Origin of the sequence: Streptococcus sp. A25 (assembly GCF_043674095.1) — a bacterium.
GTDB classification, from domain to species: domain Bacteria; phylum Bacillota; class Bacilli; order Lactobacillales; family Streptococcaceae; genus Streptococcus; species Streptococcus suis_V.
Window position 1 is genome coordinate 1 of sequence record NZ_JBIMJO010000002.1, and the last position, 57,671, is coordinate 57,671.

Below are 57,671 nucleotides of genomic sequence, written 5' to 3' on the forward strand. Positions count from 1 at the left end.
AACAGACAGCTGAACCAGTTGAAACAGCTGTTTTTTGGCTAGGTTGGGGTGGCTAACTTCATTATAGAACTTTCGTTCTGAGTGAAATCTAACAAAAAATAAAAAAATAGAGATATTTTTCTTGCATTCTAAACTAGACTATGTTATCATAATTGAGGTTTGAAAAAACTGACCTAAGACAGTAGGGGAGCTAGACTCATAAACATCCTACCGAGGCACAAAACGATTATGGATATAAACGTGTTTGTACTTTCGTGTCTAGGTTTAGGTGCGATTTTTTTGTGCCTAGCCCAAAATAAAAACGGAGGTAAACGAAATGTCAGAAGCTATTATCGCTAAAAAAGCGGAATTAGTGAATGCCGTTGCTGAGCAAATGAAAGCTGCAACATCTATCGTTGTGGTTGATGCGCGTGGTTTGACTGTAGAGCAAGATACTGTTCTTCGTCGTAACTTGCGTGGTGCAGAAGTTGAGTATAAAGTTATCAAAAACTCAATCTTGCGTCGTGCTGCTGAGCAAGCTGGTCTTGAAGGTCTTGCAGAATTGTTTGTAGGTCCATCTGCAGTAGCGTTCTCAAACGATGCTGTTGCTCCAGCTAAAACAATTTACGATTTCGCGAAAACTGCTGATGCTCTTGAAATCAAAGGTGGAGCTGTAGAAGGTAAAGTTTCTTCTAAAGAAGAAATCGAAGCACTTGCTACATTGCCAAACCGCGAAGGCATGCTTTCTATGTTGCTTTCAGTACTTCAAGCACCAGTTCGAAACGTTGCATACGCTGTCAAAGCTGTTGCAGAAAAAGAAGACGCAGCTTAATCAAATCGCGTCAGAGCGTAGCTGCTTAGTGCTACAAACTATTTAAAAACCTAAATTGGAGGAAAATCACAATGGCATTGAACATTGAAAACATTATTGCTGAAATTAAAGAAGCTACTATCCTTGAGCTTAACGACCTTGTAAAAGCTATCGAAGAAGAATTTGGTGTAACTGCGGCTGCTCCTGTAGCTGTTGCTGCAGCTGGTGGTGCTGCTGAAGAAGCTAAAGATTCATTCGACGTAGAATTGACATCTGCTGGCGACAAAAAAGTTGGCGTTATCAAAGTTGTACGTGAAATCACAGGTCTTGGCCTTAAAGAAGCTAAAGAACTTGTTGACGGTGCACCAGCTCTTGTTAAAGAAGGCGTTGCAACTGCAGAAGCTGAAGAAATCAAAGCTAAATTGGAAGAAGCTGGCGCTTCAGTTACTCTTAAATAAGAGTCACATCATAATTAGATTGCGGAATCCCTATTTACCAGTCTTTGAGAGCGATAAGCGATTGAAAGAAACTGATAAATTGATTTGGTTTCCTGCCAAAAATCCTGCCAAAAATTCTTTGGCAGGATTTTTGTTTTAATAAATTTTCGGGGGTAGACATTAAATTGTCTGCCCCTTTTTTTGCGTTTTGGAGTTAATTATGCAAAAGAAGGAACAATCATCACGTCAAATGGTGATGTGTCATCTCGCGTCTATCTTGGGAGTTGATATTGAGAAAGCAACTCAGCTAATTGATGAAATGGAACAAGTAGGTTTAATCCGATTTGATGAATTTGGAAATGTTGGAATATTAGTCTTGGAGGGACAATCATGAAACGAATTACAGCTAATCAATATCAGACATCAGAGCGATATTATAAACTCCCTAAAGTTTTGTTTGAGAGTGAACGTTATAATGATATGAAGCTGGAGGTTAAGGTAGCCTACGCGGTTTTAAAAGATCGGTTGGAGTTGTCTTTGAGTAAAGGTTGGATTGATGAAGATGGGGCTATTTTTTTGATTTATTCTAATTCAAATCTGATGGCACTTTTAGGCTGTTCAAAGTCTAAATTACTTTCTATTAAGAAAACTTTACGTGAATATGGCTTAATTGATGAAGTCCAACAGTCCTCTAGCGAAAAAGGTCGTATGGCCAATAAAATTTACTTGGGGGAATTAGAACATGAACCTACCCCAGTCTTAGATTCAAACGGGGCTAGTGTTAAAAAAACACTAGGGGGGTCTCAGAGTAAGACGGGGCCGGTCTTAAATTCAGCCCCTAGTGAGACTGAAGGAAGTGAGACTAAATATAGTGAAACTGAAGGGAATGATTTTCTTATTGAGGACGAGGAGGAGATTCAGCTAGTAGATGACAAACAAGAAGAAAACTTTTCTTCAAAAGTCGATGCTGTGACCAAGTACGATCGAGACTATATTTGGGGTCTGGTTCATGACCAGCTAAGACAGACAGGTCTATCACAGTCGGCTAGTGACTATGCCATGATCTATTTTAGTGATCGTTATCAGTATGCATTGGAACATATGCGATTTGCTCGGTCAGCGGAAGTGATAGCTGAATACGTGTTTAATGGTGTGCTGTCAGAGTGGACCAAGCAACTGAGGCGACAAGAAGTAAAGGGAGGTGATTAAGATGATTTGGTGGATACTAGGTGGAATCTATTTGATTTCTATCATCATTTTGATTGTTGAAATCATCCGTGCACCAGAAATGGATGATCATATATAGGCAAGAGTTTTACAAATCGTAAGGCTCTTTTTTATTTGGAAAGAGAGGAAAAATGAAATTTTTAGATTTATTTGCTGGGATAGGTGGTTTTAGACTAGGAATGGAATCACAGGGCAATGAGTGTTTAGGCTTTTGTGAAATTGATAAATTCGCTAGAACATCCTACAAAGCCATGTTTAATACGGAAGGGGAAATAGAATACCATGACATTAAAGAGGTCACAGACCATGACTTTAGACAATTTAGAGGGCAAGTGGACATCATCTGCGGGGGATTTCCTTGCCAAGCATTTTCACTCGCAGGCAGACGATTGGGATTTGAAGATACTCGAGGGACTCTCTTTTTTGAGATTGCTCGAGCGGCCAAACAAATCCAACCACGTTTTCTATTTTTGGAAAACGTCAAAGGCCTACTCAATCACGACAAGGGACGGACGTTCGCCACAATCCTCTCCACGCTGGATGAATTGGGGTATGATGTCGAATGGCAGGTGCTTAACAGTAAGGACTTCCAAGTGCCCCAAAACAGAGAACGGGTCTTTATTATCGGACATTCTAGAAGATACCGTTCCAGATTCATATTTCCTCTCAGAAGAGAAAACAGCCCAGCTCATCTTGAAAGGCTAGGAAATATCAATCCCTCTAAACGTGGTTTGAATGGTGAAGTCTATCTGACGAGTGGACTTGCTCCTACACTAACAAGAGGTAAAGGAGAGGGTGCAAAAATCGCCATTCCAGTCTTAACACCAGATAGACTAGAAAAACGCCAACATGGTCGTCGATTTAAGGACAATCAAGACCCTATGTTTACTTTGACCAGTCAAGACAGACACGGGGTTGTTGTCGCAGGAAATCTGCCGACTAGCTTTGACCAGACCGGTAGAGTATTTGACATTTCTGGCTTGTCACCGACCTTGACCACCATGCAAGGTGGAGACAAGGTGCCAAAGATTTTGCTGAGGGAGGAGCTGCCATTTCTGAAAATCAAGGAAGCCACAAAAACAGGGTACGCAAAGGCAACTCTTGGAGACTCTGTCAATCTGGCTTATCCAGCCTCAACCAAACGTAGGGGACGTGTGGGAAAGGGAATATCCAATACTCTGACGACTTCAGACAATATGGGAGTGGTGGTTGCTGCTCTGGAATATCGACAGGATAAGTGGTATGAAGTCACAGGCATTGTCTTAGAGGGGAAACTTTATCGCCTGAGAATAAGACGACTGACACCAAGAGAGTGTTTCAGACTTCAAGGCTTTCCTGACTGGGCTTATGAAAGAGCAGAGAGTGTTTCTAGTAAGAGCCAACTATACAAACAGGCCGGCAATAGCGTGACTGTCACAGTTATTGAAGCCATTGCCAGAGAATTTAGAAGAATAGAAGAGGAAGAAAAATATGAACCTACTACATAAGAAAAGTATCTTAGATTGTACTGAATTAGAAGAACGTATTCACCAAGTTGAAACCAATCAGTTATTACAAAAGATACTGTCGCTCCCCAATTTTGATTGTGACTTTGAGGTGACTTTTGAAGATGATTACCACAAAGAGATGAATGACCCCCTATTCTACGAATCCAATCTTCATCGGATTTCGGATTTTATGGAAACTAGGGATATTAAAAATGGTGTAGATACACTATTGACGAAAGACAATCACCTGGCCTTTCGTGCCTTTGGTGAAAATTATTCTGCTAGAGGAAAGGATGGCATTTTAACGACTTTAGTGACGGTCAAGTGCTTTGGTGAAGGACGGATGCCCATTGATATGAGTCGCTATTTCTCAACTCTTGAACAAACAGTTGAAAATAGCCTAACCCTATAAGGAGGAGCCTATGATTGAGGTATATCTAGGAAATAATGCCAATACAAATCAAGATTTACTAACTATTTTGACGACCTATGGTGTGACTTATCGTTGTATAAAAGCGTGTGATGTAAACCGTGAAATCTTACTGTCACTCTTTGCGAAAACCACGGATTGTTTTGAGTTGCTGTCGCCACGATTTCTTTGCTTTAAGCGTCAATATTCGATAAGTTTGAATGAGATGATTCAGCTTATTCTCCAAAAGCCAGACCAAAACCTTCGTTTGCCACTCATTGTCTGTCAGAATCATGTCTATCCAGCTATTGGGCTAGACGAAGTGAGAACCTTTCTTCCCAGACAGGTAAAAGAAGAACTGTTTCAGGCCAGTCTGATGAAACAAGTGACAGGGTAGGTGTGAAGATGAATGAACGATTTTGGGACAATTTAGAAATCATTCTGGCAGAAAAAGAACTCACTTGGGCAGAACTAGCTCGCAAAGTATTCCAAGGTCAATATGTTTATCCAAGTGAGTTTAATCGCCTCTATCAAAAATTACGGCATTACAAATCCAATCGTCTAATGCCACAAACAAGGTGGGTTGAGCGAATTGTTATAGTCTTAGATATTGATTATGAAGATTTATTCAAGAGGTGACTATGATAAGGATAGTGTTGTATTATCTAGCCATACAGCTTAACGGTCTTCTTGTGAGTTTATACCTGCATGACTATATGACGATTAAGGTCTTAATCCTGCTACAAATGCTTCTTTTAGGTGTAGCTTGTCTAGAGATTACTCATCACAAAACTATTCAATCAAAAAATATGACCATACAAAATCGCCTAAGATGGTTGCTTCTTGGTTTTGCGTGTATGGTTGCTTTTGCAGTCTTTATCAGTTTTCTATTTCCAGCTCAGACTAGGAATCAAGAGGTATTGGTAGAAGTTGGAAAGCAGGTTCCCCATCTTATCTTTTTATTGTTTTTGGTTAATGCAAGTGTTCTTGAAGAGGTAGTTTATAGGCAACTGCTGTGGGAAAACTTGACATTCCCTTTTGTACAAATAGGAGTGACCAGTTTTCTCTTTGCTCTAGCCCATGGTCCTATTCAGTTCGGGAGTTGGCTCATCTATAGCTGTCTTGGCTTGACCCTGGCTGTTGTTCGATTGAAAGCTGATTGTATGACGGCAATCGCCTTACATTTACTTTGGAATAGTTTGGCTTATGTCGTAACTTTCTTGTGATACCAAAATCAAGAGTGCTTCCGTATTATGGAAGCACCTTATGTTTGATAGGGAATCGAAAAAAAGAGGAGGTCACCATGTCATCTGAACAACAAGAACGTCAAGCGATGCAATACGTGGAAAGAAGTAGTTTATTGACAGTTAGAACCCTCTTAAAGCTCTTAGGGTGGTCGGCTAGGCAAGCCTTGGCTCAAGATTCAGCTTATAAGATTGGGGTTCAAAAACTGGAAGAACTCCTTCAAAGCCCTTACGTCATTGAAGCGATTGATGTTAGTAAAGACATTCTAGATAAGCCAATCGATGTGGAGAAATTTAAGGAGTTGATGGAGTCAGAAAAACTGCCAATCGCAATTAGTTGGCAAAAAGACTATCTCTACTTTTATTCCAAGGATAAGACCTTGCTCGATCATCACTTGGATGAATTGTTGAAGAAACTGATGTCTAATCCAGAGAAGCTAGAAGGTTTAACCTTTGATAAAACCTTGGACCAAGAGATAGAACTGGCCAAAGAGAAAATTAGAGTGACAGAACCTTCGGCAGTCAAAACCAAGGAGGTGACCTTGTAATGTATTCCAGGCAAAAAGCATTTGTTTTTGGACTCTTGGGTCTCGCCTTTGGCTATTTCTGCCATCGTCTAACCCTACTCTATGATAGTTTAACCAATGCCCCACCTATGGAACGTTTTGCCTACCTCTTAGGAGGGGGGTTAAATCAGGTTTTCAATCCTTTATGGCTATTTTCCTTTACTCAAAAATCTCTTCTTGCCTTTATCCTTGGGGTTCTAACGATGACAATAGTCTATCTTTATGTATCGACAGGACAGAAGGTCTATCGAGAAGGGGAAGAATACGGTTCTGCACGATTTGGAACCAGTAAGGAAAAGCGGAACTTTTACAGTAAGAATCCTTTCAATGACACGATTTTGGCTCGTGATGTTCGTCTAACCTTGTTGGAAAAGAAGAAACCCCAGTTTGACCGAAATAAAAATTTGATTGTCATTGGGGGTTCTGGGGCAGGCAAGACCTTTCGATTTGTTAAACCCAACCTTATCCAACTTAATTGTTCCAATATTGTCGTAGATCCGAAAGACCATTTGGCTGAGAAGACAGGTAAACTCTTTTTAGAAAACGGTTATCAGGTCAAGGTTTTAGACTTGGTTAATATGACCAATTCGGACGGTTTTAATTCCTTTCGTTATGTAGAAACAGAGAATGATTTGAACCGCATGTTAACGGTCTATTTTAATAATACCAAAGGAAATGGTTCACGCAGTGATCCATTTTGGGACGAGGCTTCCATGACATTGGTGAGAGCTATTGCCTCTTACTTGGTGGATTTTTACAATCCACCAGGAAGTTCCAAGCAAGAGCAGGAAGCAAGACGTAAGCGTGGCCGTTATCCAGCCTTTTCTGAGATTGGGAAACTCATCAAACTCTTATCAAAAGGAGATAAACAGGACAAAAGTGTTCTTGAAGTCCTGTTTGAAGATTACGCTAAAAAATACGGTCACGAGAACTTTACCATGCGAAACTGGGCGGATTTCCAAAACTATAAGGATAAGACCTTGGATTCGGTGATTGCGGTCACAACAGCTAAATTTGCCCTTTTTAATATCCAATCGGTGATTGATTTGACGCAAAGAGACACTATGGATTTGAAAACGTGGGGCACTCAAAAGACCATGGTCTATCTTGTTATTCCAGATAATGACACTACCTTTCGTTTCCTATCTGCTTTATTTTTCTCTACGGTTTTCTCCACTTTGACCAGGCAGGCTGATGTTGACTTTAAAGGGCAACTGCCGATTCATGTTAGAAGCTATCTGGATGAGTTTGCGAATGTCGGAGAAATCCCAGACTTTGCCGAACAAACCTCAACAGTTCGCTCTAGAAACATGAGCTTAGTTCCAATCTTGCAAAATATTGCTCAACTCCAAGGACTTTATAAGGAAAAAGAGGCTTGGAAAACTATACTGGGGAACTGTGACAGCCTCCTCTATTTGGGTGGAAATGACGAGGAAACTTTCAAATTTATGAGTAGTCTTCTAGGCAAACAAACCGTTGATGTCAGAAGCACCAGTCGTTCTTTTGGGCAGACTGGTTCAAGTTCGACCTCTCACCAGAAAATTGCCCGTGACTTGATGACGGCTGATGAAGTAGGGAATATGAAACGAGATGAGTGCCTCGTACGCATTGCAGGGATTCCTGTTTTTCGAACCAAGAAATATTTTCCACTCAAACATAAGAATTGGAAATGGCTTGCGGATAAGGAATCTGATGAACGCTGGTGGCACTATCACATCGATCCCCTAATCGCTGAGGATGAAGTAGATTTGTCAGGTCATAGAATTAGGGATTTAAGCACAGAAACGACACTACATTAATAGAAATGAGGAATTATATGAATCAAAAACTATCAGGCTTTGTTTATGGAGTGGACGCCAGCTCCATGTTCTCCCAGGCTATGTCTCTATTACAAAAAGGCTTAATTGCAGTAGGAGCCTTTCTTGTTGTCATGGGCATTATCAACCTTTCAACCAACATTAAAGATGGTGGGCCAGGTGTCCGAAATGCTATTCTAGAAATTGTTGGTGGGGTCATGGTGGGAGCCGCTGGTGCTTTTGTGACTCAGATTACCATTTAGGGGAGGACAGCACATGACATGATAATGAATTTTACGTCACCTTTTGTATTTCTAGCCTCTGAAAAAGTATCTAGCGACAGCCTTTTTGAAGGGTTTCAAGTGGATTTAGAATCAACCGCCAACTTGGTTAAGTCACTAGCGGACTTTAATCCGACGGTGTGGTCTTACATGACAGCCATTACCAAGGGGATTATGCAGCCCTTGGGAGTAGCTATTCTTGCGGTTGTTCTCGTACTCGAATTTTCAAAAATGGCCAAGAAAATCGCAAACTCAGGTGGTGCAATGACCTTCGAAGCCATGGCACCTATGATTGTCAGCTACATCATGGTCGCGGTCGTGATTACCAATACGACGGTTATTGTGGAAGCCATTATTGCCCTTGCCTCTTATGTTATTGAACAAGTGGCAAGTCTTGTCACGAATGGTGGTGCTAATTACGATACCATCTCAGGCATTAAGGGATCTGGAATTGTAGGAAAAATGATTATTGGCTTTTTTGCGATTCTCATTTGGTTGGTACGAATGGCCAGCATCATGGTTGTCAATATCTTGATTACCATTCGCTTTATCCAACTCTATCTGATGATTCCTTTTGCCCCTGTTACCATTCCGACCTTCCTTAGTGATGACTGGAGAAGTGTTGGGATTGGTTACCTTAAAAACATCATGGTCTATGCCGTTCAAGGTATTTTGATTTTTCTAATTGTATCTCTTGTTCCCTTGTTTGAATCGGCTGGAAAGATTGCCGTATCAAATGGAGCTGGAGTTATGGAATCACTCGCCATTATGTTTGGTGGCTTGGTACAGGCCATATTGTTAATCATTGCCTTGGTTGGCAGTCAACGGACCGCCCGAAGTATTTTGGGGATGTAGGAGGATGGGAGTAAATTGCCCGCCTCCTCTTTTTATAGCTTACATAGATTGGAGAACATTTATGAACACTCGTGTCTTTAAGGACATCTCAAAGGTTCAACACAGGGCATGGCTAGGATTTACAACTAGACAGGTTATTTTTGTATTTCCAGCCGTCGCCATAACCATTTTGGTATTGGGTTTGAACCTATTTTACTGGCAATTTGGGGATTGGTTTGTCTATGGTTTTGTTTTTAGCTTCACCATTCCACTCATGTTATTTGGAGTCTATCGCCCCAATGACTTACCATTTGAAACCTATCTCAGGTACCGATTTCATTATGAACTAACGGTGCCAGACCGTACAATAACTGGAAGAAAAGGAGACCAACGTGAAAAAATTAAAACACTCAATGAAACCAAAGACCTCTTCTAATGACAAAAAGCAAAAGACGAAAGCACAGAAGCAGGAGATCAGACCTTCTACCGTAAATACGTTAGCTTATCAAGGACTTTTTCAAAATGGCCTTATGCAGGTCAGTCCAAGTTATTTCTCACAAACCTATCTCTTAGGAGATGTCAATTATCAAACAGTTGGCTTAGATGATAAAGGAGCTATAGTTGAAAAATATTCCGATTTAATCAATTCACTGGATGATAAGACCAATTTCCAACTGACCATTTTCAATCAAAAGGTCAATTTGGAAAAATTCCGTAAGAGTATTCTCTATCCCTTACAGGAAGATGGGTTTGATGCTTATCGTGATGAATTGAACCGCATGATGGATGCCAACTTAGAGGCGGGTGAGAACAACTTTTCGGCTGTCAAGTTTCTTTCATTTGGCAAGAGCGACCAAACACCAAAACTAGCTTTTCGTTCTCTGTCTCAAATTGGAGAATATTTCAAGAGTGGCTTTTCTGAGATTGATGTGTCTCTTGGTCTGCTTGGTGGAGAGGAGCGAGTGAATGTCCTTGCGGATATGTTACGAGGTGAAAATCATTTACCGTTCTCTTACAAGGATTTGACCCTGTCAGGTCAATCCACCAAACACTTTATGGCCCCAACCTACCTTTCCTTTAAACACAAGAATCATATTGAATTGGACGATCGATTATTACAGATTGTCTATGTTCGTGACTATGGTATGGAGCTAGGGGATAAATTTATTCGTGACCTCATGCAGTCAGATTTGGAAGTGATGATTAGCCTACATGCTAAAGGCTCCACCAAGTCTGAAACCATGACCAAGCTACGAACCAAGAAAACCTTGATGGAATCGCAAAAGATTGGGGAACAACAAAAGATGGCTCGGACAGGCATCTATTTGGAGAAGGTCGGCCATGTTCTTGAAAACAATATCGATGAAGCGGAAGCTCTTCTTCAAACCATGACCCAAACAGGAGATAAACTGTTTGACACCGTATTTCTAATTGGCGTGCTGGCGGATACTGAAGACCAACTCAAACAATCTCTTGATATTATCAAGCAAGTGGCAGGGTCTAATGATATGATTATCGATAACTTGACCTATATGCAAGAAGCTGCATTTAATAGTCTCTTGCCATTTGGGAAGAACTATCTTGAAGGTGTTTCTCGGTCTCTATTGACTTCAAACATTGCCGTGAATGCACCTTGGACTTCCGTTGATATTCAGGACAAGGGTGGGAAATTTTATGGCATCAATCAAATCTCAAGTAATATCATCAGTATTGACCGTGGTAAGTTAAATACTCCGTCAGGTTTGATTTTAGGGACTTCTGGAGCTGGCAAAGGGATGGCGACAAAACACGAAATCATCTCTACTAAGCTCAAGGAAGCAGATAGTGATACTGAAATTATTATTGTTGACCCAGAAAATGAGTATAGTATTATCGGTCAAGCCTTTGGTGGGGAGAGTATTGATATTGCTCCAGATTCCACTACCTTCTTAAATGTCTTAGATTTATCAGATGAGAATATGGATGAGGATCCAGTTAAGGTCAAGTCCGAATTTCTCTTATCTTGGATTGGGAAGCTCTTGGATCGCAAAATGGATGGTCGTGAAAAATCCTTGATTGACCGTGTGACACGACTCACCTATAAGCATTTTAACACACCGTCCCTGGTCGAATGGGTCTTTGTCTTAGCTCAACAACCTGAACAGGAAGCTAAGGACTTGGCACTGGATATGGAACTCTATGTGGAAGGGTCGCTGGACATATTTTCACATCGGACCAATATTAAAACAGACAGTCATTTCCTGATTTACAATGTCAAAAAGTTAGGCGATGAATTAAAACAGATTGCCCTCATGGTTATCTTTGACCAGATTTGGAATCGGGTGGTCAAAAACCAAAAGCTAGGTAAGAAGACCTGGATTTACTTTGATGAAATGCAGCTACTCTTATTGGACAAATATGCCTCTGATTTCTTCTTTAAACTTTGGAGTCGTGTCCGTAAGTATGGGGCGATACCGACAGGCATTACTCAGAATGTAGAAACTCTTCTTTTGGATGCCAACGGCAGACGCATTATTGCCAATAGCGAGTTCATGATTCTTTTAAAACAGGCTAAGAGCGATCGAGAAGAATTGGTGCATATGCTTGGACTTTCCAAGGAACTGGAGAAATACTTGGTCAATCCTGAAAAAGGTGCTGGGCTAATCAAGGCCGGTTCAACCGTTGTTCCATTTAAAAATAAGATTCCACAACACACCAAGCTCTTTGACATCATGAGTACGGACCCTGAAAAAATGAGGACATGAGATGAAAGAGGATAAAAAGCTAGTCAAACAGGCTAGGCAAAACTTTCGAAGCAACTTAAAATCGGCCCGTATACATTATCGGAAAGAAGTTAGGACCTTAAGACAGACTGTTCCTAAAAAAGGAAGATTTCGAAAACCAGCCCAAAATTCTCTTTTTCAAGATAAGAAAATAGAGTTAAAAGAAAATCTACTCAGTAGCCAAAAGGAAGCAGAAGAGAAGTTCCTAAAAGAAATTACCTATGTTTCTCCTAAACTGTTGAAGGTAAAGGAAATCAAGAACTATCGACTTCCGCAAGCTCAAGAACGTTTGCGGACGGCAAGAAAACATCTGTCAGAAGTGAAACTAAGTGAGAAACAGCAGGTAGTTAATCCCAAGTTTACTTTCCAAAAAGAAAATCCTTCCCTGAAGTCTCGCTTTCAGTTTCACCAAGAAAAATCATTTGATCGACTCAGTGCAGAAAAAGACGTAAGTTCTGCCAAGCGTGAGGTTAAACAACTCAAGAAAGTCCAAAAGACTAAGAAAAACTCTACCAAAGTCAAAGTTGGATTAGGCTTAGTTGCATCTGAATCGCTTGACTTGGTGGCACAGGATGATGATTTAGAAGGTTTTAGAACCTTAAAGGATACTAGTTTGAAAGCCAGACGCTATGGCAGGTTTACCTATCAAGCTGGTAAAGTGGCGGTGAAAAGTGGACAGACTGGTGTGCGTTATACAAAGACGAAAGTGGCTCATGGAAAGGAACGATTCCAGAACTTCAAAAAGGGAAAAGGATTCACACGCCAGAAACATTTTAAACCACAAAGACGCTACCAAACCTTTTTAGAGCATGCCAGAAAGCACAGTCTAGCAGGAGTTAAGGGGATTGCCCAAGCCATTAAGGGAAGTCTGACCTTCTTTTCTGCAATTGCGGGAAATCCTTTGACTTGGATTGTCTCAGGCCTTCTCTTGATACTCCTTTTGATGATGAGCTTTTTCATGAGTGTCTCAGGTAGTAGTGTCATTCAACAAGATGAAATAGAATTGAGTAAGAGTTATACCCACATGACGTTGGAAGATGCGGAACATACAAGAACCAACGAAAAGGGAATTACCTTTTACACTAAGATTGATGAGGTCATGGTTTACATGAATCATCAATACCAAGACTATAAGCTTGACGATTTCATGGAAGCAGGTGGTGTGACCTACAAAGCGTTTCTCAGTCAAGTGTGGACAGACTTAAATGGTGGAGATTCTATTAAATCCATGTCTGACTTATATAAAGAACCTGCTTACAAGCTGTCTGATGAGGACCAGGAAGAGTTAAAGGAGTTGACAGAAGGAGGCAACTATCTAGCCCTTCAAGAATTGGACAATCCCTTTCAGGGACAGACCGATGAGGATAGCTTAAGCATGACCTACCGATATGGTTATGAGGTCATTGATGAGAAACCAACGCTTCATCACCATATCATCTTAGAAGCAAAAGAAGGTCAAGTCATTGTGTCTCCGATGGATGGCAAGGTATCTCTTGATGGAGAGAATGTTATTTTGACATCTGGTAAGGGAGTGAATAAGACTAAACTAACCTTGTTTGGCATTCATTCAGGCCGAGTGAGCGAAAATCAACAAGTCTTGGCAGGAGACATTATTGGTCAAACCAAGGACGGAACGGGTCTAAAAGTCACCTATCAAAAGGTTGATGATGACACGGATAAGTTGGTCTATGTCAATCCAGCTTTCTACTTTCCAAAAGTAATCCAGGTTCAGACCACTATTCTTCCAACTATCGGTCAGTTTGGCGGCGATGAGTTCGAGAGAGCCAAGGCAATTTATGACTATCTTAAAAGCAAAGGTGCGACAAATCAAGCTATAGCAGCTATTTTAGGAAATTGGTCGGTAGAATCCTCTATTAATCCCAAGCGTGCAGAGGGCGACTATCTATCTCCCCCTATTGGTGCGACAGACAGTTCGTGGGATGATGAGGGCTGGCTCTCACTCAATGGTCCAACTATATACAATGGACGTTACCCAAATATTCTTAAACGTGGTTTAGGCTTAGGCCAATGGACAGATACCGCAGATGGGTCACGCAGACATACTTTATTGTTGGAATATGCCAAAGGAAAAAATCTAAAGTGGTATGACTTAGGGTTACAACTGGATTTCATGATGCATGGGGATAGTCCTTATTACACCAACTGGTTAAAGGACTTCTTCAAAAATTCAGGAAGTCCAGCTAGTCTTGCCCAACTCTTTCTCATTTACTGGGAAGGAAATTCAGGGGATAAGCTACTTGAGCGTCAGACACGAGCAAGTGAGTGGTATTACCAAATTGAAAAAGGCTTTAGTCAACCCAACGGTGGGACTGCACAAAGCGATCCAAAAGCACTTGAAGCTGTACGAGGAGACCTTTTTGAGAACTCTATTCCAGGAGGTGGTGACGGTATGGGATATGCCTACGGCCAATGTACTTGGGGAGTCGCAGCCCGTATCAACCAACTGGGTCTAAAACTTAAAGGTAAAAATGGTGAGAAGATTCCAATTATCAGTACAATGGGCAATGGCCAAGATTGGGTACGAACAGCCGCAAGTCTCGGTGGAGAGACAGGGACAAGTCCACAAGCAGGAGCTATCCTTTCCTTTGCGGGAGGAGGACATGGCACACCAACAGAATACGGACATGTGGCTTTTGTGGAGAAAGTCTACCCAGATGGCTCATTCCTTATCTCCGAAACCAACTATAATGGCAATCCAAACTACACCTTCCGTAAATTATCTGGAGTGGATAGTAGCTTGAGTTTTGCTTATACGACGAAATAAAAAAGGATATGCTAACAAAATGTATAAATGTTAGCATATCCTTTTTGTTTTTGGTCACTATTAATCAGAATTTTATAGAAATAAGAACTGCTATGAGACGAATCATCTCATCAAGAACATCTGCAAGGGAAATCCCCTTTGTATAGCTATATTTTTTCGAATAATTTTGCCATTGTTTATTCTGAATAGGGTCAGATTTGAACCTCTCGAGTAGTTCAATAATCTTTTCAAAATCGAGTTCTGTTTCGCGATAGGAAAATGTTCTCTGACAGGCATTTTTCAACTGAATGAAGTCAATATCTTCTTTCTTTAGTTTTGATAGAATATAAACATCATAAAAATCTTTGCTTCTGCTGTTCAAGAAATTACGTGAATAGATGGTTTGAAGTTTCTCAGCTAGAATTGTTTCAATTGTATAAGCAATGATTGGAAAATTGTCTTCATCAAAAATAGCTTTATAGTCGTATGTAATAGGCTGAGGAGTTACAACATCGCCTGTCGCAATATCCAAATGGATAACTTGTTTAATATTCTCAAGTTGGCACGAAATTGTTGCTCGATAGCCACCATAGTCATCACTTTCTTTAATAGCTGTGATTGATTGAATCACAAAAGATATACCTTCTTCGGAATCTGCTAAAATTTCCTTGAGTTGCTGTTTAACAGTTTCTTCTGATAGTGTTATTTGATGGAATAAAAAGTCAATATCAACAGTGCTACGAGATTCAACTCCGATGACATTCGAAAGTAGGAATCCTCCTTTGAAGATATAGTGATTTGAATAGGTACTCTGACTTAATTTTTTCAAAATCACTTCAAGAAAGTAATAGGTCATCACGGAATTAAAGGTTAAACCAGTATTCTTTGATATTTTATGACAGAGTGCTGTTAATTTAGCTTTGTTCATATTAGAACCTCCAGAGTTTGTTTAACTTTTTCTAAAGTATTCATTTTTGTCGCATATTCATAGAGTTTTGCTAGATTTTTTTTAGGATAGTTCCCATAAGATTGAAGTGTCTTGACAAAGAGTTCGGAATCAATCTTTTCTCGATGTATTACAAAATCACAAATAATACGTTCAAAATCATATACCCTTACGTTGTTTCCCATAGGAGTAGGTACAGTAGTCATTCCCAGCTCGCTGTATTCTTTAGAGACAAAGTGAATATTTAGATTAGCTGGAGGAGTATTAAAGCGGTAGCCTCTAGGAACTGTCACATCAAAATATTGTGGAATTTCATCTGTAAACTGTTGTAGATACAGTGCCGAAATATAAGAGAAAATAGCCTTAGGAAAACGATATTGAAAGAAGTAGTATTCATCATAGTCTCCGTTTTGGGTTAGGAAAATACCTTTTTCAACTCGGAAGATAATGCCTTCTTTCTCTAGTCTTGTCAGATATATTGTTGGAATACCTAGTGCTTTACAATCTTTGTTTGTGACAATTCCATTGTTCTTTTCTATAAAATCGAGTAGAATCTCTTTTTTTGACATACGGCCCCCACTTGTTGCTTTTACACTACAATTTTACAACATTTGTAGTGTAAAAGCAACATTTTCTTTTCCCTCATTTTATTGTGATAACAAAATCAAGCCTTCTTTTTTATGATGGTATTGAACTTGGGCTACGAGCTGTACAAAAAAGAGAGTTTCTCCTAGAACGGAAAGTTCTTCGTCAAAACTCCTATTTTTGTCGTGCTCGCTTAACGCCCTCGTATCTAATAAAGAGTGACAGTTTGTTGCTACAGAAAAAAGAAAAGAAGGACACTTTATGACCAAAACATGTAATCATCACTTTCTTGTCAATCAGGAAAAAGGCGAGAAACACGTCTTTCGCAAGAGTAAAAAATACCGTACTCTATGTTCGGTTGCCCTTGGAACCATGGTGACCGCTGTTGTTGCTTGGGGAGGTACGGTTGCACATGCTGATGAAGTCACACCATCCGTTGATACAACCATGCAACGAACAGGGAATCCAGCCACCAATTTACCAGAGGCTCAACCAAGTCCAGTTTCTGAACAAACAAATAGCCTAGATTCAACTGGACAATCTAATGGTGCCATTGCTGTCACCGTACCACACGATACGGTAACACAAGCAGTTGAGCAAGCAAATGCTGAAGGTGTTTCTACGGTTGAAGATAGTCCAATGGATTTGGGAAATACGACATCTGCGGCAGAAACTAACCAACAAATTTCTAAAGCAGAAGCAGATGCCCAAAAACAAGTTGAGGTTATCAATGAAGTTACTGAAACCTACAAAGCTGATAAAGCAACATATGAATCGAATAAAGCCCGCATTGAACAAGAAAACAAGGAGCTGTCACAGGCCTACGAAGGTGCCAACCAAACTGGGAAGGAGACAAATGCTTGGGTTGATACCAAGGTCAATGACCTAAAATCTCAGTATGCAGATGCTGATGTGACAGTAAAAGAACAAGTAGTCTCATCAGGAAACGGAACATCTGTACTGGACTATACAAACTATGGCAAGGCTGTTGAAACTATTCAATCAACTAACGAACAAGCTGTAGCGGATTATCTAACAAAGAAAACCAAGGCAGATGATATTGTTGCGAAAAATCAGGTCATTCAAAAAGAGAATGCGGCTGGACTTGCTAAGGCAAAGGCAGATAATGAAGCCATTGAAAGGCGTAATCAGGCAGGTCAAGCAGCTGTTGATGCTGAAAACCGTGCAGGTCAAGCCGCAGTAGATCAAGCTAATCAGGAGAAACAACAATTAGTTTCAGATCGTGCAGCCGAGATTGAAGCTATCACAAAACGTAATCAAGAAAAAGAAGCCGCAGCCAGAAAAGAAAATGAAGTGATTGATGCCTACAATACCAAAGAAATGGAACGCTATCAACGTGACTTGGCCGAGATTTCGAAAGGTGAAGAAGGTTATATTTCTGAAGCCCTTGCTCAAGCCCTCAATCTCAATAACGGTGAACCCCAAGCACAACATGGAGCAATTACCCGAAATCCTAATCAAATCATTTCAACTGGCGATGCCATGCTGGGTGGCTACTCAAGAATATTGGATTCAACAGGATTCTTTGTCTATGATAGCTTCAAAACAGGTGAGACCCTTAGTTTTAACTATCAAAATCTTCAAAATGCACGATTTGATGGTAAAAAGATTAGTCGAGTGACTTACGATATTACCAACCTTGTATCACCAGCTGGAACCGATGCCGTGAAATTGGTTGTACCAAACGATCCCACAGAGGGCTTTATTGCCTATCGAAATGACGGAAACGGTGACTGGCGAACAGACAAGATGGAGTTTCGTGTAGTTGCTAAGTATTTTTTGGAAAACGGCTCACAAGTTACCTTCTCCAAAGAAAAACCAGGTGTCTTCACACATTCTTCCCTCAATCATAATGACATTGGTCTAGAATATGTTAAAGATTCATCTGGGAAATTTGTGCCAATCAATGGTTCAACCGTTCAAGTGACTAATGAAGGTCTAGCACGTTCTTTGGGTTCCAACCGTGCTAGTGATTTGAATTTACCTGAGGAATGGGATACCACATCAAGTCGTTATGCTTATAAAGGAGCTATTGTCTCAACAGTTACATCAGGTAATACCTACACAGTAACCTTTGGCCAAGGCGATATGCTACAGAATGTTGGCTTGTCATACTGGTTCGCCTTAAATACCCTACCAGTTGCACGTACAGTAACACCGTATAGTCCCAAACCTCATGTAGCGGTGGAACTTGAACCCGTTCCAGAACCTATTACGGTAACACCAGATGTCTTTACTCCAAAAACCTTTACACCTGAAAAGCCTGTGACCTTCACGCCAAAGCCTTTGGAAGAAGTAGTGCAGCCTAGTCTAACTTTGACCAAGGTAAACTTACCTGTTAAACCTATTCCAAAAGAACTTCCAACGCCACCACAAGTTCCGACTGTCCATTATCATGCGTACCGTTTGACGACAACTCCAGAGATTATGAAAGAAGTAGTCAATAGTGACCAAGCTAATCTTCATGAGAAAACTGTCGCAAAAGATTCAACGGTGATTTATCCCTTAACAGTTGATGCCTTATCGCCCAATCGTGCCCAAACGACTAGTCTTATTTTTGAGGACTACTTGCCTGCTGGTTACCTATTTGATAAGGAAACAACACAAAAAGAGAATGGAAACTATGTCCTTAGCTTTGATGAGACTAAGAATTTTGTGACCTTAACTGCAAAGGAAAACTTGTTGCAGGAGGTAAATAAAGATTTAACCAAGGTATATCAACTGACCGCTCCAAAACTCTATGGTTCTATTCAAAATGATGGGGCAACCTATTCCAATAGTTACAAACTCCTTTTGAACAAGGGCACAACCAATGCTTACACAGTCACTTCGAATGTTGTAACGGTTCGTACACCAGGTGATGGGGAGACAACCACGCTCATTACACCAGATAAAAACAATGAAAATGCGGACGGTGTCCTCATTAATGACACGGTCGTAGCCCTTGGCACAACCAACCACTACCGATTGATTTGGGATTTGGACCAGTATAAGGGAGATCGTTCTGCAAAAGAGACAATTGCACGAGGCTTCTTCTTTGTGGACGATTACCCAGAGGATGTGCTTGATGTGGTGGAAAATGGGACGGCTGTTACAACCCTTGACGGTCAGAAGGTATCAGGAATTACGGTTAAAAATTATGCTTCCCTAAATGAAGCCCCTAAAGACCTTCAAGATAAATTAGCTCGTGCTAAGATTACACCGACAGGTGCCTTTCAAGTCTTTTTGCCGGATGACAACCAAGCCTTTTATGACCAGTATGTTCAAACAGGAACTTCTTTAGTTCTTTTGACCAAAATGACGGTTAAAGATATTCTCTATGGTCAAACTAATACCTATACAAACAAGGCTTATCAAGTTGATTTTGGAAATGGCTATGAAACCAAGGAAGTGACCAACACCCTTGTTTCTCCAGAACCCAAGAAACAAAACCTAAACAAGGATAAAGTGGATATCAACGGGAAGCCCATGCTAGTGGGAACTCAAAATCACTATACTCTCTCATGGGACTTGGACCAATACCGAGGGATTAAAGCAGACAACACTCAGATTGCACAAGGTTTTTACTTTGTGGATGATTATCCAGAACAAGCTTTATTGCCAGATGAAGCAGCTATTCAGTTTGTCACATCTGATGGCAAAACAGTTTCAGGAATCACGGTGAAGGCTTATTCTCAATTATCAGAAGCTCCTAAAACGCTACAAGCAGCCCTTTCGAAACAAAAAATTCAGCCTAAAGGAGCTTTTCAAGTTTTTATGCCTGAGGACCCACAAGCCTTTTTTGAATCTTATGTGACCAAGGGAGAGAATATTACCATTGTCACTCCGATGACGGTTTTGGAAACCATGCTTAATTCAGGGAAGTCTTATGAAAACGTGGCCTATCAGGTGGATTTTGGCCAAGCTTATGAAACCAATACGGTGACTAATTTCGTCCCTAAAGTAACTCCACATAAGTCTAATACCAATCAAGAAGGCATTTTAATTGATGGAAAGACTGTCCTTCCGAATACAGTCAATTATTACAAAATTGTCTTGGATTACAGTCAATACAAGGACATGGTCGTGACGGATGATGTTCTTGCCAAGGGATTTTACATGGTAGACGATTACCCAGAAGAAGCCCTTACCCTAAATCCTGATGGCATTCAAGTTTTGGATAAGGATGGCAATCGTGTATCTGGTATCTCTGTCAGCACCTACGCTAGTTTGTCAGAAGCTCCGAAAGTCGTCCAAGATGCCATGGTTAAACGTCAGTTTACACCTAAAGGAGCCATTCAAGTTCTTAGTAGCGATGATTCAAAAGCCTTTTATGATACCTATGTGAAGACTGGTCAAACCTTAGTTGTCACGCTTCCGATGACGGTAAAAAATGAGTTGACCAAAACAGGTGGTCAGTATGAAAATACAGCCTATCAGATTGATTTTGGTTTGGCCTATGTCACGGAAACAGTGGTTAATAATGTTCCAAAATTAGACCCACAAAAAGATGTGGTGATCGACTTGTCTCATAAAGATGACAGCCTTGACGGGAAAGAAGTGGCCTTGCATCAAACCTTTAACTATCGCTTGGTTGGAGCATTGATTCCAAGTAATCGTGCGACTGATTTATTTGAATATGGTTTTGAAGATAACTATGATGAAAAGCATGATGAGTATAATGGTGTTTATCGCAGCTATCTGATGACGGATGTCATCCTCAAAGACGGTTCTGTCTTAAAAGAGGGGACAGAAGTCACGAAATATACCTTGCAACAGGTGGATACAGAAAATGGCCTAGTGTCAATTTCATTTGATAAATCCTTCTTAGAGACTATATCTGATGATTCAGCTTTTCAGGCAGATGTTTACCTGCAGATGAAACGGATTGCGGCTGGTCAGGTGGAGAATACCTACCTTCATACAGTGAATGGCTATGTCATTAGCTCAAATACAGTTGTAACACATACACCTCAACCTGAAGAACCAAGTCCAAATCAACCCACACCACCTCAACCACCAATTGAGACTATTGAACCGCCTGTTCCAGCAAGCATTTTGCCAAATACAGGGGAACAGGAATCCCTTTTGGGCTTGATTGGAGCTGGTATTCTACTTGGTACTGCTTATGGACTGAAGAAAAAGGAGGAGAAGTAGATGAATCCAAAAACTATTTATGAAAAGGATTCAGACCAAGATGGCTTGACAGATGCTCAGGAACTGGCTTTGGGAACCAATCCGCAGTCTGTTGACACAGATGGTGATGGTCAAGCTGATTTAGAGGAGCTACAATCTGGACATTCACCACTAGTCCCACAAAAGGAGTTGTGTGATGGCTTGGAACTTTGACACCATGAAAGAGGCTTTGTCTGAAATGGAGAAGGTCGATTACCAAGAGTTTATCAAGGCCTTTCTCTCTTTGGAATTAAGTATTTCTGATAGAACAATCCTCAATCAGGTTTATCAAGATTATATGGATGAAGATGACCTATCCTTGATTAGTGATGAGCTACGAGTTAAAGTGGATAGTTATCAGGATGAAGTACAGGCAGATATGACTGACATTCTAGAAAAGTTGTACCGAACAGGGGAAGGCTCTAGTTTTATTATGGATCTGATGTCATCAAATAGTCTTTCAGACACCTTGGAACAGTATGAGGTTTTGGATAGTGACGATTATTCACCACTTAGCCTTGAAACCTTACAGGACATGATTCAACAGGACTTGGCTATTTCCAGTCAGGATTATTTTGGAGATTTGGTTCACCTTGCCTTGCAAAAAGATTTACTAGACCAGAAAAGTCATTTCTTACAACACTATGTGGCAACTGTAATGGAAGGTATTCCACAAGAAAGAGACCAACGAGCCTTGGTCCTAGATTAACGCAAAGGGCTGAGAAAAACTCTCAGCCCTTTTAAAATGGGAGGGAAAATGAATCAAGAAGTCTTACTACAAATGATGAGAGCCACCATTCCTCGTGATAGAGCCTTGCTTGAGGCGTTTTTATATTACCAAGCAGAGCATTTTGATGAGGAGTGGGATAGTCTTATTCGTCAGTTTTTATCCAATAGGCAAGCAAACATTAGCCCTGTTCAGGTACTTCACTTTGAGACAGATGTTTCAGCTTTTGTCCAGGCTAGTCCTTATGATACTGCTCATGATCTATTGACCTATACACAAGTTTTCGGCCAAAGTGGTCTCCAAAAACTCGACAAACTATCGCCGTCTGAAAAAGACTTGGTGATTGAAGTGGCCTTGTTCAATCTGGCCACTCGTTTTCAACTATTAGACTCAAATGGACACTACCAAACTATTTCACCAGATTCTCTATTACAAAAGAGTAGGGGAGCTAATTTGGTCAATGTGTATCGTGTGGCTAATAATTTAGCGGATCGGATTAGCCGAGATATTGAACAGTTTCTCTTAACTTACGAGCCTGAGCTTGAAACAAGAGCTGATGAAACTATTCTAGAAAATCAAGAAACTGTTGATGAGCACAAAACAAGTGTTCATCAAGCAATATCTTTTCGAGAAGAGGGCTCTCTGGTTATTGCTAGTTTGGATGTAGATTTGTCTCAACTAGATGTTCAAACAGGAAAAACCAGTCATCTGCCAGCTTATGAAGAGTTATCTTTACGACGTAAATTTGAGATTCTAACATATTTTGACCAAATTCGAAATGAACGTTCCAAAGTCCCAAGTTTTAGACGAGGTGATTTTGATACTGAGATGGAAATGACACCAGTCTTTGAAGGAGAAGAGTTACTTACCTATCTAGAGGCTGATGGCAGTCCCTATGAGCTGAAACGAACGTTGACTACAGTCGAAGAAAAGGAGTTAGAAAAAATTGGACAAGCCATTAGGATAGAAAATCAAGAAAAATTGACTCAAGTGGGGATTGAGCTATCTCAGTTTGACCCAGACCAAGTTGGTATTTTATTGGATGCGGTAGGTCGTTTTCGTTTGAAAAATGCGGATCTTGCTTTACTAGGTGGCTATCCCAATGCCTCTGTAACTCAACTAGCCCTTGCGACAGAACTACTCCAAATGGGATTGGGTCATGAAAAAATTGAATTTTTCTTTGGTAGCCAGCTTTCCATTGAAGAGCTGCGACAAATTGCTTACGCCTTTTTACACCAAGAACTTAGCAGAGAAGACGCGGAGCAATTTGAAAAAGATAAAGGCAATCAGCCAGATTTAACCCTCAGAGATTGGAAGAACAAGCTAGAGAAAGCTGAGGGAAAAGAAATAGTTGATGAAGAATTCGCGGAAAATCCACTGGTCCAGAGAGTATTGGACACTTATCCTCTGGGGTCATTGGTTTCCTATAAGGGACAGGACTTTGAAGTGACGTCGGTCAGCGATGCACGATTAAATGGTTTGATTCGAATTGAGTTGGTTAATGATTTCTCCGATATCATTGAACAAAATCCAGTTCTTTATTTGAGAACATGGGAGGAAATTAGTCAGGTGCTTCATATCCCAAAGCCAGAACCAAAAGTAGAGTTGGACGAACCAGACCAAGAATTGAATCTTTTTTCATTTCTGGAAGAGGAAACAAGTCAATCCGTTAATGAAGCTGTTCAGAACATTGGAGTTTTGGATCCAGATGGTTCAGAAAAAGGTCATAACGATACTGATCTTGAAGATACAGATAATCAAATTCCTGAAGAGGAGGTAGTCGAAATAATTCCAGATAGTCCAGTAACAGACTTCCATTTTCCAGAAGATTTGACGGACTTCTATCCTAAGACTGCTAGAGATAAGGTTGAGACAAACATAGCTGCTACTCGTTTGGTGAAAATACTTGAAGCAGAACGCCGTAAAGCAAGTCCGAGTGAACAAGAACTGCTGGCCAAGTATGTAGGCTGGGGAGGGCTTGCCAATGATTTTTTTGATGACTATAATCCGAAGTTCTCGAAGGAACGTGAAGAACTCAAAAACTTAGTATCAGATAAAGAATATTCAGATATGAAACAGTCCTCACTGACGGCTTATTACACGGACCCTGCCCTTATCCGTCAGATGTGGGATAAGTTGGAAAGAGATGGCTTTACAGGTGGCAAAATCCTAGACCCTTCCATGGGAACAGGGAATTTCTTTGCGGCTATGCCTAAACACTTAAGAGAAAAGAGTGAACTATATGGCGTAGAGCTAGATACCATTACAGGAGCTATAGCCAAACACCTTCACCCGAATAGTCATATTGAAATTAAGGGTTTTGAGACGGTGGCTTTTAACGACAATAGTTTTGATTTGGTGATTTCAAATGTGCCGTTTGCCAATATACGAATTGCGGATAACAGGTACGATAAGCCTTACATGATTCATGACTACTTTGTTAAAAAATCCCTTGATTTGGTGCATGATGGTGGGCAAGTAGCCATTATCTCTTCAACAGGAACCATGGATAAGCGAACCGAAAACATTTTACAAGATATTCGTGAGACAACTGACTTTCTTGGAGGGGTTCGACTGCCTGATTCTGCCTTTAAGACCATTGCAGGAACCACTGTCACAACGGATATGTTGTTCTTCCAGAAACACTTGAACAAGGGATATGTGACAGATGACTTAGCCTTTTCAGGTTCCATTCGTTATGAAAAGGATAGTCGCATTTGGCTCAATCCTTACTTTGATGGAGAATACAATAGCCAAGTGCTAGGAATCTATGAAGTTAGAAACTTTAACGGTGGAACACTTTTTGTTAAGGGGACTAGTGATAACTTGATTACAAGTGTACAAACTGCTCTACATCAAGTAAAAGGCCCAAGAGAGATTAATAGAAATGAGGTCTTCATTAACTCAAATGTCTTGACCGAACAAGTCATTGATACCTCCATTCCAGCTGAAATGAGGGAGAATCTAGGTCAGTACAGTTTTGGTTACCAGGGTTCTACGGTCTACTATCGAGATAATAAAGGTATTCGAGTTGGAACCAAGACGGAAGAAATCAGTTACTATGTCGATGAAGATGGCAACTTTAAAGCATGGGACCCCAAACATTCCCAAAAACAGATTGATAGATTTAATAGCTTAGAAGTCACAGATAGCAGTGCTCTGGATGTTTATGTGACCGATGATGCAGCAAAACGTGGTCAGTTTAAAGGGTTATATAAAAAGACAGTTTTCTATGAAGCTCCCTTATCTGAGAAAGAAGTAGCACGAATCAAAGGAATGGTGGACATTCGTAATGCCTATAAAGAGGTCATTGCCATTCAACGCTATTATGACTATGATAAAGGCGAGTTCAACGACTTATTAAGCAAGCTCAATCGTACCTATGATAGCTTTGTCAAACGCTATGGGTATTTGAACAGTGCAGTGAATCGTAATCTTTTTGATAGTGATGATAAATATTCGCTTCTTGCTAGTTTGGAAGATGAAAGTTTGGATTCGAGTGGAAAGTCTGTTATCTATACCAAATCCCTTGCCTTTGAAAAGGCTCTGGTACGACCTGAAAAAGAGGTTAAAAAGGTACATACTGCCCTTGATGCCTTAAATTCCAGCTTGGCTGACGGACGAGGTGTTGATTTTGCTTATATGATGTCTATCTATCAGGTTGAATCGAAGATGACCTTGATTGAGGAGTTAGGAGACCTCATTATGCCCGATCCTGAGAAGTATTTGAATGGAGAATTGACCTATGTTTCTCGCCAAGACTTTCTGTCAGGTGATGTGGTTACTAAGTTAGAAGTGGTGGACCTATTCGTGAAACAAGGCAATCAGGACTTTAACTGGCCTCATTATGCAGGACTTCTAGAAACAGTCAAACCAGCACGCATTACTTTAGCAGACATTGATTATCGAATCGGTTCACGCTGGATTCCTCTGACTGTTTACGGAAAATTTGCCCAAGAAACCTTTATGGGGAAAGCCTATGAACTGTCAGACCAAGAAGTAACAACAGTCCTTGAAGTCAGTCCCATTGACGGGGTTATCACTTACCAATCTAAGTTTGCCTACACCTATTCCAACGCAACGGATAGAAGTTTAGGTGTCCCTGCTTCACGCTATGATAGTGGTCGTAAAATATTTGAAAATCTCCTGAATTCCAATCAACCAACCATCACCAAACAAGTTGTCGATGGGGATAAGAAAAAGAATGTGACGGATGTAGAGAAAACAACGGTCCTACGTGCCAAGGAAACACACCTCCAAGAACTCTTTCAAGATTTTGTAGCAAGGTATCCAGAAGTCCAACAAATGATTGAAGACACCTATAATAGGCTTTACAATCGTACAGTATCAAAAACCTATGACGGTAGCCATTTAACCATTGATGGACTTGCTCAGAATATCTCCCTACGTCCTCACCAAAAGAATGCCATTCAACGGATTGTTGAGGAAAAAAGAGCCCTTCTAGCTCATGAAGTAGGGTCTGGAAAAACCTTGACCATGCTTGGAGCTGGTTTCAAATTGAAAGAACTCGGAATGGTACATAAACCACTTTATGTGGTGCCGTCTAGTCTGACTGCCCAGTTTGGTCAAGAAATCATGAAATTTTTCCCTACCAAGAAAGTCTATGTGACTACTAAGAAAGATTTTGCTAAAGCCAAACGCAAACAGTTCGTATCACGAATTATCACAGGGGATTATGATGCCATTGTCATTGGAGATTCCCAGTTTGAAAAAATACCGATGAGTCGAGAGAAGCAGGTTACCTATATCAATGACAAACTCGAACAACTCAGAGAAATCAAACTAGGAAGTGATTCTGATTATACGGTCAAAGAAGCAGAGCGTTCAATCAAGGGACTAGAGCACCAGTTGGAAGAACTCCAAAAATTGGAGCGAGATACTTTTATTGAATTTGAAAACCTTGGCATTGATTTTCTCTTTGTGGATGAGGCTCATCACTTCAAGAATATCCGTCCAATCACTGGACTTGGGAATGTCGCGGGAATCACCAATACCACTTCAAAAAAGAACGTAGACATGGAGATGAAGGTGAGACAGGTTCAGGCAGAGCATGGCGATAGAAATGTCGTTTTTGCGACAGGAACACCAGTTTCTAACTCCATCAGTGAACTTTTCACCATGATGAATTACATTCAGCCCGATGTTTTGGAACGATATCAGGTATCCAATTTTGACTCATGGGTTGGAGCTTTTGGGAATATCGAAAACTCTATGGAACTAGCCCCGACAGGTGATAAATACCAACCTAAGAAACGGTTCAAGAAATTTGTCAATTTGCCTGAACTCATGCGAATCTACAAGGAAACTGCCGATATTCAGACATCAGACATGCTTGATTTACCTGTTCCTGAAGCTAAGATTATTGCGGTGGAAAGCGAGTTAACGCAAGCTCAGAAATACTATTTAGAAGAACTGGTAGAGCGTTCAGACGCTATCAAGTCAGGTAGTGTTGACCCAAGTAGAGATAATATGTTAAAGATAACCGGGGAAGCTAGAAAACTAGCTATTGATATGCGGTTGATTGACCCTGTTTATACCTTATCAGATAATCAGAAAATCCTTCAAGTGGTTGTTAATGTCGAGCGAATCTACCTTGAAGGAGCAGGAGAAAAGGCTACTCAGATGATTTTCTCTGATATTGGAACACCTAAAAGTAAGGAAGAAGGTTTTGATGTTTATAATGAACTGAAAGCTTTGCTGGTTGATCGAGGGATTCCCAAAGAACAGATTGCTTTTGTGCATGATGCCAATACCGATGAGAAGAAAAATTCCCTATCACGAAAGGTCAATAGTGGGGAAGTACGGATTCTCATGGCATCTACGGAAAAAGGTGGAACGGGTCTAAACGTGCAATCACGCATGAAAGCTGTCCACCACTTAGATGTTCCATGGCGTCCGTCTGATATTGTCCAGCGAAATGGAAGGCTCATCCGACAAGGAAACATGCACCAAGAGGTGGATATTTATCACTACATTACCAAAGGGAGCTTTGACAATTATCTCTGGCAGACGCAGGAGAATAAGCTCAAATATATCACTCAGATTATGACCTCAAAAGACCCTGTGCGGTCGGCAGAAGACATTGATGAACAAACTATGACGGCTTCTGACTTTAAGGCCTTGGCAACTGGAAACCCCTACCTCAAACTCAAAATGGAATTGGAAAATGAACTAACAGTTTTAGAAAATCAAAAACGAGCTTTTAATCGCTCAAAAGATGAATACCGCCATACAATTTCCTATTGCGAGAAGCACCTCCCTATTATGGAAAAACGGTTGAGTCAATATGATAAAGATATTGCCCAATCTTTGGCAACAAAGTCGCAAGATTTTGTCATGCGATTTGACAATCAAGCAATGGATAATCGTGCTGAAGCTGGGGACTATCTGCGAAAACTCATTACCTATAACCGCTCAGAGACCAAGGAAGTCAGAACCCTTGCCAACTTTAGAGGATTTGATTTAAAAATGACTACACGAGGTCCTAGTGAGCCTTTACCAGAGACCGTCACTTTAACGATTGTAGGCGATAACCAATATACAGTCGCTCTTGATTTGAAATCAGACGTGGGAACTATTCAACGGATTAGCAATGTCATTGACCATATCATGGATGACCAAGAAAAGACTGAAGAAATGGTTAAGGACTTACGAGATAAGTTAAAAGTAGCCAAAGTAGAAGTTGAAAAAGTCTTTCCCAAGGAAGAAGATTATCAGCTTGTAAAGGCTAAGTATGATGTTTTGGCTCCCTTGGTTGAAAAAGAAGCAGAAATTGAGGAAATAGATGCGGCTTTGGCCAAGTTTAGTGAAGATACAACACCTCAAAAGGAGCAACAAATAGCACTTGAGATATAAGAAAAAAGGCTGACAAATATTTTTGAACGCGGTAAAATGAAGTCAAGAAATCACAAAAGGAGAATAGACTATGGCCCAAACACTAGAAGAAATGCGTTATCAAATTGAAGAATGGTTGGCACAAGGCTTTACAAGCCCAGAGGCTAGAGCCAACTACCAAGCTTTAAAGGAACAGTATGAAGATGAAACTCTTGATTATAGCTTCTCAAAGCGTGAAATCACTGGACAGCTGGAACTCATCATCACAAGTCGTGAGAATGATTTTCCAAGCTTAGATGAGGTGACGAAGGCAGAATACCTTGATTTGATTGCTCAACTAGATGAACTTGACCAGGAACAAGCCAACTATTACCGTAAGCAATTAGCCTAGAAAGAGGTGTAAGATGTTGGAACAAATTCTACAAAGCCTTTTGATTATCGCAGCAATAGGACTAATATTGCTTGTCCTATATCGGATTGTGAAAGTTTCAGGTGCTTTGTTTCTTATCGGACTCATCTGTGGATTAGTCTTTATTGAAATTTATGGAATTTACCTCTTCTTTACGGAAAGGTATCTCTATACAGAAGATTTAGCAACTAATGGAGTTTGGAGTTTTACTACTTTCTATGTTTGTTTCAATGTACTAGTTATATTTGGATTTGTGACAAAAACGGTTAGAAGAAGTGATTAACTAAAGAGGGATACCTGATTTCGAGGTATCCCTTCTTAATACTTTTTGTTGTAGATTAGTTTTCCTTTTGCCCCCTTTTTTTTACTAACAATCATTTGAGATATCTATTTTTAAATTATTCATCATATTTTTCACTGAGTTTCCATCCTTTGATTCTTTCATAAGCATCTTTTTTTAATTTACCAAGTGATTTATTAATAAGTTCATTCTCTTGCGCGAATACTACTTCTCCATATATTAGAGTATCTATTTTTCTATTGATTTCTTCCTCTGTTCCAGTTAATAATTTTATTAGTGAATCTCTATATTCTTGCCCATATTCTATTTCTCTATTTACCATCTCTTGAACTTCTAAATCGTGAATTTTGTAAGCTTTATCCAGTTTCAAAACATTAATTAAATCATTCTCTAAGTCAGGATGAGTATTAATATGGACTAGTTTGTTATCTTTAATATGTTTTAATTCAATTTGATAATTCTCATTGGACTTTATGATATCAAATTTTACACAATTATTTTCACATTTCAAGAAAGGATTAATTTTTAAATCGTAGGTCCCCTTAAGACGATTGCATGTTCCACAACTAGGTATGAAATTATATAGAGATACTGCAAATATTGGAAAATCATTTTTGTTATAAAAATGATCCATCTCAGCTGAAAATGAGTCACCTCTACTATTGATGTAATTTCTATTACAGTATGGGCATACTATTAAACCATAGCTATCTGAAATTATAAAATTTCGAATCATATAGTTATTAATTTTTTCTAGTTTATTATTAATTTCAATTTCCTGTGATAAGTTGTATATTTTTTTAATATTCCTAAAGTTGGGTGGTTGATAATTAGGACAATTTTGTATATAAGAATCCATATGCTCAGGTTTGATTATTATTAATTCTCTAAAGTAATCAACAAAGTCATTAGTGTCTACTTTATTGTAGCTCTCAACGAAATTTATAATTTTTTGACTCTTTCTCATAATTAGTAAATTTAAATTTTTCACAAAATCGTCATACCACGATTCAGTTCTGTAGTCTTTGAAATTATTTGTAGTTATTTTATTAATAAGAATTTTGTTGCTTGTTCCTAGTTTCGCTTTTACAAACGTTCCTAAATCAGTTTTATGTGTTTTCGCATAGAGAGTTATTTCATCAAAATGGTTTTCATGAAAATAGTATTCTTTAATTAGACATTTTATAACGGTCGCACTACTGTAGCCAAAGGTTTTTCTGATATTTGGTTTATAGAATTCAATTCTTTTCAACAATGATTTACTAATAATGGCATCTAAATATTTGCAAATCATCAATTTAACATAGGCATCAATAAATTCCTTTGGATATTTGGGTATTTCTAAGGCCATCATTTGGAATTGTCCTCCTCAAGTTGTTTAAGTTGTTCTTGAAGCTTAGCAATTTTGTCTTTTATCTCCTCAATTTCATCTTTGTTTTCTAAAAAAGCTCGGTTAAATAATTCTTGTAGTTGATTAGCAATAATGGGCTCACCGACAGATTCAATAATTTTTTGAGCCGTTTTCTTTTGCAAATTATCACTAAGTTCCTTAAATAAGCTTTCAGGTCGAATACCCTTTGAATCAGAATTGATTTTAAAATTTAGGTATTCGAAAGTATCTTCAATGCTCTTATATGCATATTCTCCCATTAGCCTATTTAGAAAAAAAGAGTTTTTGTAAAGAGTATAGATATTCTGGCCGAATGTCTTATTGAACTTATTATTTTCATATTCTGTATTCTCTTTAGATAGGTAGATAATATTTTCTTTATAGATATCTGATAGAAAGATTGGTGAATGAGTTGTAATTATTATTTGTAAATGTTTGTTATCAAATATTTTTTCAATGATAGGTAAAGCAGTGCTGACCCACTTTCGTTGCCATTCGGGATGCATCCCTAGATCGACTTCGTCCAAAAGTATTAGAAAATTCTCTTGGTCAATCCCTCGAGGAGTTTTTCTTTGTAATGCCAATTTTGCTGAATATAGACTTGCAAAAGATCTTAATAATCCTAATTCTCCCGAACTTAATCCAATCCATCTAAATTGTAGAGATTCTTCTAGTTCTGGTATAGAAATCTCTGAAATGGTGCTTATAATTTCGGATAAAATTTTAAAATCTGTATTGATTTCATGCAACTTGTATAATAACTCCTCGATATCTTTGAGTCGTTCGATCTCACTACTAGGTATTACATTATCTTTTAACTTGGTCCATACCCTATCTGGGATTAATTTATGTTTAACAAAGTAACCATGTTCAGTTAATTCAAAATAGGATGTATAACTTATCGCTTTAGCAACTCTAAAACAAGGCGCTTTGATTTTTTGCCAAACCTGATCCCATTTTTTTAGTGATTGCGTGTAAGACGTTGACTGATCAAAAAGACCATTTTCTAGTTCTTTATAAGATACTTTTATCTGTTCAATCTGCTTTTTTAATTCATCAATCTCATTTGTTGAGAAATTGAAGTTGTATTGAAGCTTTTGCTCCAACTCTTTTAACATTGTACTGATTTCTTCGTGATATTTATTATACCTTCCTACCTTTGATTTAACTACATAATTAAAATAGAGATTTATAATATATAAGGTATGCCATATTTCTATCCATTGTTTAATATTTGAATCATTAAGCTGGATATCGGATACATCATTTCGTAAACCACCAATGCTATAATCATATGGCAGGAAGCGGTCAGAATCAATTCCAATTGATTGGTATTGATTTTGAATGTTTTTATTATTCCTAAAATTTAAATGTAGATTCAATAGTTCTTCATACTTTATTTGTGAGCGATTCTTTTCGCTATACTCTATATCAATGATGTAATTTATCAATATTGAAAAATATTCCACTACTTTATGATTAATAAAGTCTCTGTCAATTTTATTTGTTAATTTTTCAATCTTATCTAGATATAGTAGCTGGTTACTCATATTGGGTAATTTGTTACCCTCGAAAGTCACATTCACTCCTTTTTGAGTATAATCTACAAATTCAATAATTTTATGTTTAAATTTTTTAACAAATTTAATTTGGTTTATTGTTTCTTTCAGTATTATAATTTTATCATTTTTATCAAATCCAATAATATTTTTATAGTTTGAAGCGTCAATTGCACCTGAGCGAATGTAGATATCGCCACTTGGAAATTCTTTTGCATTTGAAAATTTAATAATATAGGGATGTGTAGAACAGTGTGGGATTGAAATTGATTCTTGTGCTAAATCAGGATATGTCCAAAATTTGTCATTTTGTTTGAAAATAAGGTAAATTTGGCTTTTTCCTTTTCCTCCCCTAAGTATTTGGTTAATAATAGTTGTTTTCCCTGACCCATTTTCACCAACTATGACAGATAAATTTTTTATATCTCCGACATATGGTATTTGAAATACATCTTTATGAATAATGTCAAAGCAATATTGTCCCTGACTATTTTTTTTATGGAGCCCATTTTCATGAATTTTTTTTACTTTAAAATCTGGTAAAAAATTAATTATTTTAAAAATTGGTTCTGTTGATATTCCATAAGTTTGTTCAATCAAAGCTACTAAGATAATTTTGTTTTCATCGACCATTTGTTTCACTTCTTTCAAATTTTTATATTTTGATTACTATATTAGATTTTTTTGATTAGTAAATCAATAGTAAGAATGAACATTTTGACTGTTTATCGAATGAGTGAAATTATTATATAAGAGATTGCTTAAATTGTCTTATTAAAAAGAAAGGATGATCCATAAAGATTTAAGTTCACTGTGATAAAATCTCCAAGCTAATCTTGTTAAGATGAGGCTATCACTAATAAAGGAGTAAGCCATGTTAAATAAAGTGAAAGCTAGATTTCTGATTGGAGTAGGAGGTTTAATCGCAGTCAGTTTTATGGTCATGATTGGCTACACGATCGGCTCACAATCCGTTTCAAAAGAAACAGAGAACCAAATACGAGCAGAAGCTAATAAACTTGTGACAAAGGAAAAGCAGGAGGAAAGAGCGACAGTTCTATCAGATGAGCTTGTCAATGAATTTCTCACTCAATATTTCACCAAAGTTCAGTTGGGTGAAAATAACGCTCGTATCAAGCCTTACATGACAGACTCGGCATTTTCAGAAGAGGAAGCAAATCAGAATAAAGCGATCAATCAAGTTTATAAAGATTATATGCTTGACTACCGATTTGAATCAGCTAGTATCTATGTCAATACAGAAAGCAATGTTGCACTTGCGGAAGTTTCCTATCAAGTGACCTATGTTTCTGATTTGAGTGAGCAACAACAGCGAACCACTCAGACAGAAACCAAGACGGTTATCTTATCCTACTCCAAAGTTTCCGACAAGCTCTTGGTAAATCAAGTAACCATCTGGAATGGAAAACTGGAAGACATGAAAGAAGCAACAGATGGAGCCAATTCCAGCATACCAACGATCCAAGGAACTACAAAAAGCGAGAATAACTAGCAGGAGACACTCTTCTGCTTTTTTTGATAGGGAGACAAGATGACACGAATTAAAGCAGTAAAACAAAAGGCCATTTTAGATGTGGCTGAAAGTCTGGGTTATTCCTTCAGACGTTTATCAGGACAAATTTTTGAACACCCAGACCATGATTCCTTTCGGATTTTTGCCGATACCAATACTTTCAAATGGTTTTCAAGAGATATACAAGGGGATGTGATAGACTTTGTTCAATTAGTAGCAGGTGTTACTTTCAAAGAGGCTGTGTCTTATCTTGAAACTGGAGATTTTGAACAAGCTAAGTTGATAGAGGAAACTTATCAACCATTTCAATATTATTTGCATGAAGCACCCTTTCAAAAAGCACGTTTTTACTTAAAAGACATCCGTGCCCTAAGTGATCAGACTATTAATACCTTTGGTAGACAAGGATTGCTTGCTCAAGCTACTTTTCAATCGGAGCCAGTATTAGTGTTTAAAAGCTTTGACCATAATGGGGCCTTACAGGCAGCAAGCCTTCAAGGTCTCGTCAAAAATGAAGAAAGACACAAACGTGGCTATTTGAAGAAAATCATGAAAGGCTCTCATGGCCATGTCGGTGTTAGTTTCGATATTGGGAATCCTAAGCGACTCATTTTTTGTGAATCAGTGATCGATATGATGAGTTATTATCAGCTTCACCAAAAGCAATTATCCGATGTTCGCCTGATTTCAATGGAAGGCTTAAAACTTTCAGTGATTGCTTATCAAACCTTGCGTCTAGCGGCAGAAGAACAAGGGAAATTGGCATTTCTAGATACAGTAAAACCAAGCAGACTTAGCCATTATCTTCAGGCAATACAAGAGACGACAACCTTTTTTCAAACTCATTCAAACGGGTTAACTTTGGCTATTGATAACGATGAAGCAGGAAGAGAATTTTGTCAGAAACTGTCAGATAAAGGACTTCCGATTTTTCAAGATTTACCACCATTGCAAGGACTTGAAACAAAGTCAGATTGGAATGATATTGTGAAACAACAGAAGGAAATATCCTTAAGTGATTTTATCCAAACAGCCCAAGAACATGTCAATAAAAATCATCCTCCACCTAAATGGAAACATGCATTGGAATTGTGATAACAAAATCAAGTCCGCTATCATAATCTAGAATGTGACAAGGAGGACACCCTATGAGTGTGATTGAACGTCTAGCTGAAAAAGTAGCTAGGCAAGAAGAAAAGGTCTCACGTGAGACGGATAAATTGGAAAACTATCGTAACCAACTACAAACAGCTATGTATAGTACCTTTATCAAACGGCAACAATCTAGTCAGTTGTCATTTCATGAAGCACTAGAGCAAGCCTTTGGTAAAGAAACTACACTATACCCAGAATACAGAAATGAGGATACAGAATGAGTAAAACATGGAATTTTGATCAGCCACTAGATGATGTGAAACCAACATCATCCCATGAAGAACGAGCTAAAATCGCAGCACTTTTCCATAAACAGGATGAAAAACCAATTGAAGAAGTAGATTATGTGGCTGCTTTTGAACAGCAACAAAAGGAGTCAGAATCTAAAGAGGTACAGACTCCCGAATCAAAAGTTAAACAAAATCAGCCGAAGAAGGTAAATATTACAAGTGACTACAAACAGCACTTGGCAGATACCATTGCACAAAATAATAAGGATATTTCCGCCTGTCAAAAGCAAATTGAAGAACTTCATCAATTGATTGATGAAAAGAAAATCCAAAATAAAAAGTTACAGGCTATTTCAGTAGCCATTGATGATTTATAAGTCAGGTAGTCCTATGCGGGCTACCTTTTTACAATGTAAGGAGAAGGAGAAGAAAATGAAATTTTTTCAAAAGAAAACACAGAATCAAGACCGATTCAAACAACTGATTCATCGATTATCAGAGATGTCAGATAGTGAATTAACTAAAGTAGAGCAACTCCTAGATGTGGTTTTTGATACAAGTTTCACCCCTGATAGGAGCGTTGAAATATCTCAAACCGTTATAACCGATGAGGAACAAAGTCTTGATATGTCGATTCAGGAAGCGAGAAATAAACTTAACACGGAACAATTGGAAAAAAACATTGAGAGATTTAGACAAAGTAGGCGAGAGAGCAATAATAACAAATAACAGACCAATTATTTTGGCCTGTTTTTTGAACTATGTGTCATCGTTGAATCGTAACAATATAGTCTAACTAGATTATTATCTCGTGAAGGTTCCACATTGAACATAAAATAATGGTCACGATGGTCTTTCGAATTTTCCTTATTTAGCTTGAAATAGGGCTTTTGAGATTTTGCCATGGTAAGCATAATATCATCTGTTAGAAAAGTAAGTGGAGTATCTAGGGCTGAGTAGCGATAGAAATCCTCTTCAAACTTTCTGTAGCTATCACTAAAATAATCCATTTGAAATTGATTTTTATTAAACTCAAGCTGATTCATACTCTACCTCCAAGTCTATTGCAAGAATATCAGAGATTTGGATACTGATGTAGCCTTCTTTAGTTTCAAATGAAACAGATTGGAAGGTCAAATTTTTTACTTTTCCAATGTAAATTTTTCCAGGAACTGTCAGAATACCATTTAACTGATTACTATATAGTTGATTGAGTAGGAGTAGTTTATCAGCTAAGGTCAATTCAGTTGAAAACTCAATGCGATTATGTTCATTCTCCAAACCAGATGTATGTTCTGACAAGAAGAATCCCATCCATTTTGCCATTTTCCTATCTTGGTATTCTCTAGCCACTTGAAATGGTAGATAGCTACGGTCAATCATCTTAATCCCTCCAATCCGCCAGCGGAATGACCGCCGACAAGTTTACTTCGAGCAATTGCCCTTGAATTTTCTAATAAAGAACTAGCTTTCTGTACTGCAAGAAATCCAAATCGATCACGAATCTTATCAATAGTTATTTCCAATTTTTCCTCTTTTTCGCTTTCTTCAAAGTCGTCAAAAAGTGAAATAACTGCAAAGTTTTCATCCACTAATCCATCGTATCTCACAGCGATACTTCTAACTGCACCACCATCATATTTAGAGCGAAAAAGTGAAATGACTTCGTCCTGAAAAACAAGTGTTCGATTGGTTGGATTGATTTTTCTCTGAACATTGATGGATTTCTTGTTTTCAAAATTTGAATATCCCACATTTATGGTAACTACGGTTGCTTTTTTGTGTCTCCTACGCAATCGAATAGCAACCTGCTCTGCCATCTCTCTAAGTACAAGTTCTATATCGCTTTGACGAGTGTAATCTTTGTGGAGCACTTGCGAATTTCCAATTCCGACTGCTTTAGGGCGATAGGGTTCGTGGACATTGCTTTCATCAATACCATTAGCATGAAACCAATGTTGTACGCCAATGATACCAAGTTCTTTCTTCAAGATAGTTGGGTCACAGTTGGCCAATTCCTTGATAGTATAGATACCCAGTTTGTTCAATCTTTTTTCTGTTCGTGAACCAATTCCCCAAAAGTCAGTCATTTTCGGAATGTTCCAGACCTTTGTTTCAACATCTTCATAGGACCAATTGGCACGCATGGTAGCAGTGGTTTTGGCTTCATTGTCAAGTGCCAGCTTGGCTAGAAGTGGATTAGCATTACTCATACCTACTGTAGAATATACTCCAGTCTTTTCCCAAATATCGTGCTGTATTTTTGCTGAAACCAAATCTAATTTATCTTTACGACTAAGAGTTTTATCTCCAACAAAATAATTTAGTGATGAAGTTAAGTCAATAAATCCCTCGTCAATCGAATAAGGGAGAATATCTGTTGGGTCTGCATAATTTTGAAATACTTTTTGGATTTCTAGATTTTTTTGGATGTACAAGTCCATTCTTGGTGGCACGATAAAGGTACGCTTAGCCCAGTTTTCAATATATGAGACGAACTTGGAATCTGTTGGTAGCCCAGCAATGCTTGCACGGTAATAGTTAAATTTTCGTGTGTGGACATCAAAGGGGAGGTCGTAAGCTCTACCGACATTTCCTTTACCAAAAATTTTTTTGAACATTGGAGAAGAAGCTAGTATGAGGCCAGAAGTATTATCAGCCCTACTCATAACACAAAGAGATGTATGGAGTGGATGAAGCCCTCTCTCCACGCATTCAATGGACGCATAGAAAGATTTCATATCGACAAAAGCAATATCGCTACGAGGTTCTTTTGAGTAGTCGACATAGCCCATAATATTCACCTAGCTTTCAATTTTGCTAACTCATCTACCAATTCTGTTAGATGGTCTGTTACATCATACTCCTTTTGGTCGAGTAATATAATAATGCGATTTGATTTAATGTAAATCATGTCGTCAAACTCTTTAGACATTTCTAACCTCCAATCACAGGCATGAAGTGGCCAACAACTTTGCCAACAATTCTGATTTCATCTTCAAATGGGATAAATCTTTCAGCAACATCTGGGTTAATTGACACCATTCGGAATCCATCTTCTTCACGATAGAGTTTCTTGATATAGAGCGATCCATTCCAATTCAAGGCATATACAGCTCCATCGTAATCAAAACCAGTTGATCTGATTAAAGCGACTTCACCGTCTTTATAAACAGGTTCCATAGAATTACCAGAAATCCATGTCGCTATATCGAATCCTGTATATTCATCTTCCGAATAGACAGTCTCAGTTTCAAATTCATCGTATAGACCTTCACCAGGACCAGCAGATAGTTGGATCTCAGATAGGACTTCCACAGCAAACAGCGGAATAATTTTATTGTGAATCCCTTGTTCTTGAAGTAATTCTTCAGCATACTTCTCTACTTTTTCCTGGTTCTGTAAAGAAAGCTGAAGATAAGTATTGACTATTTTATATTCAGACTCAAAATATATTTCAGGAACATCTAATAGGATAGCCAGTTGTTTGAGATTATTTTGGTTTGGTTTAGTCTTTTCATTTTCCCAATTGAAATAAGAAGAGCGGTTTATATGAAGTTTATCTGCTAGTTCAGATTGAGAATAGCCAAGTGTTATTCGTCTTTCTTTTAATCGTTTACCAGAAAACATATTACCTCCTGAAAACTATTGTTGTTTTATAAACTAACAAAATTATATCATAAAAGATTTAAGATGCAAGAGGAAAGTAATGTAAAACATATCCTGAATTTATTATTTAAAAATAATAGAATGATTTATGTGATATAATTTCAATAAATAACTTTTCAAACTAAATATGCGAGGTTCAGGTAGTCTATATGATATCAAGAATTATAATACAAAACTTTAAACGTTATCAGAAAGTTGATTTTACTTGTAATTCTGAAGTTAATATTTTTGTTGGGGAGAACGGTTCTGGGAAATCAACTCTATTATATGGAATTGGTCTAGTGTTGAGCGGTAGTCACAGTCAAATTGAAAGAAGTAGTTTGTCTAGTATCATTAATCAAGAAGCGATTATAGAATTTATGGGTACAAGGGATATCAATCAGCTCCCTGAGGTCTTCGTTGAAATATATTTTGATGAATCAAGTACTGAAATTTCCTCTAACTTCAATATCGAAGGGAAGCATAACTCTCAAAAAATCAAAGCTTTTGGACTTTCATTAAAAATAACACCTAATCAAGATTACATAGCTGAAATTACTTCTGTCTTAAATAATAGTAATTGGACAGTCTTTCCTTTTGAGTTCTATAGAGTTGAATTTTTGACATTTTCAGGGAAAACCTATTCCTCTTACAATAAACCATATAAGTTTCTACATTCAATGATAAATACAAGTCTTATTGATACACAGCAAGAAATTCAAAAACGTATTCATGAGGTATATTTAGATAATATATCAGCTGAAAATAGAGCAAAAGTTAATCATAGATATAGAATAAATTCACTTAATTTTTTAAATGATTTAAGGAAGGACGAATTGTTGAAGGAGAATGCTTCAGAATTCCAACTTCATTTTGATGAATCAGAAAATTCATTTAGAAATTCAGTATCAGCTGTAAAAAATGGTGTAGATATAAAAAATTTAGGGCAGGGAGAAAAAGTATTATTAGGAGTTGAAAATGTATACAGTCATCTCAAGGAAACGGTTAAAATACTGCTTATTGAGGAACCTGAAAATCATTTGAGCTACCAAAACCTACAGAAATTGGTTAAAATGTTAAGTTCAAATACAGGTGTTCAAGTTTTTATAGGGACTCATTCAAATATGATTGCTTCAAGATTAGGTGTGGATAATCTTCTTTTTTTAGATAATGGTCAGATATCTAAACTTGAAAGTTTGAAAAAAGATACGATAAGATTCTTCAAAAAATCTACCAATCAAAATTTATTGAACTTTTCTCTAGGTAAGAAGATAGTTCTTGTTGAGGGGAATGCGGAATATATTTTAGTAGAAAAGTTTTTTGAAATACTCCATTCTAAAAAGCCTGAAGAATTTAATGTATCAATTATTTCAGTAGATGGATTAAGTTTTGAAAGGTATTTAGAAATTGCAACCAATTTTACTGATAAAAATGTAGCAGTTATCACAGATAATGATGGTGATTATGCAAGGAATGTACAGTCAAAGTATAGTCCTTATCAGCAATTCCAAAATATAAAAATTTCTTCTGATTTAGATAATGAGAATCGAACATTTGAAATATGCATTTATAATTGTAACTCAGATTTACTAGATTCTTCAGGATTAACCAAATCTAATGATTTATTAGGATATATGCTTAGGGAGAAGGCTGAATTTGCATTGAGATTACTAGAACACTTGGAGACTGATAGTATAAGCGAAAAATTTATGATACCCAATTATATTAAAGAGGCGATTGAATGGATAATAAAAGATTGATTCATGCCGTTGCTGGAAGTGGCAAAACAACAAAAATAATTGAAAGTATTGACCCTCAAAAAAGAAATCTTATCATAACATACACCGAAACGAATCAGAATACAATTAGAGCAAAACTGATTGACAAATTGGGCTACATTCCTGAGTCTACTTTTATTTTTGGTGTCTTTGAGTTTCTATATAGTTTTTGTTTAGTGCCATATTTAGGGAAACAACCAAAAGGAATAAACTTTGGCTATGAAACTCAAGGAAAGATTGACAATAATTCTATAGATACTACTGGTAGAATTATTCAGAATCAACTTTCTAAGTCTTTAATGAGGGGGGAGTTAATTTATAAAAAGAATAATATCCCATTTGATAATTCATATTTGGAGAGAATTGATAAATTTTTTGATTGTATTTATGTAGATGAGTGTCAGGATTTTGCATCAGATGATTTTGATTGGCTCCTAAGTTTAAGTAATCTTAATGCAGAAGTGTCTTTACTTGGAGATTTTTACCAAAAAACCTTTAGTACTTCAAGGCGAGGAAATAAGGGGAAAGGTGTTCATTCTAATTTTGATAATTGGATAAAAGTTATTTCTGATTCAGGGTTTGAAATTGATTTGTCAAGTTTGTCAAAAAGTTATCGTTGCCCAAAAATAGTTTGTGACTTTATTGTTGAAAAATTATCTATTGAAATTTCATCGCAGCTAGAAGAGAAGTATTCTGCCCAAATTACTCTCATAGATTCACAGGATAAAATAGAATCAATAATGACAGATGACAATGTTATGAAACTTTTTTATCAAAAATCTTATGATTATGATTGCAAAAGTCAGAATTGGGGGGATAGCAAAGGCTCTGAATATGACAATGTTTGTGTAGTATTAAATCCAACAACATATAAATTATTCGCAGCTGATCGCTTAAATGAACTTTCTTCACAAACTAAAAGTAAATTTTATGTTGCATGTACACGTACGAGAGGGAATCTATATTTTGTCAAGCAATTAGATATATCAAAATATAAGAAGATAAAGTAAAGGAGTAAATATGACTGAACAGTTTTTTAATATACCATTTGTAAGTTATTTTATAACTACAAATAATCATGGTAACCCAAATTTTATTGAAAGAGATACATTTTCCTATCGTTTCAATAGAAATATTGTAACTCACACCCAATCAAGATATATAGCTGCTCATCTTCCTAAAACTCTTGAAGAATTAGTTATTCCTTGGCCGCTGTCTTCATTTGTTGATGTTCCAAATTATATTACGGAATACATAAACATAGAGCTTTTAAATAAGAATAAAGATGGTATCATTGATTTAATCAAGCAAACTCCTTTAGGCTGTGTTTTCATTCCTGAAGAATTAAGAGACCATCCATTTATTAAACAAATACAAGAAATTACACTACCTGTGATTTTTTTAGAAGACGGAGTAGATATCCCTATCAGCCAACTACAATTGATTGTAGAAAAAAATAGTATCAATGCTAGCCAGATAATAGCTAACAAAGTTACAATCTCTGATAAAACAAAAATTGAGCCGATTAGCATACCTCATAAGCACTTTTTGCGACCTTTAGAGATTGCAATCAATCGTAATAGAGGTTTGTACCTATCTATATTTGAAAATAGGCAGGAACCAAAACCATTTGATAATCCAACAACAGAAGGAAAACTAGTGGCAGAGGAACAAGCGATAAGTGATTTAAAATATTATTTAAAGCTCCTAATTGCAGAAAAGTATATCATATATCTTGCAAAACATGAAAAAGGAATTGATTTTTTGATTGAAATTATAAGGAAATGGGATGATTCAATAGATACTGCAGATTTAGACTTGGATATTCTTGAAAAATATTTTTTGAATCTATCGGATTATTTTTTTGAAAAATTTGACGAAATAGTTTATCGTACAGATATGGTATTTGTGTTGCCGATGGTAAATAAAACAAGTGTTGATTTACTAAATAGAGAGTTTCAGTTACGACTATCTAAACCTGTTCTTAGGCAGATATATGATTTTTCAGGATATTATGGAATAGGGGGCGGCAAAGATTTCGAAACGATGCTGGGAATAATTTTTGATAGAGAATCAGAAAACTCAATTTTAGATTCTTTATCCCTTAATTTTACACTAGATACAAAATCTCCGTATGTGCGTTTACCTAACTTACCTTCGCAAGACATAACAGTTTGGTATTCCCATATGTATAAAAATACAATGAAGAATGCCAATTTATCAGAAATTGAAAAATTTAATAATAATTTCCATAAAATATCTGAGAAGTTAAAGTTATCATTAGATGATGAGTTTATTGATATACTTGTCAAATATGGGAAGCATATAAAATTCATTACAGATGCACCAATTGAATGGGTTAAATATAAAAATACTCCTCTGGGCTTAATAAAATCAATCAGCAGATTGCCAATTATTCCTGATAATACGCTAGTAAACTCAGCAAAGCATAATTTACTAACAAAAATTCCAAAAGCTACTGTATCATTTTTAATTATTAATGCACTTAACCCTAATGATACATTATATAAAAATGGAAAAAAATTGGGAGAGCTACTAAAAGAGTATTTTCCTAAACATTGTGTTAATTACTATGAAGTTAAAAATAAAACTGATTTTATTCATACGATGAATGAAAACCCTTCAACTTTTTTTATTTACTATGGACATGGTAGTATGCCTGAAGTGAGTAGAAATCAACCAGATCAGATTGGTAAACTTCATATTGGCGATGATGAAATTGATATGATTGAGTTAGAAAATAATATAAAAGTTGTACCTGCTGTCACAATATTGGGAGCATGTCAGACTCAGGTATTGGATGCTCACTATTTAAATATTGGAAATATGTTTCTCGGGTTAGGAAGTCAATCAGTATTGGCAACATATTTCCCAGTTGATGGTTTCTATACATTTAGTTTAATAGAGTCTATTTTTAGACATCTAAAAAATTTTTTAAGCAATCAAGCGCCAGAGTATATAAAGAACTGGTCTGATATTATTTTACAAGCTCGACGAACTCATTATATCATTGAACCAGTTAATACAATTATTGAATATTTAGATAAAAAGGGAGATAAAACTAGAGTAGACTCAGAAAGTTTGTCACAATATGTTATGAAATATTGTATAGAATCAAGCTGTAATGCTAACACCTCATATATTTCTGTGATGGAACAAAGTGTCATATATAGAGATAAAGCTTATAAAGAATATTTTAAAAACTATCCAGAATCGACTAGAATGTTAATTGATTATATTTTTAAACATAACTATGTCTTTCCAGAGAGTATAATATTTACATCTCTTGGTTCTCCAGAGAAAATCAAATTTGTATAGAGTTTTTTGAGAGCTATCCAGCTCTCTTTTTTCTTACTCTCATTTTTCATACAGTGATACCTTTTCCAAATCATCTCTATTATCCTAATACCATTCCTAAGAAAATCAATCCATGATTTTTCACTGGGGGTTTGGGGGCGAAGCCACCAAGTTATCATATCGTTAGCTGTCAAAACTGGAGAGTTTTAGTCAGCTGGCGATATGATTTTTGGGATATTGTGGACACAATATCTGAGCTCGCAAAAGCCGAAAAGGGACACCTTGAGGCTTTTCTAGGGCGTACTGACAGTGTGAGGCAGCCTGACATTGTTAGACAAGCAGAATGGAAGGGAAGTGTTAAGATGAGTCAAGACTTAAAGCTAATTCGTAAGCAGTTTCGAGTGACTAAGCAGGAAGAAATATTGCTAAAAGAGATGATGAAAGAGCAAGGTTCGGAGACTTTTTCAGATTTTCTCCGCCAAAACTTGTTACAAAAAGACCGCCAAAAAGACATTTTGGAGACCTGGTCTTCTCTATGGCAGTCTCAAAAATTGGAAGAAATCAGCCGAGACATTCATCAAGTGACTGTCCTTGCGGAGGAATACCAACAAGTCACCTCTGAACATCTACGCATTATTTTGACCTGTGTGCTGGAACTGATGGCAGAAGTCGAGAAGTCTATCCCGCTCAGTCCAGACTTTCGTGAGAAGTATATAGGAGGTCGCTAATGGATTATCGCTACCGCACTAACCTCAAAAAAGTGTTTTTGACAGATAGGGAACTGGCTCAGCTTAATGACTGTATTTCGCAAAGCAGATGTAAAACTTTTTCAGAGTATGCCAGAAAAGTCTTACTTGATCCGAACAGAAATTTTATCACAATTGACACGACCACTTATCAGGATTTGGTCTTTGAGCTGCGGCGGATAGGCAACAACGTCAACCAGATTGCCCGTGTCATTAACCAGACTCATCTGATTTCTATGGAGCAGCTTCAAGGCTTAGGTCAAGGGATGGCAGAGCTGGTATCGGAAGTGGAGAAAGATTTTCAAATCAAGGCTGAACAGCTAAGGGATTTCTATGGTCATCACTAAGCATTATGCCACACATAGTCGAAAGTATCGAAAGAACCTAATTCGCTACATTCTCAACCCAGAAAAGACAGCCCAGCTCAAATTGGTTTCAGATTTTGGCATGAGTAATTACCTGGATTTTCCCAGTTATGAGGAAATGGTCAAGATGTATCAGGCCAATTTTTTGAATAATGACGGCTTGTACGATTCCAGAAATGACAGACAAGAAAAACGCCAACAGAAAATTCATGCCCACCACCTCATTCAATCCTTTTCGCCTGACGATAAGTTAACACCTGAAGAGATCAATCGGATTGGTTATGAGACTGTCAAAGAACTTACTGGCGGAAATTTTCGTTTTATCGTTGCAACCCATATTGACCAGTCACACATTCATAATCACATCTTAATCAATTCTGTTGACCTTCAATCTGATAAAAAGCTCAAGTGGAACTATGCCTTGGAACGAAATCTTCGTATGATTTCAGACCGCATTTCCAAAGAGGCTGGTGCAAAAATTATCACAAATCGCTATTCACATCAGCAGTACGACGTTTATCGTAAGACCAATCATAAGTTTGAACTCAAGCAACGCCTGTATTTTTTGATGGAACAGTCCAAGGATTTTGAGGACTTTTTGAAAAAATCAGAGCAGCTGCATTTGACTATTGACTTCTCAAGCAAGCATACTACCTTTTTGATGACGGATAGAGATCAGGTCAAACCCATTCGCGGGCGACAGCTTAATCGCAGGGAACCTTATGATGAGAGCTATTTCCGAAAAGCATTTGCCAAGGGTGCCATTGAGCAACGATTACATTTTTTATTGCCTAGAGTGAAAACTTTACAAGAATTATTGGAAATGGCGGAGGAACTTGGACTATTTATTCAACTCAAACAGAAAAATGTGACCTTTACCCTTACGGAAAATGACCAGAAAATTTCTCTAGGACATCAACAAGTGAGCAAGAAAACGCTTTATGATGTCTCTTTCTTCCAAGATTATTTTTCAGAACGGTCAGATACTGACATTGAGCTGAGTGATAATATCAAGGAAGATTTTGAAGTATTTCTCGCAGAGCAAACGGAGAAGTTATCAACAGTAGAAAGTATCGTCTCAGACTATGAAACGTTCTCCGAAAATCGTAAGGCTGTTCATGAGTTTGAGGTGGAGCTTGCCCCGCATCAGGTTGACAAAGAAGTTGAGGGTGGCATTTTCATCAAGGTAGCCTTTGGTGTGAAAAAAGAGGGCTTGATATTTATTCCCAATTATCAGCTGGATGAGATTGAGAAAGAGGAGGAAAAGAGGTTTAAGATTTTCCTCCGAGAAATCACGTCATATTTTATCTACAATAAGGAAGGTTCGGATAAGAACCGCTATATGAAAGGGCGTGACTTGATTCGTCAGCTGACACAAGACAACAAAAGCTTGCCTTATCGTAGGCGACCAAATCTAAAAGAGTTACAGGAGAAAATCGCTGAAGTCAATCTCTTGATTGAACTCAATGTTACAAATCGAGCTTATACGGACATTAAAGATGAGTTGGTGGCGGAAATTGCGACGTACGATGTTAGCATGTCAGAACTCAACGAAAAAAACGCCACCTTAAATAAGATGGCAGAAGTCTTAGTCAATCTCAAAAGTCACGATATAGAACGTAGGCGATTGGCACGTTATGAATTTTCCAAACTCAATCTGACAGAAAGTGTAACTTTGGAGCAAATCGAACGAGAGATTTCTAACACTCAAGACCAACTCAGTAAGTTACTTGACAACTATGAAGAATCCGTCAGAAAACTGGAAACCTTTGTGGCGGTGTTGAATAGAACAGCTCCTAGAACAAGAAAGGATTATGATAAGGAACTATACTAAAAAAACACTCAGTTGAAATACTGAGTGTTAATCATTTATCAGGTTTGATATGAGAGTATCTAGATTGTCAGGGCTATGAATTTCGAAACTTTGGAGATTTTCCTTACCAGTTGGAGCTTGTCGGTGGCGATAGTTAAACAAAACAAGAAGAGAGTCTCGAACTTTATCATTTGTTGGGAATTATCCTTGTTTCAAATATAAAATAAGCTTGCTTAAATCAGTAATTATTTATAAATTTAATTTTTCTGAAAAAAATCTGAATAATCTTTGTTACTATTTCATTAGTCAAACAGTCTGGACTATTAAAAATTGACTTAGAAAGGAAAATAAATGAATTATACAAAGCCAGTTATAGAAAAAATTTCTACTTTTAAAAATGGTACTGCAGGATTAGTTGCAGGTAGCTTCAGAGATATATTTGGAGGCAGGGCTTTATTTTTAATTAAAATATAATTATATTACCCAGATATATTGCCAAGTGATATATTAATTATTGTGGAAATCAAGTGATCCACGGAGTGGAAGTGAAAAATATCCGAATATGTTCAATTTTAATCTATTTTCTGATATTTTTCCGAAATTTATATTATAGAATTTAATTAAATCAAGAGATATCTCTTGAAAAATATTTTTCATTTATATCAATGGGTTCTGGCATTAGTATAAATGATAGAAGGAGTTTAAAATGAAATATTGCAAGCCAACATTTGAATCAATTGCAACTTTCAAAAAAGACACTAAAGGTCTATGGACTGGTAAGTTTCGTGATGTCTTTGGTGGACGTGCACTTATAAAAGTTACAGTTGAGTTCTAAGCTTAGAACTATGTATTACAACGGTAAATAATTTTGAATAAAGTATTTCGATATTCATTCCAGAACTACGAATATCGAGATACTTTGTTTTTTATTTTTGAGGTTGTTAATATATATGGTAAATAAGTATTTTTTTGAAAAATATTCTGAAAAAAAAATAATATTCCTTACTAAAAATTTATATAGAACTGTTTCTGTAAATAAAACAAAAATCTATTGTTTGGAAGGCTATGTCGAAGAAGTATGCTCAATTATAGAACAGAATGCTATCAGTAGTTTTGAAGAAACAATATCAGTACTTCAGGATCATGTTATAAATGGTCTAATTATTGTTGAAATGGCTGAAAGAATATACATTATTTCTCCTTATTTAGATTCAAGACTATCTTGGTTTGAGAATAATAAGAATATAATTTTTAGTGATTCCGCTGTAGAGATTGCAAAATATCTGAAATTAAAACTTTCCACGAAGCGTTTAGCGAGTCAATTTGTTTTTGGACTTCCATATTATCCATTTCAAACAATTAGCCTCTGGGAAGAGCTAGTAAATATAAAACCTTTAAACTATTTAGAAATAACCGAAAAAGGTTGTTTAGAAAAAAAGATTCCAAGTTATGAAGTAGACACTAAAGATTTTAATCAACTAATAATTAAAATAAAAGAAGAGTTTTTAAATAGCATTAATCATGATCTAAATATGGGAAATGAAGTGTCAAGTGATGTATCAGGAGGTGTTGATTCTGCGACAATTGCTTTTACACTGAATAAAATGATACCGGACTTCTCTATTTTGCATGCTGAATCAAGTGCTACTGCCAATAGTGATACTAAATGGGCGACATTTATTGCAAAAAATCTTGGTAGGGAGTTAAAAAAATTTGACTCTATAGAAATAACAGAGAAAAGATTTGCAATAGAAGAAGGATATATCAATGGTATTATTCCAAGCTTTCCATTACTGTGGGCCGATTCAGAAGGATATTTAAAATCAGTGATTACTTATCAGGAAGGTAAAAAACATCCGACTCATTTCCTAGGTATTGGTGGTGATGAATTATTCACACCGATGCCTTCTAATCCCTGGAGTATAGTCCGTCAGGAAAATTTAGGTGGACTACTTTATGCTCTGAAATATAGTTTGATAATGAGAAGACCATTTTTTAGTTGCCTATTGGATTTGTTAGATAAGAGAGGATATTTGGAAACCATGACCCAAAATTTAGAAATTGTCTTCAACGAATCTTCTGAACCTATCAAAAGAGAACTGGGGTGGATGGATGGACTACAGGTACCAAGTTGGCTCAGTGAAAAATCCAAAAAAGAATCGCAAAGTTTTTTAAACTCGTTATTATTTTCCAATTCTGAGCCAATAATCACTGATAGAACAACATTCCAAATGATTCAATCTTTAATATTTCAAAAATCAGTGTTGCGACAAATTCAATTAACTACTAATTCCATTTATTGGGCAACACCATTTTTACATAAAAAATTAGTAGAAATTTGTCTTCAAATTCCAGCAAAATATAAAGTTAGTTCAAAGCTAACAAAACCGGTATTGCAAAAAGCATTGAAGGGGATCGTACCAATTGAAGTTTTCAACAGGGGTTTTAAAGGCGATTATTCAGATGCCTTATATAGTGGATATAGAGAAGCAGTTCGTAAAAACTTCCACAAGTTAGAACAATTTGAAGTGGTAAAAATGGGAATTGTTGATGTTGAAAAGTTAAAATTGGAGCTGTCATTACCTGCAGGAAATCCGAATAAAATTGATTATTTTGAAAGGTTATGTTCGGTAGAACGTTGGATTAGGCAGATTAAATTGTATATGAAGAATGAGTGAGGTTTGTAACTATGTTTAATAAAGGATCTAAAACAAGATTAAAAATAATAAAGCAAGACAATGGTGCAATTGTATTTGACAAAGATCAAGGGATATACTTTCAAACAAATGATGTAGGGGTTAAAATTTTAGAATTACTATCTAAAAATAAAAATGAAGAAGAAATAGTTAGTGCTATATCTGCTGAGTATTCCATTGAAACCGATGTTGCAAAACAAGATGTTAAAGATTTTATACAGTCTCTAAAAAAAGGAGGGATATAGATTATGGATATGCAGCTCAATCAAGAGTCATACTCCTATGTTCAGCTAAAGTACAGATTACTAGCGCAAATAGCTTTACTAATCTCTTATCCGCTTACAAAGCTCTCGCCTACAAGAATTGAATTTTTGATTAATAAATTAAGTGACTCAAAATTATCCGCCACAGTAAATGAAGCTGTATTAGCTCGTGATGCAATATGTACTGTAAGCCGTAAGTGTAGGAATCAAGATGGATGCGTAAAAAGATCATTAGGAGTAATAATGTTCTTACTTCTTTTAAAGAAACGTGCAAGTTGGTGTACTGGATTTGCTATGAACCCCTTTAGATCTCATGCATGGGTGGAAGTCAATGGAAATCCGATTAAAGAGCTAGAAGAAGTATCATCGTATGAAAGAGTTGTGAAAACTCTAGATGATAAAAATGAAGAGCGTAAACATATGATAACTGAAGATATAGAAAAAGTAAATGATACTATGACTAATGTAAAATTCCGTGATTTACTTGCCTTGATAGAAAATAAAAGAAAATATTTTTTAATCGTTTTATGTTTGGGAATACTTACGTCCATTTTAACGTTATTACAGCCAGAACTTTTGTCTAAAGTAATCTCTCAAAAGGGAGTAAATTTATTCAATAATTCCACTATGTATACGCTTATTGCTATTACCGTGGGTACAACTATTATTTCCAGTTTGCAATATTATTTCTTACAATTAATGGGAGAAAGTGCAGTATTTCAATCAAGAAAAAATTTAATTATTCAATTTCTTAAACTTCCCATTTATAAATATAATGATCTGTCAGCAGGAGACCTAATTAGTCGATTTAGCAGTGATACAAGTAAGCTAAGAGCGGGAATCATTCAATCAACCGTTGCTCTGACGAGTGGATTGTTCTTGAGTTTAGGTGCGATATTTACATTATTTCTAAAGGATACATATCTTGCAATAATTACAATTATTTCCATATCTTTATCATTCCTATTTATTTTATTGATGAGTAGTTTGATTCAAACAGCAAGTTATAAAGCTCATCAGGGTTTGGGGAAAATGACAGCATACTTAAATAGGCTAATCGTAGGAATTAGAACAATTCGATCGACAAATGAAACGAATTCAGAATTATCTAAAATGTTATCTGAGGTACAAGAAGTAAAAAACTTGGGAATTGGAGTTGCAAGAGTGCAGTCAATAATGACACCGATATCAAATTTTAGCTTGCAGTTGTGTGGGATAATTATTTTGGGAGTCGGAGGATACCGTGTTTCTACTGGGCAAATGTCTATTGCAAGTCTAACTTCTTTTATGCTATTAATGTATATCGCTATTTCACCAGTAGGACAAATATTTTCATCGGTCACAACTATTTCAGAAGCTTTAGGAGCTTTAGGTAGAATTACTGAAATTATTGATCTTCCAAAAGAAGAAGATAATGATATCATTTTAAATCTAGAAACTAAGTCGGATAGAAGCAAAGCAATTGAATTTGCGAATGTAACTTTTTCATATGATTCTTACAAATTTCAGGATATTCAATCGGATGATAATTATATATTAAAGGACATTACTTTCGAAATAAATAGTGGAGATTACGTCAGTATTGTCGGTCCGTCTGGTGCGGGGAAAAGCACACTTCTTTATCTCATCGAAAGATTCTATGATATTACTAGTGGTAGTATAAAGGTATTTGGACAAGATTTCCGAACAATGAGTCGCGAGACTTTACGTTCTAATATTTCTTATGTTGAGCAAAACTCACCATTAGTAGCTGGTACAATTTTAGAAAATCTAAAAATGGGTAATACTAATGTAACATATGATGAATGTTGTGACGCTTTAAAAAAAGTTGGCTTGGAGCATTTGATTCAAAGAGGTGCATCTGGGGTTGAGAGTCAAATTGGTGAAGGAGGTTTCAATTTATCAGGAGGAGAAAGACAGAGATTGGCAATGGCAAGAGCAATACTTTCTGATGCAAAGATACTCTTGCTGGATGAGTTAACTTCGAATCTAGATAGTCTTAGTGAGAAGAAGATGAAGGAAGCAATCAAAAATATGAGAGGTGAGAGAACCATAATAATGGTTGCTCATAGATTATCTACAATTTTAGATTCAGATGAAATCTTTGTTTTGGAACACGGAAGACTTGTAGGAAGTGGGACTCATGTGGAGCTATTGGAATCTGTTCCATTATATAAAGAGTTGGCCAAAGAACAATTTTTAGTATAGGAGTATAGGAGTATCGTATTATGACAAATAAGATTGAAATAAGAGATGTAACAAAAACTTATAAAGATGGAGATATATTAAAGAATGTATCCTTTACTGCTGAAGAGGGGGAAGTCACTGCCTTTTTGGGACCGAATGGTGCTGGAAAAAGTTCGACATTACGAATACTTTTGGGTCTGGATAGGCCATCTTCAGGCACTGCTTTAATAGGAGGTAAGAAATATTGTGATTTTGAACGTCCTCTTTTAACTGTAGGAGCTTCTTTCGATGGTGTGGGGGCTCCCAATGATCGAACAGTTTTTCAACATTTGAAAATTGCTGCTGCTAGTAATGGAATAGATTTATCCAGAATATCAGAGGTATTATCCATTACTGATATTGAACATAAAAGATATTCAAAAATAGGAAACCTTTCATTAGGAGAGGGGCAGAGGTTAGGTATTGCAACAGCGCTGTTGGGAAAACCTCAGTACCTGATTTTAGATGAACCTACAAATGGTCTAGATCCTAGTGGAATTAGATGGTTTAGAAATTTTATTAGGGAACAAGCAAGTGCTGGTAAGACAGTATTGTTATCATCACATATACTTTCAGAAGTAGAGGCGGTAACTGATAAGGTTGTTTTTATTAATAAAGGAAGCATCATAGCTTCGGGTACACTTAATAATATAATGAACGGATTTGATAATCTAGAAGATGTTTTCTTTCATTTAACAGGGGGTGACTATGATGAGTAGTATAAAAAGCCATAATATTTTATCAGAGCTATATAAAATTTTTTATAGCAGATCAACCCAAATAGTTTTACCAATTGTTTTTATTCTTCAGCCGTTATTGTCTTATATCAGTTCCAAACAAATTTTAACAGTTGGATTGAATGCAACACCCGAAACAAATAGTAGTTTAGCAGAACCAATACCTCCAATTGAGTATATTGGTTTTGATGCAATACTATTGGGCTTGTTTGCTATGATAATTTTAGGAGCAATTCTTGGAAGTATGGAATATAAAAATAGTTCTTTACGTACCAGCTTGCTATTATGTTCAAATAAAGTTGTATTCTTTGTAATAAAATTTATTGTTACATGTGTATTTATTTTTGTTGTGTCATTTTTCTCAATCTATTTATCTATTGTAAGTGCACAGTTTGGTTTAGGAAGAGAGGGGTTGAACCCTTTGTTACTGAATAAGAATGTGTGGTATTTTATATTATTGGGATCACTGTCGTGGTCGCTACTAACGGTATTATCCTATTCAATTGCTTTTTATTTTAAATCTTCACTTGGATCATTATTATTTTTACTACCACAAGTCTATAATTTAGGTAGTTTTCTTGCTGACAGAATTCAGCTAGCCAAGTATTTACCAGTATCATTAGGGCAAGATTTAATTGCAACGTCTCCTTTGAAAATCACAACACCAGGACGCAGTGTTTTATTTCTGAGTATTTGGGTGCTAGTAATTAGTAGCTTTGCATATTACAAATTTTTGAAGGAAGATGTAGGTAATGTTAGATGAATTCTTTTAGAAGTGAGTATTTAAAGTTCATTTATAATAAATGGCTATTATTGACTGTACTAGCAACTATAATTTTAGTACCTTTATTTGTTATTTTTTTACATGAAACTCCAAGTTATATAACCGAGAATTATGCTTTAACACAAATCTTAGAAAGCTTCTATCTTGGACAAGCTGGCATTATTATTATTACAATACTATTTATAGGGCAAGAATTTAACGATTCAACTTTAAGAAGCAGTTTATTAGCTAACCCAATACGATGGAAATTCTTTTTTATAAAATTAATAGTTATATTATCAATATCTGTATTAGTTTGGAGTCTAGTTACCGTCTGTACTATTTTTGTGGTATATATTTTTTATAGTCTATTAATTCCCGGATTTATTTATACCATTGCAGTAAGAATAATGCTGGTATCAATTGGTTTAATATTAATATGTTTTAGTTTAGTTCTTATAACAAGGAGTATAGTTGTTCCAATGGGGATATCCTTGTCTTTCTTGTTGGGGTTAGGCCAAATGCTTCTGCAATTCAGCGATGCCTTTCTCTACTTCCCGATTATCTCTACCATGAATTCATTTTTTACGACTGAAAATCAACCTTATCTACCTTCTACAATAGGTATTGCAATTCAATTTTTATGGGGGATTTTGCTGTTGTCTTTCTCTATTTTGCAGTTTAGGAAGAGAATAGTACGATAAAAATTTTGTATTTTGTGATATTATTTAATTATGAAAGAAAAAAAAATATATCAAATATTAGCAATTGATGACGATGAAAGTATTCTTCGTTTGATAAAGAATTCTTTAGAACGCTCAGAGTTTGAAGTGACGACAAGGAAAGAAGTAGGTAACATAGATATTTGTTCATTTGTTGGCTTTGATTTAATTTTACTAGATATTATGATGTCTATTGATGGTTTAGAAATTTGTAAATCCATTCGAGAACAAATCGATGTACCGATAATTTTTGTAACAGCCAAGCAATTGGATAGCGATTTGGCTAGAGGGGTAAAGGCTGGTGCGGACGATTATATAAAAAAACCATTTAGTATTACAGAATTAGTTGCTCGCGTTAGAATGCATATCCAAAGGGAGGAGAGAAATCGTAAAAATAATAAAGAGATATGCACAAAGAAAATGATAATTAATGCCAGCAAGCAAGAAATCTTGATTGAAGAAGAGATCATATCATTGACAAAGCGAGAATTTACAATTTTGTATACTTTAGCAAGCAACCCGAAGAGAGTATATTCCGTAGAGGAACTCTATGAAAGAATATACCCGTCGGAGTCAGAGGCACAATTTCGTTCTATTGCTGAGTATATTTATCAAATTCGGTCAAAATTAAAACCCTTTTCAATTAATCCAATCAAGACACAGTGGGGAGGCGGATATAGTTGGAACGAAAACTAGATTTTAAGACTTTGGTCAAAAAAACGCAGTGGACGATTATTAAACAATTTTGTTTGAGTGTGATTGTAGCATATATTTTCCCCATATCGACTATTTCTATTGATATTCATTCAGAAACTCAGTCAATCGCTAGTGATTTGTTAGGAATATTCTTTAATGTTTTTTCATGGGTTTATATTTGTATATCTTTGATTATTATAGTTTCTGTTAATATTAAAGCCTTGTTGAAACGAGTAAAGCAAGAAATGGAGATTGTCTATCATGGTAGTATGTGGCTGACCTCAGTAAACACATCATCTAAATTAACGATTCTCGAATTCATAGAAACTAACAAACATATTGAACTAATGCAGCAAAGAATAAAAAATATGATTCAGGTAGAGAAAGACCAAAAGGAGGATATTCTCTTTAAGGTTTCAGCTATGGCACATGACTTAAAAACGCCTTTGACTGTAATCAAAGGAAACTCGGAATTGTTGCAATTTGCACCTTTATCTGGTATTGATGTCCAGTGTCTTAGGGACATTGAAAGAGCAAGCAACCAATTAGATAACTATTTTAATCAGTTGATTAATTACTCTAAAACTTTTTACTCTAATCAGATTTCCTTTCATCAGTATAGTATCAGTAATTTATCAAAAATACTGGAACAAGAGTGTGCATACCTTATTGGAGATAACATAGATTACAAATATGAAACTAAGATATGGCGAGACTGTAATATTGAATTAGATTTAGATTTAATTATCCGTTCAGTATCAAATATTGTCAATAATGCAATAGCTTATGCAGATGATGTTAAAAAGAAAATCAGAGTTATCTTGGAGTTAGAAGATAGTAGTATTTCCTTAAGTATTTGGAATAATGGTTCCAAATTTTCGGATGATGTTTTAGAAAATTTTGGAAAATTATTTTATCGAGAAGATACTAGTAGAAATTCACAGTTTGAACATTTTGGAATAGGTTTGGCATTTGTAAAACAAGTAATGAGCATTCATTCTGGTGATATACAACTCCAAAATAAGAAAAATGGGGCTATGGTTAAATTAATTATTCCGATAAAAAATAGTGACTGTACCTAGTCTTGGATATCGTAATTTTGAATACTATGAAGTTCAGAAAGTAAGTATATTGATAAAAATTATTTCAAAATCTCAACAATTAGCACTCATACCTGATTTATTCACATTTGAATATATTAGATAGGGTGCTATTAAAATAATATTATTTTTGACGAGTGTATGAAATTATTGTTCAAAATGATTTTTCTCTGATTGTGATTTGGATTATGGAGATATGGCTTAATTAGTAAATATGAAATAGTAATGTCTATATCAAAAACTTATTCCAATTTGGAATAAAAACTAAGATTCGTTCAGAACTTGACTATAATTTTCTTAGGAGTGAACGAATGTATAGGCGCATTAGGGATCTGAGAGAGGATTGTGATTATTCGCAAGAGTATCTTGCACGATATTTATCATGTAGTCAGTCAGCTTATTCTAAGATTGAGTCTGGCAAACGTCAGATTCCTGTTGATTTCTTGATAAAAATCTCAGAATTATATCAAGTGAGTACGGATTATTTACTTGGACTTACAGACACTCCCTACCGCCTAAAAAATAAAAAATAGTCCCTCCTGATTTGTTCATTGACAATTGAATAATTCTAGGTGGGACTTTATTTATTTGTTGAGCAATAGAATGTAATGCGCCAGGAAATGAGCGGAAATCATTTATTCAAAAATAGGATGGTGACCTATCTGCCATGACACAAATAATGACAATGATACTTCTGACCGTTCAGGCTGCCATCGTAAAAGGACAGCGGGTGAAATTCCCATGATTGAACTAACCATTCAAATCCCATCTAGCGTGTAAAAAAACTTAGTGATTTGAAGGAGGAAAGTGTATGAGAACTGCTACATATAAAGATTTAATGAACTTAGGATTTCCTGAACATACCTCTAGAGACATTATTCGTGAAGCTAAAAGAATTGCTGTAAAAAAGTTTGAAGAAGCTCGCAAAGTTGACCAAAATGCGGTACAATTAAGTAAATCGCCCTTTGACAATCGAAGACTAGGTATCGCACCAGCAGAAATTGTGGAACAATTAATAGGGATTCCACTATCTAAATAACATTTAGAAAGTGAGAATCCAAATGGCAACAAAAAGTAGTAAAAAATACAAAGGTGTTTATTGTGATAATAAGGGAAAGATATTTTATCAGATTGATCTTGGAATCGACCCAGTAACTGGCAAAAGGGTACAAAAGAAAGCTAGAAAAAATCAATATGGTAAAACTTTTGAAACGATGAAAGAAGCATATGACGAATTAGTTCGTATAAAATATGAATTTGCCAACAAAGTCAGTTTAGAAAATTACAATATGACTTTTGAAAACTATATGAACACAATTTATTTAAGAGCATATAAG

Annotated in this window: 54 protein-coding genes and 1 other annotated feature (1 of these 55 running past the window's edge); of the genes, 45 read left to right on the top strand and 9 right to left on the bottom strand. The window is 36.7% G+C overall.

The genetic code is table 11. The features are described from left to right. Positions 1 to 154: 154 nt before the first annotated feature. Positions 155 to 289: a sequence feature (ribosomal protein L10 leader region), on the top strand. 27 nt (positions 290 to 316) lie between these two features. The 16 genes from rplJ to ACHBID_RS00990 all read left to right on the top strand — a co-directional run bounded on the left by rplJ (position 317) and on the right by ACHBID_RS00990 (position 14,618). After that, positions 317 to 811, top strand: a complete 495-nt coding sequence (gene rplJ, locus ACHBID_RS00915) for a 50S ribosomal protein L10 (RefSeq protein WP_002936486.1) — start codon at positions 317 to 319, stop codon at positions 809 to 811. Positions 812 to 882: 71 nt separating this feature from the next. Beyond that, the gene (rplL, locus tag ACHBID_RS00920; RefSeq protein ID WP_105138695.1) at positions 883 to 1,248 is read left to right on the top strand and encodes a 50S ribosomal protein L7/L12; all 366 of its coding nucleotides are present in this window, start codon (positions 883 to 885) and stop codon (positions 1,246 to 1,248) included. Positions 1,249 to 1,447: 199 nt separating this feature from the next. Then, positions 1,448 to 1,621, top strand: coding sequence for a hypothetical protein (locus ACHBID_RS00925; RefSeq protein ID WP_136628773.1), 174 nt, complete (start codon positions 1,448 to 1,450; stop codon positions 1,619 to 1,621). Then, positions 1,618 to 2,436 carry a replication initiator protein A gene (locus ACHBID_RS00930; RefSeq protein ID WP_394731392.1) on the top strand — a complete coding sequence of 273 codons (819 nt, stop codon included), beginning with the start codon at positions 1,618 to 1,620 and terminating at the stop codon, positions 2,434 to 2,436. The genes ACHBID_RS00925 and ACHBID_RS00930 overlap by 4 nt, the downstream gene beginning before the upstream one ends. Before the next feature lie 149 nt (positions 2,437 to 2,585). Continuing rightward, positions 2,586 to 3,941: a DNA (cytosine-5-)-methyltransferase gene (gene dcm, locus ACHBID_RS00935; RefSeq protein WP_394731393.1), complete on the top strand. Its 1,356-nt coding sequence runs from the start codon at positions 2,586 to 2,588 to the stop codon at positions 3,939 to 3,941. Continuing rightward, entirely contained in the window at positions 3,925 to 4,353 is a 429-nt protein-coding gene (locus tag ACHBID_RS00940) for a hypothetical protein (RefSeq protein WP_074411556.1), read from the top strand. Before dcm ends, ACHBID_RS00940 begins: the two co-directional genes overlap by 17 nt. Positions 4,354 to 4,363: 10 nt before the next feature. Beyond that, the gene (locus ACHBID_RS00945) at positions 4,364 to 4,747 is read left to right on the top strand and encodes a hypothetical protein (RefSeq protein ID WP_394731394.1); all 384 of its coding nucleotides are present in this window, start codon (positions 4,364 to 4,366) and stop codon (positions 4,745 to 4,747) included. An 8-nt stretch (positions 4,748 to 4,755) separates the two neighbouring features. Next, on the top strand, positions 4,756 to 4,989 hold the full coding sequence (locus tag ACHBID_RS00950) for a transcriptional regulator (protein ID WP_394731395.1): 234 nt from the start codon (positions 4,756 to 4,758) through the stop codon (positions 4,987 to 4,989). Positions 4,990 to 4,991: 2 nt separating this feature from the next. Beyond that, a complete protein-coding gene (locus ACHBID_RS00955; protein WP_394731396.1) occupies positions 4,992 to 5,576 on the top strand; it encodes a CPBP family intramembrane glutamic endopeptidase in 585 nt (194 codons plus the stop codon). A 77-nt stretch (positions 5,577 to 5,653) separates the two neighbouring features. Continuing rightward, positions 5,654 to 6,142, top strand: coding sequence for a hypothetical protein (locus tag ACHBID_RS00960; protein ID WP_394731397.1), 489 nt, complete (start codon positions 5,654 to 5,656; stop codon positions 6,140 to 6,142). Next, positions 6,142 to 7,959: a VirD4-like conjugal transfer protein, CD1115 family gene (locus ACHBID_RS00965; RefSeq protein ID WP_172087176.1), complete on the top strand. Its 1,818-nt coding sequence runs from the start codon at positions 6,142 to 6,144 to the stop codon at positions 7,957 to 7,959. Before ACHBID_RS00960 ends, ACHBID_RS00965 begins: the two co-directional genes overlap by 1 nt. Positions 7,960 to 7,976: 17 nt before the next feature. Further along, a complete protein-coding gene (locus ACHBID_RS00970) occupies positions 7,977 to 8,219 on the top strand; it encodes a hypothetical protein (protein ID WP_001072171.1) in 243 nt (80 codons plus the stop codon). 18 nt (positions 8,220 to 8,237) lie between these two features. Then, on the top strand, positions 8,238 to 9,092 hold the full coding sequence (locus ACHBID_RS00975; protein WP_012775518.1) for a conjugal transfer protein TrbL: 855 nt from the start codon (positions 8,238 to 8,240) through the stop codon (positions 9,090 to 9,092). Positions 9,093 to 9,153: 61 nt separating this feature from the next. After that, positions 9,154 to 9,507 (top strand): PrgI family protein, encoded by a 354-nt coding sequence (locus ACHBID_RS00980; protein WP_394731398.1) that lies wholly within the window; start codon positions 9,154 to 9,156, stop codon positions 9,505 to 9,507. Next, the gene (locus ACHBID_RS00985) at positions 9,464 to 11,815 is read left to right on the top strand and encodes a VirB4-like conjugal transfer ATPase, CD1110 family (RefSeq protein ID WP_394731399.1); all 2,352 of its coding nucleotides are present in this window, start codon (positions 9,464 to 9,466) and stop codon (positions 11,813 to 11,815) included. The genes ACHBID_RS00980 and ACHBID_RS00985 overlap by 44 nt, the downstream gene beginning before the upstream one ends. 1 nt (position 11,816) lies before the next feature. Beyond that, positions 11,817 to 14,618 (top strand): phage tail tip lysozyme, encoded by a 2,802-nt coding sequence (locus ACHBID_RS00990; RefSeq protein ID WP_394731400.1) that lies wholly within the window; start codon positions 11,817 to 11,819, stop codon positions 14,616 to 14,618. 64 nt (positions 14,619 to 14,682) lie between these two features. On the opposite strand, the gene ACHBID_RS00995 is transcribed toward ACHBID_RS00990, so the two are convergent. Both ACHBID_RS00995 and ACHBID_RS01000 read right to left on the bottom strand, forming a co-directional pair. Then, positions 14,683 to 15,525 carry a nucleotidyl transferase AbiEii/AbiGii toxin family protein gene (locus ACHBID_RS00995; protein WP_394731401.1) on the bottom strand — a complete coding sequence of 281 codons (843 nt, stop codon included), beginning with the start codon at positions 15,523 to 15,525 and terminating at the stop codon, positions 14,683 to 14,685. Continuing rightward, on the bottom strand, positions 15,522 to 16,112 hold the full coding sequence (locus ACHBID_RS01000; RefSeq protein ID WP_000037239.1) for a type IV toxin-antitoxin system AbiEi family antitoxin domain-containing protein: 591 nt from the start codon (positions 16,110 to 16,112) through the stop codon (positions 15,522 to 15,524). Before ACHBID_RS01000 ends, ACHBID_RS00995 begins: the two co-directional genes overlap by 4 nt. Positions 16,113 to 16,389: 277 nt before the next feature. Between ACHBID_RS01000 and ACHBID_RS01005 the strand changes: the two genes are divergently transcribed. The 6 genes from ACHBID_RS01005 to ACHBID_RS01030 all read left to right on the top strand — a co-directional run bounded on the left by ACHBID_RS01005 (position 16,390) and on the right by ACHBID_RS01030 (position 29,577). Further along, on the top strand, positions 16,390 to 21,285 hold the full coding sequence (locus ACHBID_RS01005; protein WP_394731402.1) for an SspB-related isopeptide-forming adhesin: 4,896 nt from the start codon (positions 16,390 to 16,392) through the stop codon (positions 21,283 to 21,285). Then, entirely contained in the window at positions 21,286 to 21,477 is a 192-nt protein-coding gene (locus tag ACHBID_RS01010) for a calcium-binding protein (RefSeq protein ID WP_001068448.1), read from the top strand. Beyond that, the gene (locus ACHBID_RS01015) at positions 21,461 to 22,012 is read left to right on the top strand and encodes a hypothetical protein (protein WP_394731403.1); all 552 of its coding nucleotides are present in this window, start codon (positions 21,461 to 21,463) and stop codon (positions 22,010 to 22,012) included. Before ACHBID_RS01010 ends, ACHBID_RS01015 begins: the two co-directional genes overlap by 17 nt. A 48-nt stretch (positions 22,013 to 22,060) precedes the next feature. Next, the gene (locus ACHBID_RS01020; protein ID WP_394731405.1) at positions 22,061 to 28,906 is read left to right on the top strand and encodes an SNF2-related protein; all 6,846 of its coding nucleotides are present in this window, start codon (positions 22,061 to 22,063) and stop codon (positions 28,904 to 28,906) included. Positions 28,907 to 28,976: 70 nt separating this feature from the next. Then, the gene (locus ACHBID_RS01025) at positions 28,977 to 29,276 is read left to right on the top strand and encodes a DUF5962 family protein (protein WP_029171439.1); all 300 of its coding nucleotides are present in this window, start codon (positions 28,977 to 28,979) and stop codon (positions 29,274 to 29,276) included. Between the two features lie 13 nt (positions 29,277 to 29,289). Beyond that, a complete protein-coding gene (locus tag ACHBID_RS01030) occupies positions 29,290 to 29,577 on the top strand; it encodes a DUF5966 family protein (protein ID WP_394731406.1) in 288 nt (95 codons plus the stop codon). 115 nt (positions 29,578 to 29,692) lie between these two features. Here ACHBID_RS01030 and ACHBID_RS01035 read toward each other — a convergent pair whose 3' ends face one another. Together ACHBID_RS01035 and ACHBID_RS01040 are read right to left on the bottom strand one after the other, a co-directional pair. Next, a complete protein-coding gene (locus ACHBID_RS01035) occupies positions 29,693 to 30,949 on the bottom strand; it encodes a hypothetical protein (RefSeq protein WP_394731407.1) in 1,257 nt (418 codons plus the stop codon). Continuing rightward, positions 30,946 to 33,186, bottom strand: coding sequence for an AAA family ATPase (locus tag ACHBID_RS01040; RefSeq protein WP_394731469.1), 2,241 nt, complete (start codon positions 33,184 to 33,186; stop codon positions 30,946 to 30,948). Before ACHBID_RS01040 ends, ACHBID_RS01035 begins: the two co-directional genes overlap by 4 nt. 232 nt (positions 33,187 to 33,418) lie before the next feature. Here ACHBID_RS01040 and ACHBID_RS01045 point away from each other — a divergent pair, with 232 nt between their 5' ends. The 5 genes from ACHBID_RS01045 to ACHBID_RS01065 are packed head-to-tail and all read left to right on the top strand — an operon-like array spanning position 33,419 to position 36,192. After that, positions 33,419 to 34,057 carry a peptidylprolyl isomerase gene (locus ACHBID_RS01045; RefSeq protein ID WP_394731408.1) on the top strand — a complete coding sequence of 213 codons (639 nt, stop codon included), beginning with the start codon at positions 33,419 to 33,421 and terminating at the stop codon, positions 34,055 to 34,057. A 39-nt stretch (positions 34,058 to 34,096) separates the two neighbouring features. Continuing rightward, on the top strand, positions 34,097 to 35,173 hold the full coding sequence (locus ACHBID_RS01050) for a DNA primase (protein ID WP_394731409.1): 1,077 nt from the start codon (positions 34,097 to 34,099) through the stop codon (positions 35,171 to 35,173). Between the two features lie 53 nt (positions 35,174 to 35,226). Beyond that, complete coding sequence (locus tag ACHBID_RS01055) at positions 35,227 to 35,454, top strand: DUF5965 family protein (protein ID WP_394731410.1); 228 nt, start codon at positions 35,227 to 35,229, stop codon at positions 35,452 to 35,454. Continuing rightward, on the top strand, positions 35,451 to 35,840 hold the full coding sequence (locus ACHBID_RS01060; protein ID WP_394731411.1) for a DUF5945 family protein: 390 nt from the start codon (positions 35,451 to 35,453) through the stop codon (positions 35,838 to 35,840). The genes ACHBID_RS01055 and ACHBID_RS01060 overlap by 4 nt, the downstream gene beginning before the upstream one ends. A gap of 55 nt (positions 35,841 to 35,895) precedes the next feature. Next, positions 35,896 to 36,192: a hypothetical protein gene (locus ACHBID_RS01065; protein ID WP_394731412.1), complete on the top strand. Its 297-nt coding sequence runs from the start codon at positions 35,896 to 35,898 to the stop codon at positions 36,190 to 36,192. Between the two features lie 8 nt (positions 36,193 to 36,200). On the opposite strand, the gene ACHBID_RS01070 is transcribed toward ACHBID_RS01065, so the two are convergent. Genes ACHBID_RS01070 through ACHBID_RS01090 form a run of 5 tightly spaced genes read right to left on the bottom strand, consistent with a single transcriptional unit; the run spans position 36,201 to position 39,093 of the window. Beyond that, positions 36,201 to 36,509 carry a DUF5960 family protein gene (locus ACHBID_RS01070; protein WP_394731413.1) on the bottom strand — a complete coding sequence of 103 codons (309 nt, stop codon included), beginning with the start codon at positions 36,507 to 36,509 and terminating at the stop codon, positions 36,201 to 36,203. Next, the gene (locus ACHBID_RS01075; protein WP_394731414.1) at positions 36,496 to 36,846 is read right to left on the bottom strand and encodes a hypothetical protein; all 351 of its coding nucleotides are present in this window, start codon (positions 36,844 to 36,846) and stop codon (positions 36,496 to 36,498) included. The genes ACHBID_RS01070 and ACHBID_RS01075 overlap by 14 nt, the downstream gene beginning before the upstream one ends. Continuing rightward, complete coding sequence (locus ACHBID_RS01080; RefSeq protein ID WP_394731415.1) at positions 36,843 to 38,258, bottom strand: Y-family DNA polymerase; 1,416 nt, start codon at positions 38,256 to 38,258, stop codon at positions 36,843 to 36,845. The genes ACHBID_RS01075 and ACHBID_RS01080 overlap by 4 nt, the downstream gene beginning before the upstream one ends. Before the next feature lie 5 nt (positions 38,259 to 38,263). Then, complete coding sequence (locus tag ACHBID_RS01085; protein ID WP_394731416.1) at positions 38,264 to 38,398, bottom strand: hypothetical protein; 135 nt, start codon at positions 38,396 to 38,398, stop codon at positions 38,264 to 38,266. 2 nt (positions 38,399 to 38,400) lie between these two features. Continuing rightward, entirely contained in the window at positions 38,401 to 39,093 is a 693-nt protein-coding gene (locus ACHBID_RS01090) for an XRE family transcriptional regulator (protein WP_394731417.1), read from the bottom strand. 188 nt (positions 39,094 to 39,281) lie between these two features. On the opposite strand from ACHBID_RS01090, the gene ACHBID_RS01095 reads away from it, so the two are divergent. From ACHBID_RS01095 to ACHBID_RS01180, 18 genes are all read left to right on the top strand, one after another. After that, positions 39,282 to 40,871, top strand: coding sequence for an ATP-dependent endonuclease (locus ACHBID_RS01095; protein WP_394731418.1), 1,590 nt, complete (start codon positions 39,282 to 39,284; stop codon positions 40,869 to 40,871). Then, entirely contained in the window at positions 40,853 to 41,899 is a 1,047-nt protein-coding gene (locus ACHBID_RS01100; RefSeq protein ID WP_394731419.1) for an RNA helicase, read from the top strand. Before ACHBID_RS01095 ends, ACHBID_RS01100 begins: the two co-directional genes overlap by 19 nt. 10 nt (positions 41,900 to 41,909) lie before the next feature. Continuing rightward, entirely contained in the window at positions 41,910 to 44,228 is a 2,319-nt protein-coding gene (locus tag ACHBID_RS01105; protein ID WP_394731420.1) for a hypothetical protein, read from the top strand. A gap of 341 nt (positions 44,229 to 44,569) precedes the next feature. Then, positions 44,570 to 44,935, top strand: a complete 366-nt coding sequence (locus ACHBID_RS01110) for an SAG1252 family conjugative relaxosome accessory protein (protein WP_012775113.1) — start codon at positions 44,570 to 44,572, stop codon at positions 44,933 to 44,935. Further along, complete coding sequence (locus ACHBID_RS01115) at positions 44,935 to 45,300, top strand: MobC family plasmid mobilization relaxosome protein (protein ID WP_011922431.1); 366 nt, start codon at positions 44,935 to 44,937, stop codon at positions 45,298 to 45,300. Before ACHBID_RS01110 ends, ACHBID_RS01115 begins: the two co-directional genes overlap by 1 nt. Then, on the top strand, positions 45,287 to 47,152 hold the full coding sequence (locus tag ACHBID_RS01120) for an SAG1250 family conjugative relaxase (protein WP_394731421.1): 1,866 nt from the start codon (positions 45,287 to 45,289) through the stop codon (positions 47,150 to 47,152). The genes ACHBID_RS01115 and ACHBID_RS01120 overlap by 14 nt, the downstream gene beginning before the upstream one ends. A 330-nt stretch (positions 47,153 to 47,482) precedes the next feature. After that, positions 47,483 to 47,605 carry a putative RiPP precursor gene (locus ACHBID_RS01125; protein ID WP_103557055.1) on the top strand — a complete coding sequence of 41 codons (123 nt, stop codon included), beginning with the start codon at positions 47,483 to 47,485 and terminating at the stop codon, positions 47,603 to 47,605. Between the two features lie 476 nt (positions 47,606 to 48,081). Further along, the gene (locus tag ACHBID_RS01130; protein ID WP_394731422.1) at positions 48,082 to 49,809 is read left to right on the top strand and encodes an asparagine synthase-related protein; all 1,728 of its coding nucleotides are present in this window, start codon (positions 48,082 to 48,084) and stop codon (positions 49,807 to 49,809) included. Positions 49,810 to 49,820: 11 nt separating this feature from the next. After that, positions 49,821 to 50,072, top strand: coding sequence for a PqqD family protein (locus ACHBID_RS01135; protein ID WP_394731423.1), 252 nt, complete (start codon positions 49,821 to 49,823; stop codon positions 50,070 to 50,072). Positions 50,073 to 50,075: 3 nt separating this feature from the next. Then, positions 50,076 to 52,298 (top strand): lasso peptide biosynthesis B2 protein, encoded by a 2,223-nt coding sequence (locus ACHBID_RS01140; RefSeq protein ID WP_011922428.1) that lies wholly within the window; start codon positions 50,076 to 50,078, stop codon positions 52,296 to 52,298. A gap of 20 nt (positions 52,299 to 52,318) precedes the next feature. Next, a complete protein-coding gene (locus ACHBID_RS01145) occupies positions 52,319 to 53,035 on the top strand; it encodes an ABC transporter ATP-binding protein (RefSeq protein ID WP_011922427.1) in 717 nt (238 codons plus the stop codon). Beyond that, positions 53,025 to 53,816: a hypothetical protein gene (locus tag ACHBID_RS01150; RefSeq protein WP_394731424.1), complete on the top strand. Its 792-nt coding sequence runs from the start codon at positions 53,025 to 53,027 to the stop codon at positions 53,814 to 53,816. The genes ACHBID_RS01145 and ACHBID_RS01150 overlap by 11 nt, the downstream gene beginning before the upstream one ends. Further along, positions 53,813 to 54,520 carry an ABC transporter permease gene (locus tag ACHBID_RS01155; protein WP_012028134.1) on the top strand — a complete coding sequence of 236 codons (708 nt, stop codon included), beginning with the start codon at positions 53,813 to 53,815 and terminating at the stop codon, positions 54,518 to 54,520. The genes ACHBID_RS01150 and ACHBID_RS01155 overlap by 4 nt, the downstream gene beginning before the upstream one ends. 30 nt (positions 54,521 to 54,550) lie before the next feature. Further along, entirely contained in the window at positions 54,551 to 55,234 is a 684-nt protein-coding gene (locus tag ACHBID_RS01160) for a response regulator transcription factor (RefSeq protein ID WP_012775618.1), read from the top strand. Further along, complete coding sequence (locus ACHBID_RS01165) at positions 55,219 to 56,316, top strand: sensor histidine kinase (RefSeq protein ID WP_394731425.1); 1,098 nt, start codon at positions 55,219 to 55,221, stop codon at positions 56,314 to 56,316. Before ACHBID_RS01160 ends, ACHBID_RS01165 begins: the two co-directional genes overlap by 16 nt. Positions 56,317 to 56,645: 329 nt before the next feature. After that, positions 56,646 to 56,867: a helix-turn-helix domain-containing protein gene (locus ACHBID_RS01170; protein ID WP_011922422.1), complete on the top strand. Its 222-nt coding sequence runs from the start codon at positions 56,646 to 56,648 to the stop codon at positions 56,865 to 56,867. A gap of 278 nt (positions 56,868 to 57,145) precedes the next feature. After that, on the top strand, positions 57,146 to 57,373 hold the full coding sequence (locus ACHBID_RS01175) for a DUF3173 family protein (RefSeq protein ID WP_029176734.1): 228 nt from the start codon (positions 57,146 to 57,148) through the stop codon (positions 57,371 to 57,373). Positions 57,374 to 57,395: 22 nt separating this feature from the next. Beyond that, on the top strand, positions 57,396 to 57,671 hold the 5' end (the start) of the coding sequence (locus tag ACHBID_RS01180; RefSeq protein WP_394731426.1) for a tyrosine-type recombinase/integrase. 927 nt of this gene lie beyond the right edge of the window; the window shows 276 of its 1,203 coding nt (coding positions 1–276); the start codon lies at positions 57,396 to 57,398; the stop codon falls past the right edge of the window.

Bases quoted from the DNA above. Each gene is read 5' to 3' on its own strand.
- ACHBID_RS01155 (WP_012028134.1), top strand. From the start codon at position 53,813: ATGAATTCTTTTAGAAGTGAGTATTTAAAGTTCATTTATAATAAATGG.
- ACHBID_RS01030 (WP_394731406.1), top strand. From the start codon at position 29,290: ATGTTGGAACAAATTCTACAAAGCCTTTTGATTATCGCAGCAATAGGA.
- ACHBID_RS01160 (WP_012775618.1), top strand. From the start codon at position 54,551: ATGAAAGAAAAAAAAATATATCAAATATTAGCAATTGATGACGATGAA.
- ACHBID_RS01070 (WP_394731413.1), bottom strand. From the start codon at position 36,509: ATGAATCAGCTTGAGTTTAATAAAAATCAATTTCAAATGGATTATTTT.
- ACHBID_RS01065 (WP_394731412.1), top strand. From the start codon at position 35,896: ATGAAATTTTTTCAAAAGAAAACACAGAATCAAGACCGATTCAAACAA.
- ACHBID_RS01000 (WP_000037239.1), bottom strand. From the start codon at position 16,112: ATGTCAAAAAAAGAGATTCTACTCGATTTTATAGAAAAGAACAATGGA.
- ACHBID_RS01115 (WP_011922431.1), top strand. From the start codon at position 44,935: ATGGATTATCGCTACCGCACTAACCTCAAAAAAGTGTTTTTGACAGAT.
- rplJ (WP_002936486.1), top strand. From the start codon at position 317: ATGTCAGAAGCTATTATCGCTAAAAAAGCGGAATTAGTGAATGCCGTT.
- ACHBID_RS01140 (WP_011922428.1), top strand. From the start codon at position 50,076: ATGGATATGCAGCTCAATCAAGAGTCATACTCCTATGTTCAGCTAAAG.
- ACHBID_RS01010 (WP_001068448.1), top strand. From the start codon at position 21,286: ATGAATCCAAAAACTATTTATGAAAAGGATTCAGACCAAGATGGCTTG.
- ACHBID_RS01095 (WP_394731418.1), top strand. From the start codon at position 39,282: ATGATATCAAGAATTATAATACAAAACTTTAAACGTTATCAGAAAGTT.
- ACHBID_RS00965 (WP_172087176.1), top strand. From the start codon at position 6,142: ATGTATTCCAGGCAAAAAGCATTTGTTTTTGGACTCTTGGGTCTCGCC.
- ACHBID_RS01005 (WP_394731402.1), top strand. From the start codon at position 16,390: ATGACCAAAACATGTAATCATCACTTTCTTGTCAATCAGGAAAAAGGC.
- ACHBID_RS01025 (WP_029171439.1), top strand. From the start codon at position 28,977: ATGGCCCAAACACTAGAAGAAATGCGTTATCAAATTGAAGAATGGTTG.
- ACHBID_RS01075 (WP_394731414.1), bottom strand. From the start codon at position 36,846: ATGATTGACCGTAGCTATCTACCATTTCAAGTGGCTAGAGAATACCAA.
- ACHBID_RS01050 (WP_394731409.1), top strand. From the start codon at position 34,097: ATGACACGAATTAAAGCAGTAAAACAAAAGGCCATTTTAGATGTGGCT.
- ACHBID_RS01045 (WP_394731408.1), top strand. From the start codon at position 33,419: ATGTTAAATAAAGTGAAAGCTAGATTTCTGATTGGAGTAGGAGGTTTA.
- ACHBID_RS00980 (WP_394731398.1), top strand. From the start codon at position 9,154: ATGAACACTCGTGTCTTTAAGGACATCTCAAAGGTTCAACACAGGGCA.
- ACHBID_RS01130 (WP_394731422.1), top strand. From the start codon at position 48,082: ATGGTAAATAAGTATTTTTTTGAAAAATATTCTGAAAAAAAAATAATA.
- ACHBID_RS01175 (WP_029176734.1), top strand. From the start codon at position 57,146: ATGAGAACTGCTACATATAAAGATTTAATGAACTTAGGATTTCCTGAA.
- ACHBID_RS00940 (WP_074411556.1), top strand. From the start codon at position 3,925: ATGAACCTACTACATAAGAAAAGTATCTTAGATTGTACTGAATTAGAA.
- ACHBID_RS01135 (WP_394731423.1), top strand. From the start codon at position 49,821: ATGTTTAATAAAGGATCTAAAACAAGATTAAAAATAATAAAGCAAGAC.
- ACHBID_RS00925 (WP_136628773.1), top strand. From the start codon at position 1,448: ATGCAAAAGAAGGAACAATCATCACGTCAAATGGTGATGTGTCATCTC.
- ACHBID_RS00960 (WP_394731397.1), top strand. From the start codon at position 5,654: ATGTCATCTGAACAACAAGAACGTCAAGCGATGCAATACGTGGAAAGA.
- ACHBID_RS01105 (WP_394731420.1), top strand. From the start codon at position 41,910: ATGACTGAACAGTTTTTTAATATACCATTTGTAAGTTATTTTATAACT.
- ACHBID_RS01150 (WP_394731424.1), top strand. From the start codon at position 53,025: ATGATGAGTAGTATAAAAAGCCATAATATTTTATCAGAGCTATATAAA.
- ACHBID_RS01085 (WP_394731416.1), bottom strand. From the start codon at position 38,398: ATGTCTAAAGAGTTTGACGACATGATTTACATTAAATCAAATCGCATT.
- ACHBID_RS01170 (WP_011922422.1), top strand. From the start codon at position 56,646: ATGTATAGGCGCATTAGGGATCTGAGAGAGGATTGTGATTATTCGCAA.
- ACHBID_RS00975 (WP_012775518.1), top strand. From the start codon at position 8,238: ATGATAATGAATTTTACGTCACCTTTTGTATTTCTAGCCTCTGAAAAA.
- ACHBID_RS00970 (WP_001072171.1), top strand. From the start codon at position 7,977: ATGAATCAAAAACTATCAGGCTTTGTTTATGGAGTGGACGCCAGCTCC.
- ACHBID_RS00955 (WP_394731396.1), top strand. From the start codon at position 4,992: ATGATAAGGATAGTGTTGTATTATCTAGCCATACAGCTTAACGGTCTT.
- ACHBID_RS01080 (WP_394731415.1), bottom strand. From the start codon at position 38,258: ATGGGCTATGTCGACTACTCAAAAGAACCTCGTAGCGATATTGCTTTT.
- ACHBID_RS01035 (WP_394731407.1), bottom strand. From the start codon at position 30,949: ATGATGGCCTTAGAAATACCCAAATATCCAAAGGAATTTATTGATGCC.
- ACHBID_RS01055 (WP_394731410.1), top strand. From the start codon at position 35,227: ATGAGTGTGATTGAACGTCTAGCTGAAAAAGTAGCTAGGCAAGAAGAA.
- ACHBID_RS01060 (WP_394731411.1), top strand. From the start codon at position 35,451: ATGAGTAAAACATGGAATTTTGATCAGCCACTAGATGATGTGAAACCA.
- dcm (WP_394731393.1), top strand. From the start codon at position 2,586: ATGAAATTTTTAGATTTATTTGCTGGGATAGGTGGTTTTAGACTAGGA.
- ACHBID_RS00930 (WP_394731392.1), top strand. From the start codon at position 1,618: ATGAAACGAATTACAGCTAATCAATATCAGACATCAGAGCGATATTAT.
- ACHBID_RS01120 (WP_394731421.1), top strand. From the start codon at position 45,287: ATGGTCATCACTAAGCATTATGCCACACATAGTCGAAAGTATCGAAAG.
- ACHBID_RS01145 (WP_011922427.1), top strand. From the start codon at position 52,319: ATGACAAATAAGATTGAAATAAGAGATGTAACAAAAACTTATAAAGAT.
- ACHBID_RS00995 (WP_394731401.1), bottom strand. From the start codon at position 15,525: ATGAACAAAGCTAAATTAACAGCACTCTGTCATAAAATATCAAAGAAT.
- ACHBID_RS01125 (WP_103557055.1), top strand. From the start codon at position 47,483: ATGAATTATACAAAGCCAGTTATAGAAAAAATTTCTACTTTTAAAAAT.
- ACHBID_RS00945 (WP_394731394.1), top strand. From the start codon at position 4,364: ATGATTGAGGTATATCTAGGAAATAATGCCAATACAAATCAAGATTTA.
- rplL (WP_105138695.1), top strand. From the start codon at position 883: ATGGCATTGAACATTGAAAACATTATTGCTGAAATTAAAGAAGCTACT.
- ACHBID_RS01020 (WP_394731405.1), top strand. From the start codon at position 22,061: ATGAATCAAGAAGTCTTACTACAAATGATGAGAGCCACCATTCCTCGT.
- ACHBID_RS01015 (WP_394731403.1), top strand. From the start codon at position 21,461: ATGGCTTGGAACTTTGACACCATGAAAGAGGCTTTGTCTGAAATGGAG.
- ACHBID_RS00950 (WP_394731395.1), top strand. From the start codon at position 4,756: ATGAATGAACGATTTTGGGACAATTTAGAAATCATTCTGGCAGAAAAA.
- ACHBID_RS01100 (WP_394731419.1), top strand. From the start codon at position 40,853: ATGGATAATAAAAGATTGATTCATGCCGTTGCTGGAAGTGGCAAAACA.
- ACHBID_RS01110 (WP_012775113.1), top strand. From the start codon at position 44,570: ATGAGTCAAGACTTAAAGCTAATTCGTAAGCAGTTTCGAGTGACTAAG.
- ACHBID_RS01090 (WP_394731417.1), bottom strand. From the start codon at position 39,093: ATGTTTTCTGGTAAACGATTAAAAGAAAGACGAATAACACTTGGCTAT.
- ACHBID_RS00990 (WP_394731400.1), top strand. From the start codon at position 11,817: ATGAAAGAGGATAAAAAGCTAGTCAAACAGGCTAGGCAAAACTTTCGA.